Origin of the sequence: Streptomyces sp. NPDC127108, from assembly GCF_042677545.1 — a bacterium.
GTDB lineage: Bacteria > Actinomycetota > Actinomycetes > Streptomycetales > Streptomycetaceae > Streptomyces.
Genome location: NZ_JBHXTE010000006.1, coordinates 56,078 through 112,683, shown reverse-complemented (window position 1 = coordinate 112,683; position 56,606 = coordinate 56,078). Strand labels below are relative to the sequence as shown.

Sequence of the window (56,606 nt, the reverse complement as noted above, 5' to 3'; positions counted from 1 at the left end):
ACCGTCCTCGTCGGCACCCTCACGGTCGTCCCCGGCCGCGCCACGCCCCTCCAGGGCGGCGTGCACCTGGTGCTGTTCGCGGCGTACCTGGAGCTCGCGGTCAATCCGTGACGCGCGGGAGCGGACGGTGCCGGTCCCGGGGTCACCCCGTGACCGGCACCACCGCCTCCTTCCGCACGGGCCGCGTCTCCGGAAGCAGCGCGAAGCACCCGAGGCTGAGCACCGCCACGGCCGTCAGATACGCGGCCACACCCCACGGCGTGCCCTCGCCCCGCGCCGCCGCGGTCGCCACCATCGGCGTGAGCGCCCCGCCGAGGACACCGGCCAGGTTGTAGCCCACCGCCGCCCCCGTGCAGCGCACCCGCGGCTCGTACAGCTCCGGCAGATACGCGGCGACCACGGAGAACATCGTGACGAACGCGATCAGCGCCACCAGGAAGCCCAGGAACATCAGGAACGGCTCACCCGTGGCCAGCAGGGCGACCATCGGGAACATCCACAGGGCGATCCCCGCACACCCCACCAGACACATCGGCCGCCGCCCGTACCGGTCGCCCAGGAAGGCCGCCACGGGCGTCAGGGCGCCCTTGACGACGACGGCGGCCATGATGCACGCCAGCATGACGGTACGGCTCACACCGAGGCGCTCCACGCCGTACGAGAGCGACCACGTCGTCACCGCGTAGAACACCGCGTACCCGACGGCGAGGGCGCCCGCCGTGAGCAGCACGAGCCGCCAGTGCCCGCGCGCCACCTCGACGAGCGGTACGCGCGCGGGCTCGCGCACCTGGAGGAAGTCCGGGCTCTCCACGAGCGAGGCGCGCAGCGCGATCCCCACCAGCGCGAGCACCCCCGCTCCCCAGAACGGAATCCGCCACCCCCAGGAGGCGAACTGCGCCTCCGTGAGGGTCGCTGAGAGCGCCAGCGTCACGCCGTTGGCCAGCAGGAACCCGATCGCGGGCCCGACCTGCGGGAAGCTCGCCCACAGGGCGCGGCGCTCGGGTGGCGCGTGCTCGGCGGTCAGCAGCACCGCCCCGCCCCACTCCCCGCCGAGCCCCACGCCCTGCACGAAACGCAGCACGAGCAGCAGCACCGGCGCGGCCACGCCGATCGTCCCGTACGTCGGCACGCAGCCCACGGCGACGGTGGCGACGCCCGTCAGGAGCAGCGAGATCACCAGGACGGGCCGTCGGCCGCGCCGGTCACCGAGGTGCCCGAAGAGCACGGAGCCGAGCGGCCGGGCCACGAAGCCCACTCCGAATGTCGCGAACGCCGCGAGAGTTCCCGCCAGCGGGGAGAACGTCGGAAAGAACAGCGGCCCGAGGACCAGGGCCGCCGCGGTGCCGTAGATGAAGAAGTCGTAGAATTCGATGGCCGTCCCGGCGAGCGACGCGGCGGCGAGCCGGGGCAGTGAAGGGGGAGTGGGCTGGGCCGTGGGCTGGGAGCCTGACGGAGAGTCACTGTTGTGCACGGTGCGTCAACTACCCGGTGTGACAGGCGGTTACGGGGGCGCGCGGGAGTCCGAGGGCGCGCCGGAAGGCCCGGCGGCGCACCCCGCCCGTGGGCGTCGCAGTGCCCCGCTCAGTACGTGACCGTGATCCGCCGCTCGTCCCCGTCCACCCGCACCGTGCCGCCGTACGGGATCACGTACTGGGGATCCGTGTGCCCGAGGTCCACGTCGAAGACGGCCATGGTGGCGGGAGCGTACGCGGCGAGCGCTTCGAGCACGGCCTCGCGCTGCTCGCGTGCGTAACGAGCCCGCTCCTCGGGGCCCTGGGGCCGGTCGAGGCTCCAGCGCTTGGGGCGGCCCATGAGCAGCGCGGCGAAGCGCGCGAGGAGTCCGCGCTCGCCCATGGCGCGCAGGATCCGGAACACCTCGGTGGGGGAGGGGAGTTGTTCCGTCGTCTCCAGGAACAGGACGTGCCCGTCGTACGCGGCCGGGTCGGCGACCTCGCGGTCGGCCATCAGGAGCCCGGCCAGGACCTCCAGGCAGCCGCCCCAGGAACGCCCCTCCACGACCCGCTCGGCCCCCTCCGGCAGATGCCAGCTCCAGCCCTCGCCCGGCTCCGTCGGCGGCTCGGCGGCGAGGGCCGCCGGGTCGTCCCAGGGGACGTCGATGTCACGGAAGCGCTCGGCGGGACGCAGCTCGTAGCCGCCAGGGGTGAACAGGGCGGCGCGCAGCGAGTCGGCCGTCTGGGCGGCCATGGCCCCCGGCCGCCCCAGCTCGCACATCACCGACGCCCCGTGGAAGCTGACGATGCCGGTCCGCCACAGGAACGCGTGCAGGTTGGTGTTGTCGCTGAACCCGAAGAACGGCTTGGGGTGCGCCCGGATCAACTCCCGGTCCAGGAACGGCAGCACGGTGATCTGGTCGTCGCCGCCGATGCTCGCCATGACGGCCTTGATCTGCGGATCGGCGAACGCGGCGTGCAGGTCGTCGGCACGCTCCCGCGCCGAGGCGCCCATCCTGCGCGTCGTCGGATACTCCACCGGCTCCAGGAGGAAGTCCGTCCGCAGCCGCCGCAGGCCCAGCTCGTAGGGCAGCGGGAAGAGCTCCGGCAGCCCGGCGGCGGGCGACACGACGGCAATGCGGTCGCCCGGGACGGGCTTTGGCGGATAGAGCGGCGGGTGCGGGCGGCCGGGCGGTGTCATGCCCGGCAGCGTACGTCCCGACTCACCGCGTCCGCACCGTGATAAACCGGCACTGACCAGCAGTCCGACGCACGGAGGTCCCTGTGCCCCACACCCTCGCCACCGCCCCGGTCCTGATCCTGAACGGGCCCAATCTGAACCTCCTGGGCAAGCGCCAGCCGGAGATCTACGGCACCGACACGCTCGCCGACGTGGAGGCGATGTGCGCCGAGGCGGCCGCGGCGCACGGCGGGACGGTCGACCTGCGGCAGTCCAACCACGAGGGCGAGCTGGTCGACTGGATCCACGAGGCACGCGAGCACCACGCGGGCATCGTCATCAACCCCGCCGCGTACTCGCACACGTCGATCGCCATCCTGGACGCGCTCAACACGTGCGACGGCATGCCGGTGGTGGAGGTGCACATCTCCAACATCCACCAGCGGGAGTCGTTCCGGCACCACTCGTACGTCTCGCAGCGTGCCGACGGCGTCATCGCGGGCTGCGGTGTGCAGGGGTACGTGTTCGGGGTGGAGCGGGTGGCGGCGCTGCTGGGGCGGGGCTAGGCCCGCCCCAGCGGGGGTCACCAGCCGCGTGCGCGCCACTCCGCGAGATGCGGACGCTCGGCGCCCAGCGTGGTGTCCTTGCCGTGGCCCGGGTACACCCACGTCTCGTCGGGAAGCGTGCCGAAGATCTTCGTCTCGACGTCCTCGACGAGGCTCGCGAACCGCTCCGGGTCCTTCCAGGTGTTGCCGACGCCCCCGGGGAAGAGGCAGTCGCCGGTGAAGACGTGCGGGTGGCCGTGCGGGTCGTCGTAGACGAGCGCGATCGAGCCCGGGGTGTGGCCCACGAGGTGCCGGGCGGTGAGCGAGATCCGGCCGAACGTGATGGTGTCGCCGTCGTCCACGAGGACGTCGGTCGGCGTCGGGATGCCCTCGGCGTCCTCGCGGCCCGCGTACGTGCGCGCGCCCGTCGCCGCGACGACCTCCTCGAGCGCCTGCCAGTGGTCGCCGTGCTGATGGGTGGTGACGACGGCCGAGATGCCGTCGTCACCGATGAGCCGCAGCACCGTCTGCGGCTCGTTGGCCGCGTCGATCAGAAGCTGCTCGTCGGTGGCCCGGCAGCGCAGCAGATAGGCGTTGTTGTCCATCGGGCCGACCGCGACCTTCGAGATCATCAGGTCCTGCAGCTCGTGCACGTCCGCGGGCCCGCCGACCTTCACCACTCCGCTGTACGTCATGCGGCTCAGCCTATAGCGGGGGGAGGGCGGGCAGGGAGCCGCCGTCGACGGTCAGCTCGGCGGTGAGTGTGCGCTGGTCGCGGCGGCCTGCGAGCCAGCCGACCAGTGCCGGAGCCGGGCCGCTCACGGTGACCTCGGGCTTGTCCGCCGCACGGCCCGTCGACCACGCGCGCGTGCCGTCGGTGACGCTCGTCGGCGGTACCTCGGGGTTGCCGGAGAAGCGGTCGGTGAGGAAGCCGATCTCGCGCTCCAGGAAGTCGGCAGGCACGTCCTCCAGCTCGTAGCCGATCCCGAGGTCGACGTGGTGCAGCTCCAGCTCGACCCAGCGCCGGAACGGCACCCGGGACGCCGAGTCCGTGACGCCGTTGCGCATCGTGATCGTGCGCGACCAGTCGGCGGGCAGCGCGGCCTGGGCCTCCAGGCGGGCCGCGGACTCCCTCAGGTCGGCGAGCTGCACCTCCAGCGGTCGCGGAGCGTCCCGCTCGATGTCGGCGTCCCGCGCCTCCCCGCTGACGTACATGGGCCGCCCGGCCAGAACATTCACCAGAGCGTCGGCGTTCCGTGCGACGTGCGCGAGGACGTGTCCGCGCGTCCAGCCGGGAAGCCGTGACGGCTCGGCCGTCGAAACGTTGTCCAATGCGGCGGCTGCGGCGAGCAGCCGTTCGGTCGCGTCACGTACAGACGCCAGGTCGCGCACATGATCAATCATGGGCCCGACGATAGCTCCGCCACACGTTCGGGTGAAGGCGGTGGACCAGCCCCGCAAATCGAATGTCCGTGCTATAAGGTCGGTTGCGGCATCGGGCATTCTTGGTAGTCCGGGTTGCGTCGACCTCCGGGTCGCGAACCAGAGAATCCGGCCCGGCGTTGTCAGTGGGTCGCCCTAGTCTGTGAAACGACGGGGGCCCCGCCCCTGTCACTTCTCTCAAGAAAGGTGCGGACCGGCGTGGCCGACCGTCTTATCGTCCGTGGCGCGCGCGAGCACAATCTCAAGAACGTCTCGCTCGACCTCCCGCGTGACTCCCTCATCGTCTTCACCGGTCTGTCCGGGTCCGGCAAGTCCTCGCTCGCGTTCGACACGATCTTCGCCGAGGGCCAGCGGCGCTACGTCGAGTCGCTTTCGTCGTACGCCCGCCAGTTCCTCGGCCAGATGGACAAGCCGGACGTCGACTTCATCGAGGGACTGTCCCCCGCGGTCTCCATCGACCAGAAGTCGACCTCGCGCAACCCGCGCTCCACGGTCGGCACCATCACCGAGGTCTACGACTACCTGCGCCTGCTGTTCGCGCGCATCGGCAAGCCGCACTGCCCCGAGTGCCGCCGCCCGATCTCCCGCCAGTCCCCGCAGGCCATCGTCGACAAGGTCCTCGAACTGCCCGAGGGCAGCCGCTTCCAGGTCCTGTCGCCGCTGGTGCGCGAGCGCAAGGGCGAGTTCGTCGACCTCTTCGCCGACCTCCAGACCAAGGGATACAGCCGCGCCCGGGTGGACGGCGCGACCATCCAGCTCTCCGAGCCGCCCACGCTGAAGAAGCAGGAGAAGCACACCATCGAGGTGGTCGTCGACCGCCTCACCGTCAAGGACAGCGCCAAGCGCCGCCTCACGGACTCCGTGGAGACCGCGCTCGGCCTCTCCGGCGGCATGGTCGTCCTGGACTTCGTCGACCTCCCCGAGGACGACCCCGAGCGCGAGCGGATGTACTCGGAGCACCTCTACTGCCCGTACGACGACCTGTCCTTCGAGGAGCTCGAGCCCCGCTCCTTCTCCTTCAACTCGCCCTTCGGCGCCTGCCCCGACTGCACCGGCATCGGCACGCGCATGGAGGTCGACCCCGAGCTGATCGTCCCGGACGAGGACAAGTCCCTCGACGAGGGCGCCATCCACCCCTGGTCCCACGGCCACACCAAGGACTACTTCGGCCGGCTGGTCGGTGCCCTCGCCGACGCGCTCGGCTTCGCCACGGACATGCCCTGGGCGGGCCTGCCCCAGCGCGCCAAGAAGGCCCTGCTGCACGGCCACAAGACCCAGATCGAAGTGCGCTACCGCAACAGGTACGGCAGGGAGCGGGTCTACACCACCGCCTTCGAAGGCGCCGTCCCCTTCGTCAAGCGGCGGCACAGCGAGGCCGAGAGCGACGCCAGCCGCGAGCGCTTCGAGGGCTACATGCGCGAGGTGCCCTGCCCCACCTGTGAGGGCACCCGCCTCAAGCCGATCGTCCTCGCCGTCACGGTCATGGGCAGGTCCATCGCCGAGGTCTCCGCGATGTCGATCAGCGACTGCGCGGACTTCCTCGCCGAGCTGAGGCTCGACGCCCGCGACAAGAAGATCGCCGAGCGGGTCCTGAAGGAGGTCAACGAACGACTGCGCTTCCTGGTCGACGTGGGCCTGGACTACCTCTCGCTCAACCGCGCCGCGGGCACCCTCTCCGGCGGCGAGGCCCAGCGCATCCGCCTGGCCACCCAGATCGGCTCCGGCCTGGTCGGCGTGCTCTACGTCCTGGACGAGCCGTCCATCGGCCTGCACCAGCGCGACAACCACCGCCTCATCGAGACGCTCGTCCGGCTGCGCGACATGGGCAACACCCTGATCGTCGTCGAGCACGACGAGGACACCATCAAGGTCGCCGACTGGGTCGTCGACATCGGCCCCGGCGCGGGCGAGCACGGCGGCAAGGTCGTGCACAGCGGCTCCCTGAAGGAACTGCTCGGCAACGACAAGTCGGTCACCGGTCAGTACCTGTCGGGCAAGAAGGTCATCCCCGTCCCCGACGTCCGCCGCCCCGCCGACCCCACCCGCCGCCTCACGGTGCACGGCGCCCGGGAGAACAACCTCCAGGACATCGACGTCTCCTTCCCGCTGGGCGTCCTCACGGCCGTCACCGGCGTCTCCGGATCCGGCAAGTCCACGCTGGTCAACGACATCCTCTACACCCACCTGGCCCGCGAGCTGAACGGCGCCAGGTCCGTGCCCGGACGGCACACGCGCGTGGAGGGCGACGACCTCGTCGACAAGGTCGTGCACGTCGACCAGTCGCCCATCGGCCGCACCCCGCGGTCGAACCCGGCGACGTACACCGGAGTCTTCGACCACGTCCGCAAGCTCTTCGCGGAGACCACGGAGGCGAAGGTCAGGGGCTATCTCCCCGGACGCTTCTCCTTCAACGTCAAGGGCGGCCGCTGCGAGAACTGCTCCGGCGACGGCACCATCAAGATCGAGATGAACTTCCTCCCGGATGTGTACGTCCCCTGCGAGGTCTGCCACGGCGCGCGGTACAACCGCGAGACCCTGGACGTGCACTACAAGGGCAAGTCCATCGCCGAGGTCCTCGACATGCCCATCGAGGAGGCGCTCGACTTCTTCGAGGCGGTGCCCGGCATCGCCCGGCACCTGAGGACCCTCCACGACGTGGGCCTCGGCTATGTCCGCCTCGGCCAGTCCGCGCCCACGCTCTCCGGCGGCGAGGCCCAGCGCGTGAAGCTGGCCAGCGAGCTCCAGAAGCGCTCCACGGGCCGCACGGTCTACGTCCTCGACGAGCCGACCACCGGTCTGCACTTCGAAGACATCAGCAAGCTGATCACGGTCCTGTCCGGCCTGGTCGACAAGGGCAACACGGTCATCGTCATCGAGCACAACCTCGACGTGATCAAGACCGCGGACTGGGTCGTCGACATGGGCCCGGAGGGCGGCAGCGGCGGCGGCCTCGTCATCGCCGAGGGCACCCCCGAGCAGGTCGCCGGGGTCCCGGTCAGCCACACCGGCAAGTTCCTGCGCGACATCATCGCCGCCGACCGCATCAGCGACGCGGCGGTGCCCGCGGCTCGCCGGAGCACCAAGAAGACCACCGCCAAGAAGACGGTGGCCTCGAAGGCGGCCCCCACGAAGACCGCCGTCACGAAGTCGGCGGTCACCAAGTCGGAGCCCACGAAGTCGGCCGTGAAGAAGACGGCCACCAAGAAGGCGACGGCCAAGAAGGCGCCCGCGAAGAAGACGACGACGCGGACGCGCAAGGCCTGAGGCCGAGCGCCCACCCGGCCGCCGACCACGTCACGACAGCGCGCCGCCCCGCACAGGGGCGGCGCGCTGCGTCTTTCCCACCGCCCAACGCGTACACGGCTCAACTCGCGTACCGTCCGACGCACCCACCGCCCGCCGTCCACCGCCCGCCGTCCACCGAACAACGCACCACCGGTCACGCACCACCGTCCGACGCACCACAGCGACCAAGGAGGCGTACGAGATGTCAGCCGCAGCCGCCCCGTCCGTGCGGAGCGAACGGAAGGGAGCCGTCACCACCGTCGTCCTGTCGCGGCCCGAGGTGCGCAACGCCGTGGACAGGCCCACCGCGCGGGCCCTCGCCGATGCCTTTCGGGACTTCGAGGCCGACCCGGAGGCATCCGTCGCCGTGCTGTGGGGCGAAGGAGGCACCTTCTGCGCGGGCGCCGACCTGAAGGCGTTGGGAACCCCGGAAGGGAACGAGGTCGCCGAGGTCGACGGGGAGAACGACGGGCCGATGGGGCCCACACGCCTCAGCCTGTCCAAGCCCGTCGTCGCCGCGATCTCCGGGCACGCCGTCGCGGGCGGACTCGAACTCGCGCTCTGGTGCGACCTCAGGGTCGCCGAGGACGACGCCGTGCTCGGGGTGTTCTGCCGCCGCTGGGGCGTGCCGCTCATCGACGGCGGGACGGTGCGGCTGCCCCGGATCATCGGCGAGGGACGCGCCCTGGACCTCATCCTCACCGGCCGCCCCGTCGACGCGGCGGAGGCGCTGGGCATGGGCCTGGTCAACCGCGTCGTGGCGCACGGCACCGCCCGCGCGGCGGCCGAGCGACTCGCCGCCGAGATCGCCGCGTTCCCCCAGACCTGCCTGCGGCACGACCGGCTCTCCGCCCGCGAACAGCACGGCCTCCCCGAACAGCAGGCGCTCGCGGGCGAGTTGGCCCACGGTCTGCACGCCCTCGGGGAAGCGGCAGAGGGCGCCGCGCGGTTCGCCGCCGGAGCGGGACGGCACGGCGCCTTCGGGACGAGCTGAACCTCCCGGGCCCGGGGGCCCTACGCCTCGCCCTTGCCCGGCTCCAGGAACTGCATGTCCAGCTGGATCTTCACAGCCTCGCCGAGCATGCCGGGGGCGAACGTCAGGCCGTACTCGCTGCGGCGGATCTCGCCCGTCGCCTCGAAACCGGCGTGGCGGGTGTCGCCGAAATCGCCGAGACCGCCGAACTCCACGGCCAGCGTCACCGGGCGGGTGACATCGCCGATGGTCAGCTCGCCCGCCATCGTCCAGTCCTCGCCGGAACCGGAGATCCGGGCCGAGCGGAACGCCATCGTCGGGCGCTTCTCCACGTCGAGCAGGTCGGAGGCGCGGACGTGCGCGTCCCGGTCCGGGTTGCCGGTGTCGATCGACGCGAGGGCGATGGTGGCGTTCACCACCGTGTCGTCGAGGGTCTCGCCCACCACCAGCTCCGCGTCGAACTCGGTGAAACGGCCCCGCACCTTGGAGATGCCCAGGTGGCGGATGGTGAAGTTCACGGCGGAGTGCAGCGGGTCGAGCGCCCAGCGGCCCGCCGGCAGCGGCAGGGCGGTGGTGGCGGCAGCGTCAGTGGTGTTGGTCTCGGTGGTCATGCCGTCCACTCTGCGGCGGCCGCCGAACCCGAGGAAGGCCGGGCGGAGACTGGTAGTGGCAGGGCCACCATCAGGGGCGGCGGCCCCAGGAACCACCCTGGTACGTTCGAACGGTGAGCGAGAACGAGCTGGGAGCCTTCCTGCGTGCCCGCCGCGAGGCCGTCACCCCCACCGAAGTGGGCCTGCCCAGCGGCCCGCGCCGCCGCACCCCCGGACTGCGCCGCTCCGAAGTCGCCACCCTCGCCGGCATCAGCGTCGAGTACCTGACCCGCCTGGAACAGGGCCGCGACCGCAACCCGTCGCCGTCCGTGCTCGGTTCACTCGCCGACACCCTCCGGCTGACCGTGGAGGAGCGCATCCACCTGCGCCGCCTGGAGAAGGCGAGCAACGGCGCCGACAACCCCTGCTGCTCCGCGGCCCCGCCCCCGGCCCTGTCCGTGCGGCCCACCGTGCGCGCCCTGGTCGACCGCCTCGAACCCACCCCGGCCGTGCTGCTCAACCGGCTCAGCGACGTCCTCACGTACACGACGGGCTACGAACGGCTCGCCCGCCCCCTCGGCCTGCTCGACGGCGACCGGCCCAACCTGCTGCGGTTCGTCTTCACCGACGAGCGGGCCCGCACCGTCTTCCCCGAGTGGGACCGCGTCGCCGACGAGCAGATCGCGCACCTCAGGAACGAATCGCCGATGATCGACCCCCATGTGGTGCAGTTCGTCGACGAGTTGACGGTGCTCGCGGGGGCGCCGTTCGCCGATCGCATCGAGGCCGTGCCCGGCCTGCCGCGCCGCAGCGGCGTGGAGCGCCTGGCACACCCGCAGGTGGGTCCGCTGCGGCTTTCGTACGAGACGCTGGCGCTGCCCGACGTCGACGGCCAGCGCCTCCTCGTCCACCTCCCGGCCGACGACGCCACCTCGGCGGCGCTCGACCAGCTCAACGGCCGCCAGCCGGGCGGCCTGCGCGCGGTCAGCGGCTGAGGCCCTCGTCCAACTCCCGCGCGTACGGCGGCTCCGCCCCCGCCCGCGAGCAGGTGACCGCCGCCGCCCGCGCCGCGAACCGCAGCACCTCGGCCCAGGCGCCGCCGCCGAGCCCCGCCGCCGCCCGCGCGGACAGGGCGTCCCGCGCGGCCAGGGAGTGCAGCAGCGCCGCGTTCACCGTGTCGCCCGCGCCGATCGTGTCCACGACGTCGACCGCGACACCCGGCACCGAGATCTCCCCGTCGGCGCGCGTGAAGACGGACAGGCCGTCGCCGCCCCGCGTCACGACCACGGCCGCCGGGCCCGACGCCAGCCACTCCTCGGGCGTGCCGCCCAGCCAGCGGGCGTCCTCCTCGGACAGCTTCAGGAGTGCCACCGCCGGCAGCCAGCTCTTGAACCGGGCGCGGTAGGCGTCCGCGTCGGCGATGAGGCCGGGGCGGATGTTGGGGTCGAGCGCCGTGAAGACGCCGCGGGCCGCCTCGCGCCGCATCAGCTCCTCGTACGCGCTCGCGCCCGGCTCCAGGACGAGCGAGCAGGTCCCGAAGGACATCGCCCGCACGCCGTCCGGGACCCGGCGCGGCACGGCGAAGAGCCGGTCGGCGGTGCCGTCCACGTAGAAGGAGTACGCGGCCGAGCCGTCGGTGGCGATCGAGGTGAGGGCCAGGGTCGTCGGCTCGGGGCCGCGCTGGACGTAGGAGACGTCGACGTCCGCCGCCCGCAGGCGCGCGAGCAGCGCCTCGCCGAACGCGTCGAGCGAGACCCGGGAGCAGAAGGCGGTGGGGGAGCCGAGGCGGCCGAGCGCGACGGCCGTGTTGTACGGCCCGCCGCCGAGGCGCGGCGCCAGGTCGGGCAGCGCGGGGTCCCGCGCGTCCCGCGGCGCGTCCTGCGGCACGAGGTCGATGAGGGCCTCTCCTGCGACGACTATCACTGAGGGTTCCTTCCCGGCGTACGGCTCCGGCGGTCGGGCGTTCCGGCGTCCTGGAGCCCCGGCCTCCGCCTGCGGACAGGCTAAAGCCAGACCCGGCGGAAGCGACCGATGCGGGCGGCACTCGGGCACCCCGGAGCCCCACCCGGTCACACGACCCCCCACCGGTAAGGTCGATTCGTCGCCGAACCAGCCTGACCTGTGGAGACTTCATGCCCGGCACGTCCCCCGCCCGTCGCACCGTGCTGCGCGCGGCCGCCCTCGCCCCGGCCGTCGGGCTCGGGCTCACCGCCTGCTCCTCCGGTGGCAACGGCAGCCGTTCCGCGCCGACCGAGCCGGTGGACCTGGGCGCGGCCGACGAGGTGCCGGTGGGCGGATCGAAGCTCTACCAGGACGAGAACGTGGTGGTCAGCCGGATCGCCGACGACGAGTACAAGGCCTTCAGCAGCATCTGCACGCACGCGCGGTGCCCCATCGAGAAGCTTCAGGGCGCCAAGCTGACCTGCCAGTGCCACGGCAGCCAGTTCGACGCGAGGAACGGCAAGGTGCTGCGCGAGCCCGCCGTGTCGCCCCTGGAGGAGCTGCCGGTGAAGGTCGCGGGCGGCAAGATCGTGGCGGGCCCGGGGGCCTGAGGGGTCACTCCCAGTCCCAGCCGATCCCGATGATCCCGGCCCGCACCTGCGGCTCCACGAGGTGCACCGACCGATGGCTGCCGCTGAGCGTCAGCTCCCGCAGGCCGAGGCGCGGCGCGGCCGCCGACCGCTGCGTGAAGCGGTGGCAGCGTACGGGCAGGGCGTCCTCGGCGAAGCGGACCTGGAGGGCGTACTGGCCACCGGTGAAGCTGAAGCCGCGTACGTACTCGGCGCTCGTCCCGGCCGTGCCGTCCTCGAAGCCGTAACAGAACAGATGGGTCTCGCCCGCGCGCAGCCGGGCGTCGAACAGCAGCTCCGCGACCAGGACACCCGTGTCGTGGTGCCAGCGCACCCGCCCGGTGCGGCAGTTCTCCAGGGCCCGCACCTCCATCCGCTCCGGGGCGCAGCCGGGGTCCCCGTGGTGGATGGCCAGATAGCGGTCGATCCCGTCCGTGTGGGCGCGCACGACGTGCTGGGAATCGCGTCCCAGCAGTTCACGGTGTGCGCCTATGCGTATGCGCTCATGGTGTCCGACGGTGTGCAGGCCGCCGTCGAGCGGGGACTCCAGGTCCGCGAGGAGCGACTGCAGGACGTCGGAGGCCTCCACCAGGGAACGGTACGAACGGGCCGCGGGGCGCTCGGTGTTGATACGCTCCTCGGCCTGGGCGAGGAGCCGGATGAGTGATTCGTCCGGCAGCCGCAGGATCTCCTCCAGGGCGCGTACGGCCCGTAGCGACTCGGCGCGCTGGGGGCGGCGCGCGCCCTGCTGCCAGTAGCTCAGACTGGTCACGCCGACGTGGACGCCCGCGCGTGCGAGATGGTGGCGCACCCGTTGCAGGGGCAGGCGCCGGGCGGCGATGGCGGCGCGCAGGGCCACGTGGAACGGGCCGGTGCGCAGGGCGGTGGCGAGGTCTGCCGGGGTGTCGTCCGCGAGGGGCGTCGTGTGGGGCGTTGCGTGGGGGGTGACGTTCCGCACCGCAGGTCCTTTCTGTGAACGTTCACTCCGGCCGTGCGGGTATGAGCCCCGGTCGAAGCGGGTGGCCAGGTGAGCGTGCGACCGGCGTTCACAGATGTACGCCGTTGTTCACGCTTCAAACCATGCCGCATTGAAGCGTGTTGACCTGCACTGGACAACACCTGATGCTCAATCGCAGCGTCCGGACGCGCTCCTCCACATCCCACCCCCACTCCGCTCGGGAGGAACGCGATGCACCACTCCACCCGCGGGTTGAGCCGTCGCAGACGGCTGTCCGCACTGGCCGTCGCCGCGGCGGCCTTCCTTGCCGTACCGGCGGCCACCGCCGCCGCGGCACCCCACGACACGTCGTCGACCGTCGCTCCGGCCGCCTCGGGAGCGGCCGACCCGTCGGTCCTCGCCGCCAAGCGCCTGAACATCACCATGCAGGCGCAGCAGAAGACCAACTGGTGCTGGGCCGCGGCGGGCAACACCATCGCCACGTACCTCGGCAAGAACTACAGCCAGAACCAGTTCTGCAACGCCGCCTTCGGCCGCAACCAGAACACCGAGTGCCCCAACAACCAGGCCACCCTCGGCAATGTGCAGACCGGCCTCCGCTGGGCGGGCATCAACTCCGGTTCGTACGTCACCGGCTGGCTGCGCTACCCCACCGTGCAGTCGGAGATCAACGCGAACCGGCCCGTCGAGACCCGCATCCAGTGGTCCAACGGCGGCGGCCACATGCACGTCATCTACGGCTACGACACCGCCAACAGCTGGGTGTACTGGGGCGACCCATGGCCCTCCAGCGACCGCTACAACTGGGCCTCGCACGACTGGTACGTCAACAACAACACCTTCTCCTGGACCCACTCGCTGTACCGGATAGGGGCGTGAGAGCGATGACCAGTCCCCTTTCCTCCGGTCGCGCGCTGCAAGCCGTGCTCGCCGGCTCGGCCGCCGCGCTGCTCCTCGGCCTCGCGGCCCCGCACGCCACGGCCGACTCCGGTCCGGCCGCGCGGCCCGCGCCGCCAGCCCCCTCGGCGCCCTCGGACGCCGCCCGCGGCGCCGCCCACGACGCGGCCGAGGCCCCGAAGACCCTCGACACGCTCTCCCGCTTCTTCGCCCGCGAGGGAGCCGTCACGAAGGCCGCGGCCGAGCCGCGCGTGGCGGGAGACAAGGCCGTGCCCGTCTACTACTTGTCGCCCGACTTCGTCGCGGGCAAGAAGGACGCGCCTGTCGCCCGCATGGAGTTCCTGGCCAGCAAGGCGGTCTCCTCCGACGGCCAGGAGGCATCGCTCTGGTCCGTCCGGCAGGAGGGCTCCTGGAAGATCGTGAACATCGCCACCGGGGACGACGAGACGCACTACGCGCGCGTGGGTGCCGACAAGCTCCCCGGAGGCACCGTCTTCCACGAGCCGCAGATCAACGGCTGGTACGTCACCAAGGGGGCGCGCGTGCTGCCCCTCGACAAGGACGCGATACGCGCGGTCGGCGCGGAGGGGACCTCGACCGACGCCTACCGCAAGCGGGTCCAGAAGGCGTACGGGGACAAGCTGCCGGGGTCGGCGTACGCCAAGTCCGGCAAGGCGGGCGGCTACGCCGAGGAACCGGCGGCCGAGCCGGCCGAGGCGGCCCGGACCGCTGAGTCCGCCTCGTCCTCCTCGTCCTCCTCCGATGGGGCGGTGACCGTCGCCTCCACCGTGGCCGGAGCCGGGGCGCTGGTCGCGCTCGGCCTGTCCGGGGCGGCTCTCGTGCGGCGGCGCTCGCGGCGCCTCGGCTGAGGTCGTCCGGGACGTTCCCCACCCGCCCGCCCCTCACAGGGCGGGCGGGTGCACTCGCGGGCGGTCGCCCGGGACGCGCCGAGGCGGGGGAGAAGCGGACGGGCCACCGGCATCGGCACCGCCTGGTCACCGCGACTGACTGTCACTGCTCGCCAGTAGGCTGTCCGACATGGCCGACCCTTCCAGCTACCGCCCCAAGCCGGGACAGATCCCCGACTCGCCGGGGGTCTACAAATTCCGCGACGAGCACCGCCGGGTGATCTACGTCGGGAAGGCCAAGAGCCTGCGCCAGCGCCTGGCGAGCTACTTCCAGGACCTGGCGAACCTGCACCCGCGCACGGCCACGATGGTGACGACGGCGGCGTCCGTCGAGTGGACGGTCGTCGCCACGGAGACCGCGGCACTCCAGCTGGAGTACACCTGGATCAAGGAGTACGACCCGCGGTTCAACGTCAAGTACCGCGACGACAAGAGCTACCCGTACCTCGCGGTGACGATGAACGAGCAGTTCCCGCGCGTGCAGGTGATGCGCGGTCAGAAGAAGAAGGGCGTGCGCTACTTCGGTCCCTACGGCCACGCGTGGGCGATCCGCGACACCGTGGACCTGCTCCTGCGCGTGTTCCCCGTCCGCACCTGCTCCGCCGGAGTCTTCAAGAACGCCGCCCGCACCGGCCGCCCCTGCCTGCTCGGCTACATCGGCAAGTGCTCGGCGCCCTGCGTGGACCGGGTCTCCGTCGAGGAGCACCGCGAACTGGCCGAGGACTTCTGCGAGTTCATGACCGGCCGCACGGGGACGTACATCCGGCGCCTGGAGCGGCAGATGACGGACGCCGCCGAGGACATGGAGTACGAGCGCGCGGCCCGGCTGCGCGACGACATAGACGCCCTCAAGAAGGCGATGGAGAAGAGCGCCGTCGTCCTCGCCGACGCCACCGACGCCGACCTGATCGCCGTCGCCGAGGACGAGCTGGAGGCCGCCGTCCAGATCTTCCACGTGCGCGGCGGACGCGTGCGCGGCCAGCGCGGCTGGGTCACCGACAAGGTCGAGGCGGTCACCACGGCCGACCTCGTGGAACACGCGCTCCAGCAGCTCTACGGAGAGGAGACGGGCGACGCCGTCCCCAAGGAGGTGCTCGTCCCCGCCGTGCCCGACCCCGTGGAGCCGGTCCAGGAGTGGCTCACCCAGCGCCGCGGGTCGAACGTGTCGCTGCGCGTCCCGCAGCGCGGCGACAAGAGGGACCTCATGGAGACCGTCGCGCGCAACGCCCAGCAGTCCCTCGTGCTGCACAAGACCAAGCGCGCCTCCGACCTCACGACCCGCTCCCGGGCCCTGGAGGAGATCGCGGCCGCCCTGGACCTCGACAGCGCGCCCCTGCGCATCGAGTGCTACGACATCTCGCACCTCCAGGGCGACGACGTGGTCGCCTCCATGGTCGTCTTCGAGGACGGCCTCGCCCGCAAGAGCGAGTACCGCCGCTTCCAGATCAAGGGTCGTGTCGGAGACACGCAGATCTGGCACGGCGAGGGGCAGGACGACGTCCGCTCCATGCACGAAGTGCTCAGCCGGCGCTTCCGGCGCTATCTGGCCGAGAAGGAGAAGACGGGGGAGTGGTCCCCGGAGGAGGCCCAGGAGAGCCTCACCGAGGAGGACGGGCGGCCCAAGAAGTTCGCGTACCCGCCGCAGCTCGTCGTCGTCGACGGCGGTCGGCCGCAGGTCGCAGCCGCCCAGCGGGCCCTGGACGAGCTGGGCATCGACGACATCGCGGTCTGCGGCCTCGCCAAGCGCCTGGAAGAGGTCTGGGTGCCCGGCGAGGACGACCCGGTGATCCTGCCGCGCACCAGCGAGGGGCTCTATCTGCTCCAGCGGGTGCGTGACGAGGCTCACCGGTTCGCGATCAGCTACCAGCGGTCGAAGCGGACCAAGCGCTTCAAGGCGAGCCCGTTGGACGCGGTGCCCGGCCTGGGCGAGGCTCGCAAACAGACACTGATCAAGCACTTCGGTTCGGTGAAGAAACTCCGGTCCGCGACCATCGACCAGATCTGCGAGGTCCCGGGCATAGGCCGCAAGACGGCGGAGGCCGTCCTCGCGGCCTTCGCCCAGGCCGCCCCGGCGGCGCCCGCGGTGAACACCGCGACTGGAGAGATCATGGAAGAGGAGGAATCCGCGACGGCGGGTGACTCCGGCCACGGCGAGCAGCCCGCGCACGCGGGAGACTCGTCCGACGGCGGCGGGCATTCCGCACAGGCGGAAGACTCGCACGACGACGGGCCCGACACGACCGGGGGCCCGGGCGACAGCGAGGCGCCCACACGCGTGGGCGCCGCACGGACACGACGGGGGATGGAGACATGAGCGAGCACGACGAAGGCGGAGAACAAGTGAGTACGGGCACGACCATCGAACCGGGCGAAGCCGCGGAGGCGGCCATCCCCGAGCTGGTGATCATCTCCGGGATGTCCGGCGCGGGACGCTCCACGGCCGCGAAGTGCCTGGAGGACCTCGGCTGGTTCGTCGTCGACAACCTGCCGCCCGCGCTGATCCCCACCATGGTGGAGCTGGGCGCCCGCTCCCAGGGCAACGTCGCGCGCATCGCGGTCGTCGTCGACGTCCGCGGCCGCCGCTTCTTCGACAACCTGCGCCAGTCCCTCGCGGACCTGGAGTCCAAGCACGTCACCCGGCGCATCGTGTTCCTGGAGTCCTCCGACGACGCCCTGGTGCGCCGCTTCGAGTCGGTGCGCCGCCCGCACCCGCTGCAGGGCGACGGCCGCATCGTCGACGGCATCGCGGCCGAGCGCGAGCTCCTGCGCGAGCTGCGCGGCGACGCCGACCTGGTCATCGACACCTCCAGCCTGAACGTGCACGAGCTGCGCGCCAAGATGGACGCCCAGTTCGCGGGCGACGAGGAGCCCGAGCTGCGGGCCACGGTCATGTCCTTCGGGTTCAAGTACGGCCTGCCGGTCGACGCCGACCTCGTCGTCGACATGCGCTTCCTGCCCAACCCGCACTGGGTCCCCGAGCTGCGCCCGTACACCGGCCTGAACGAGGAGGTGTCGGCGTACGTCTTCAACCAGCCCGGCGCCAAGGAGTTCCTCGACCGCTACACCGAACTGCTCCAGCTGATCGCCGCGGGCTACCGCCGCGAGGGCAAGCGGTACGTGACCATCGCCGTGGGCTGTACGGGCGGCAAGCACCGCTCGGTCGCCACCTCGGAGAAGCTGGCCGCCCGCCTCACCGCCGCCGGGATCGAGACCGTCCTCGTCCACCGGGACATGGGGCGCGAATGAAGCCCAACCGCCGGGTGCTCCGCCTGAACCGCCTGGGCCGCAAGCGGGGCACCCAGCCCAAGGTCGTCGCCCTCGGCGGCGGCATGGGCCTGTCCGCGTCGCTCGCCGCGCTGCGCCGCATCACCGGCGACCTCACCGCCGTGGTGACGGTCGCCGACGACGGCGGCTCCAGCGGGCGGCTGCGCGCCGAGCTGGGCGTGCTGCCGCCCGGCGACCTGCGCAAGGCGCTCGCCGCGCTGTGCGGCGACGACGACTGGGGCCAGACCTGGTCCCGCGTCATCCAGCACCGCTTCCAGTCCCGCGGCGACCTGCACGAGCACGCGGTGGGCAATCTGCTGATCGTCGCCCTGTGGGAACAGCTCGGCGACCACGTCCAGGCCCTGGACCTGGTCGGCAGGCTGCTCGGCGCGCACGGGCGGGTGCTGCCCATGTCCGCGGTGCCGCTGGAGCTCCAGGCGCTGGTCAAGGGCCACGACCCGGACCGCCCCGACGACGTGGACACCGTCCGCGGCCAGGCCACCGTCGCGCTCACCCCGGGCGAGGTGCAGTCCGTGCACGTCGTTCCGCACGACCCGCCGGCCGTGCCGGAGGCCGTCGCCGCCGTCCTTGACGCCGACTGGGTGGTTCTCGGCCCCGGGTCCTGGTTCTCCTCGGTGATCCCGCACCTCCTGGTGCCCGAGCTGCTCGACGCGCTCACCGAGACCAAGGCCCGCCGGGTCCTGTCGCTCAACCTCGCGCCGCAACCCGGAGAAACCGAGGGGTTCTCTCCGCAGCGTCATTTGGAGGTTTTGGCCCGACACGCCCCTAAACTCGCCCTGGACGTGGTGCTGGCCGACGAGGCCGCCGTGCCCGACCGTGGATCCCTGACCGACGCCGCCAAGCGGTTCGGCGCCACGGTGGAGCTGGCGCCGGTGGCCCGCGAGGACGGCAGCCCGAAGCACGACCCGGAGCTGCTGGCCGCCGCGTACGACCGTATTTTTCGGATGCATGGAAGGATCGGCCCATGGCGATGACGGCAGCGGTGAAGGACGAGATCTCCCGGCTCCCCGTCACCCGGACCTGCTGCAGAAAAGCAGAGGTCTCGTCGATCCTGCGGTTCGCGGGCGGTCTGCACCTGGTGAGCGGCCGCATCGTGATCGAGGCGGAGCTGGACACCGCGATGGCGGCGCGCCGCCTCAAGCGGGACATCCTGGAGATCTTCGGGCACAGCTCGGAGCTGATCGTGATGGCCCCCGGCGGCCTGCGCCGCGGCTCGCGCTACGTCGTTCGGGTGGTCGCGGGCGGCGACCAGCTGGCCCGCCAGACCGGCCTGGTGGACGGCCGCGGCCGCCCCATCCGCGGCCTGCCCCCGCAGGTGGTCTCGGGGGCCACCTGCGACGCCGAGGCGGCCTGGCGCGGCGCCTTCCTCGCGCACGGCTCGCTGACCGAGCCCGGCCGCTCCTCCTCCCTGGAGGTGACCTGCCCGGGCCCGGAGGCGGCGCTCGCGCTGGTCGGCGCGGCCCGGCGGCTGCAGATCGCCGCGAAGGCCCGGGAGGTGCGCGGCGTGGACCGCGTCGTCGTCCGGGACGGGGACGCCATCGGGGCCCTGCTGACCCGGCTCGGCGCCCATGAGTCGGTGCTCGCCTGGGAGGAGCGGCGGATGCGGCGCGAGGTCCGCGCCACCGCCAACCGCCTGGCCAACTTCGACGACGCCAACCTGCGCCGCTCGGCCCGTGCCGCCGTCGCCGCGGGGGCCCGGGTGCAGCGCGCCCTGGAGATCCTCGGCGAGGAGGTGCCCGAGCACCTCGCGGCCGCGGGCCGGCTGCGCATGGAGCACAAGCAGGCCTCCCTGGAGGAGCTGGGAGCGCTCGCCGACCCGCCGCTGACCAAGGACGCCGTCGCGGGCCGCATCCGCCGCCTGCTCGCCATGGCCGACAAGCGGGCGCAGGACCTCGGCATCCCCGGCACGGAGTCCAACCTGAGCGAGGAGCTCGCCGACAACATGGTCGTCTGAGACACGGTGGCGCGAGCCGCGATCCTCTGAGACCGCCGCAGCCCCCGAAGCCGCCGGTGCCCCCATGGGCCCGGCGGCTTCTCCGTGCCCGGAGGGCCCCGTGGCCCGGCCGGGGAACCGCCCGGGAACCGCTCACCCGCCGTATTGACATGATCATGAAGCGTGACGAGCCTGGCGTTCGCGCACAAACGTGCCGGACAACTGCAAGGGGGGCTCATGAGACGAAGAGCGAGCGCGAGATCGATCCTCGCCGCGAGCGCACTGCTCGTCGGCGGACTCGCCGCCGCACCGCACGCCCAGGCGAGCGGACCGGCCAAGGCTCCGGGCGCCGACGACCCGGCGGCCGTCAAGGTCTACCAGGCCGACGTCACCAAGAAGCAGATACCGATCCTGGTCGAGGCGGGGCAGGACGCCCACGAACTCGCCGGACAGGCACCCGAGCGCGGCACCGGCCGCGTCGAGCTGTACCTGACCGAGGGCCAGGCCAAGGCGATCGAGCGCAAGGGCATCGACCTCAGCGAGCACCGGGTGTCCGCGGCGGCCGCGAAGAGGGTGAAGGCCGCGGGGGACGGCGTCTTCAGGCCGTACAGCGGAAAGGGCGGGCTCCAGGAGGAGATCGTCAAGACCGGGCAGGCCCACCCCGGCCTCACCAAGGTTGTCTCCATCGGCAAGACGGTCCAGGGCAAGGACATCCTCGCGCTCAAGCTCTCCAAGAACGCCAAGAAGTCCAAGGACGGCTCCAAGCCCGCCACGCTCTACATGTCCAACCAGCACGCGCGCGAGTGGATCACCCCCGAGATGACCCGCCGCCTGATGCACCACTACCTCGACAACTACGGCAAGGACAAGCGGATCACCAAGCTCGTGAACTCCACCGAGCTGTGGTTCGTGCTCTCCGCCAACCCGGACGGCTACGACTTCTCGCACGCCGCCGGAGGCGACCGGCAGTGGCGCAAGAACCTCCGTGACATCGACGGCGACGGAAAGATAGCCCCGGGCGACGGCGTCGACCTGAACAGAAACTTCGCCTACAAGTGGGGCTACGACAACGAGGGTTCCTCGCCCGAGGCGTCCTCGGAGACCTACCGCGGCACCGGGCCGATGTCCGAGCCCGAGACCAAGGCGATCGACAGCTTCCAGAAGCGCATCGGCTTCGCGTACGGCATCAACTACCACTCCGCCGCCGAACTGATCCTCTACGGAGTGGGCTGGCAGGTCGCCACGCCCACCCCGGACGACGTGCTCTACAAGGCGCTCGCGGGCACCCCCGAGAAGCCCGCCGTCCCCGGCTACCACCCGCAGGTGTCCTCCGAGCTGTACACCACCAACGGCGAGGCCGACGGGCACGCGGGCAACGTCAACGGCATCCCGATGTTCACGCCGGAGATGTCCACCTGCCAGACCGCGTCGAACGTGGACCCCAATGACGCCTGGCGGCCCCAGGACTGCGCGTCCATCTTCACCTTCCCCGACGACGAGAAGCTGATCCAGCAGGAGTTCGCGAAGAACGTCCCCTTCGCGCTCGCCGTCGCCGAGACCGCGCTCCACCCCGACCAGCCGGTGTCGGTCACCGGCATCGAGGCCCCCGACTTCACGCTCGACGCCTTCGGCACGTCGTACGCGCGCGGAGCGGACCAGGAAGTCGCCGTCACCGCCCGCAAGTCCGTGCGCGCCAAGGAGCTCAACTACCGGATCAACGGCGGCCGTACGCAGGACGAGAAGCTCAAGGCCTGGAAGGGCGGCGAGACCTACGGCGGCGAGGACAACCTGCACTTCGACCAGTACCGCGCCGACGTCGAGGGCGCCCGCGCGGGCGACAAGGTCGAGGTGTGGTTCAGCGGTCGCGACAAGAAGGGGAAGAAGGGCCGTACGCAGAGCGAGCACTTCACGTACACCGTCGCCGAACGCCCCAAGGCGAGCACCCTCGTGGTCGCCGAGGAAGGCGCCCCGGCCACCCAGACCCAGAAGTACGTCGACGCCTTGAAAGCCAACGGCCGCTCGGCCGCCGTGTGGGACGTCGCCAAGCAGGGCGTCCCGCACCCCCTCGGCGTCCTCTCGCACTTCTCCGCCGTCGTCCACCACACCGGCGACCCCGTGCCCGGCGCGCCCACCCAGCTCGCCCTGCGCGCCTACCTCAACGAGGGCGGCAAGCTGATCGAGTCCGGCGAGCGGACCGGCAGCGACGTCGACCTCGGCGAGGCACTCACCGACGACTTCGCGCAGTACTACCTGGGCGCCTACGAACGCCTCTCCGCGCCCGACGCCAAGAGCTTCAGCGGCGCGGGGGCGCTCGCGGGGGCGGACGGCGCGCTCGGCGCTGCCGAAGGCAACCCGCTGGACAAGGCGGGCCGCTTCACCGTCACCTCCGACACCCTGCCCGCCAAGGACTTCCCGCAGTTCAAGAGCGCGGCGGCGGGCTCCTACCCCGGTCTCAGCAACCCCTACGCGCCCTTCGCGGGCCAGGGCATGGCCTCGGCGACCCACGCCGACCGGGACTACAAGCGGCTCACCCACACCTTCGACCTGACCGGCGTCACGGCCGCCGACAAGCCGGAGCTGCGGCTCGCCCTCAACTGGAACCTGGAGCCCGGCTTCGACCACGGCCTGCTCGAGGCGCACACCACGGGTGCCGACGACTGGACCACGCTGCCCGACACCAACGGCGGCTCCTCGGCCACCGTGCCCACCCAGTGCGCGGCCGGGTTCCTCATCAACGGCCACCCCTTCCTGAAGCACTATCTGACGCAGGGCGCGACGGGCTGCACGGCGAGCGGCAGCAGCGGCTCCTGGAACAGCTTCACCGGCTCCTCCGGCGGCTGGAAGCAGGTCGCCTTCGACCTCGGCGCCTACGCGGGCAAGAAGGTGGAGGTCTCGCTCAGCGCCGTCACCGACCCCGGCAGCGGCGGCCGCGGCCTGTTCGCCGACAACGCCCAGCTCTTCGTCCGCGGGAGCGCCACCGAGACCGAGGGATTCGAGACCTCGCTCGGCTCCTGGGCCGTCGCCCCGGCCCCGCCCGGAAGCCCCAATATCACGGGCGACTGGGCGCGCACCGGCGAGCTCTACAAGTCCCACGCCGCGATCACAGCGCGTGACAGCGTGCTGCTCGGCTTCGGCCTCGAACACATGCCCTCGGCGGCCGACCGGGCCCGGCTCCTGGGCAAGGCACTGGACCACCTGCGCCGCTGACGCTGCGTAGTCAGGACCAAGGTCCCGGTGGCCCGTGCCCCTACTGGGGGGTACGGGCCACCGGGCCGCCGGGGCCCCTGTCGATGTCACCCCGGAGCCGCCGGAGAGGTAGGGTCGGAGGCGGTCGGGGACATCCCATACAACTCGCCGGCGTCTCAGACCGGCGTACCAACGAGGAGATCGGTTCGTGACGATCCGCGTAGGCATCAACGGCTTTGGCCGCATCGGGCGCAACTACTTCCGCGCGCTCCTCGAGCAGGGTGCGGACATCGAGATCGTGGCTGTCAACGACCTGGGTGACACCGCCACGACGGCTCACCTGCTCAAGTACGACACCATCCTGGGCCGCCTCAAGGCCGAGGTGTCGCACACCGAGGACACCATCACCGTCGACGGCCACACCATCAAGGTGCTGTCCGAGCGCAACCCCGCCGACATCCCGTGGGGCCAGCTGGGCGTCGACATCGTGATCGAGTCCACCGGCATCTTCACCAAGAAGGCGGACGCCGAGAAGCACATCGCCGGTGGCGCGAAGAAGGTCCTCATCTCGGCTCCGGCCAAGGACGAGGACATCACCATCGTGATGGGCGTCAACCAGGACAAGTACGACGCGGCCAACCACCACGTCATCTCCAACGCCTCCTGCACCACCAACTGTGTGGCGCCGATGGCCAAGGTTCTCGACGAGAACTTCGGCATCGTCAAGGGCCTGATGACGACGGTCCACGCGTACACCAACGACCAGCGCATCCTGGACTTCCCGCACTCGGACCTGCGCCGCGCCCGCGCCGCCGCCGAGAACATCATCCCGACCACGACCGGTGCCGCGAAGGCCACCGCCCTGGTCCTGCCGCAGCTCAAGGGCAAGCTCGACGGCATCGCCATGCGCGTGCCGGTCCCGACGGGCTCCGCCACCGACCTGGTCGTCGAGCTGCAGCGCGAGGTCACCAAGGACGAGGTCAACGCCGCGTTCAAGAAGGCCGCCGACGACGGCGACCTCAAGGGCATCCTCTACTACACCGAGGACCCGATCGTGTCGTCCGACATCGTCAGCGACCCGGCCTCCTGCACCTTCGACTCCTCCCTGACCATGGTCCAGGAGGGCAAGTCGGTGAAGATCCTCGGCTGGTACGACAACGAGTGGGGCTACTCCAACCGCCTCGTCGACCTCACGGTCTTCGTCGGCGGCCAGCTCTAAGCGGTCAACGTCTCAGAGCCAGGCATCTCGATGTGAGCACAGGGTCCGGACAGCGCAACGTGGCGCGGTTCGGACCCTGTGGTGCGTGAGCCCTCTCCAGAAGTCCCAGTCACGGAGTCCCATTACATGAAGACGATCGACGAACTTCTCGCCGACGGTGTCGCAGGCAAGCGGGTTTTCGTCCGCGCCGACCTCAACGTGCCGCTCGACGGCACGACCATCACCGACGACGGCCGCATCCGCGCGGTCCTGCCCACCGTGAAGGCGCTCGCCGACGCCGGTGCCCGCGTGGTCGTCGCCTCGCACCTGGGCCGCCCCAAGGGCGCCCCGGACCCGGCGTTCTCGCTGGCCCCTGCCGCCGCGCGGATCGGTGAACTCCTGGGCGCCGACGTCCGGTTCGCCACCGACACCGTCGGCGACTCGGCCAAGGCCACCGTCGCCGACCTCGCCGACGGCCAGGTCGCCGTCATCGAGAACCTGCGCTTCAACGCGGGCGAGACCTCCAAGGACGACGCCGAGCGCGGCGCCTTCGCCGACCAGCTCGCGGCCCTGGCCGATGTCTACGTAGGCGACGGTTTCGGCGCCGTGCACCGCAAGCACGCCTCCGTCTTCGACCTGCCGGGCAAGCTGCCGCACTACGCGGGCTACCTCATCGCCACCGAGGTCGGCGTCCTGAAGAAGCTCACCGACGACGTCAAGCGGCCCTACGCCGTCGTCCTCGGCGGCGCCAAGGTCTCCGACAAGCTCGGTGTGATCGACCACCTCCTGGAGAAGGCCGACCGCATCCTCATCGGCGGCGGCATGGCGTACACCTTCCTCAAGGCGCAGGGCCACGAGGTCGGCATCTCCCTGCTGCAGGAGGACCAGATCCCGGCGGTGCTCGGTTACCTGAAGCGCGCCGAGGAGAAGGGCGTCGAGTTCGTGCTCCCCGTCGACGTCCTGGTCTCGACGGACTTCCCGGACCTGAAGACCAAGGCTCCGGCCAACCCCACCACGGTCGCCGCGGACGCCATCCCGGCCGACCAGGAGGGGCTCGACATCGGCCCCGAGACCCGCAAGCTCTACGCCTCGAAGCTCGCCGACGCCGCCACCGTCTTCTGGAACGGCCCCATGGGCGTCTTCGAGCACCCCGACTACGCCGAGGGCACCAAGGCGGTCGCCCAGGCCCTTCTCGACTCGTCGGCCTTCACGGTCGTCGGTGGCGGCGACTCCGCCGCGGCCGTGCGCATCCTGGGCTTCGACGAGAACGCATTCGGTCACATCTCGACCGGCGGCGGCGCCTCCCTCGAATACCTCGAGGGCAAGACGCTCCCCGGTCTCGCCGCACTGGAGAACTGACACCCCTCATGACGAATCAGACCACCCGCACGCCGATCATGGCGGGCAACTGGAAGATGAACCTCAACCACCTCGAGGCCATCGCGCACACCCAGAAGCTCGCGTTCGCGCTGGCCGACAAGGACTACGAGGCCGTCGAGGTCGCCGTCCTGCCGCCCTTCACCGATCTGCGCTCCGTGCAGACGCTGGTCGACGGCGACAAGCTCAAGATCAAGTACGGCGCCCAGGACATCTCGGCGCACGACTCCGGCGCCTACACCGGCGAGATCTCGGGCCCGATGCTCGCCAAGCTGAAGTGCACGTACGTGGCCGTGGGCCACTCCGAGCGCCGTCAGTACCACAACGAGACCGACGAGCTCTGCAACGCCAAGGTCAAGGCCGCCTTCAAGCACGGCATCACGCCGATCCTGTGCATCGGCGAGGGCCTGGACATCCGCAAGGCCGGCCAGCAGGTCCAGTACACGCTGAACCAGCTCGACGGCGGCCTCAAGGACGTCCCGGCCGAGCAGGCCGAGTCCATCGTGATCGCCTACGAGCCGGTGTGGGCCATCGGCACCGGCGAGGTCGCCACCCCCGAGGACGCCCAGGAGGTCTGCGGGGCGATCCGCGGCCGCCTCGCCGAGCTGTACTCGCAGGAGCTCGCCGACAAGGTCCGCATCCAGTACGGCGGCTCCGTGAAGGCGAAGAACGTCGCCGACATCATGGCGCAGCCCGACGTCGACGGTGCCCTGGTGGGCGGCGCGGCGCTCGACGCCGACGAGTTCGTCAAGATCGTTCGCTTCGGCGACCAGTGACGAGACCAGTGAGTATGCGCTAGCGGCGATACGTCGTACCCTTGCGGGGTCCGAGGCTTGTTCTCTGAGCCATTGCGCTCACCGAAGAGCTTCGGGCCCCGTCGTCGATTCAGATCCGAGGAAGTTGGTCCAGCCGTGGTTATGGGGTTCTCGATCGCCCTGATCGTCTTCAGCCTGCTGCTGATGCTGCTGGTGCTGATGCACAAGGGCAAGGGCGGCGGCCTTTCCGACATGTTCGGTGGCGGCATGCAGTCCTCCGTCGGCGGCTCCTCGGTCGCCGAGCGCAACCTCGACCGCATCACGGTCGTGGTCGGTCTGCTGTGGTTCGCGAGCATTGTCGTGCTCGGCATCCTGATGAAGGTCAACAACTGACAGCAGATGGGTGCCGCCCGCCCTTTCGGCTGCGGTCCTGTTCGCTGTCCCGCTCATAGCCCCATGTTCAGTACGCGCCCCCGTGCGCGGCTTATCATGGGGCTTGCGTGTCGGGGTGGGGTGTAACTCCCAACACTGGACGCGCGTTGGGCCTTACGTAGACTGAGGCACCCGCAGCGGAGCCGGCAGTCGACCCCGCGGCGCAGCCGCCGTTCGACACAGGCAGCACCATCACGCAGGGAGTTACGACCGTGGCAAGTGGCAACGCGATCCGGGGAAGCCGGGTCGGGGCGGGGCCGATGGGCGAGGCCGAGCGCGGCGAGTCCGCGCCGCGGCTGCGCATCTCCTTCTGGTGCTCCAACGGGCACGAGACGCAGCCGAGCTTCGCCAGCGACGCGCAGGTCCCCGACACCTGGGACTGCCCCCGCTGCGGCTTTCCGGCGGGCCAGGACCGGGACAACCCCCCGGACCCGCCGCGTACCGAGCCGTACAAAACACACCTCGCGTACGTCCGCGAGCGGCGCAGCGACGCGGACGGCGAGGCCATCCTCGCTGAAGCGCTCGCCAAACTGCGGGGCGAGATCTAGGACTTGAGAACCGGCCGGACACCCTCGGGTGCCCGGCCGGAGCTGTCTGCCCTCCTGCGCCGAAGCCGCCGGTCGGCTTTCCGGCACGGAAGCCGCTGGTCAGCGGCGCGCCCGACCCCGATGTCAGTGGTGGCGTCTACGGTTTGGTCGTGGCTCGGTGAACCCTGGGAAACCTCGGGGGACCACCGTGCCGACGGGTGAACCACGGGGTGGGCAGGGGGAGTTGTGACGGCTGCGGTCCAAGTGGAGGGGACGGGCGAGCGAAGCGTCGCCTGGCGCGGCGGGTTCGGGCGGCTGTGGGGCGCCGCCGTGCTCTCCAGCTTCGGCGACGCGCTGCGCAAGGCCGCGCTGCCGCTGCTCGCCGCCTCCCTCACCGACGACCCGCTGCTCATCGCCTCGGTCACCGCCTGCGGCTATCTGCCCTGGCTCGCCTTCGGACTGCTCGGCGGCGCCGTCGCCGACCGCGTCGACCAGCGGCGCGCCATGTGGGCCGTGGACGTGGCCCGGGGCCTGCTCGTGGCGGCCTTCGCCTGGGCCGTCGCCGCCGGGCACGCCACGATCGGGCTGCTCGTCGCGCTGGCCCTGGTGCTCACGACCCTCCAGACACTGTTCGACAACGCCGCCACGGCCCTGCTGCCCGCCCTGGTGGACCGCTCCGCCCTGGCCAGCGCGAACGCCCGGCTCCTGACCGGCCAGCAACTCGCCGGCGGCCTCCTCGCCGCCCCCGCCGTGCCCCTGCTGCTCACCGCATCCGACTCCCTGCCGTACGCGGCCGACGCGGCCACCTACCTCCTCGCGGCGGCACTCGTGGCGTCCCTGCGGGTGCCCGCCCCCGAGCACCCGCCCAGACCCGCCGGGGCCACGCTGCGCTCCGACATCGCCGACGGGCTGCGCGCCCTGTGGCGGGACCGGGCGCTGCGCGGCCTGTGCGCGGCCACCGCGCTGTGCAACGTGGGCATGGGCGCCCTCATCGCCACCCTCGTCGTCCTCGTCACCGACTGGCTCGACGCGGGCAGCGGCGGGTACGCGGCGGCGATGACGGCGTACGCCGCCGGGAGCCTGGTCGGCGGGGTGCTCGCGGGGCGGCTCGCGCGCCGCCTCGGCCGGATCCGCAGCGTCCTCGTCGCCGGTACGGCCCAGATCGCCGCGCTCGTCGTGATGGGCACGGTGCGCAGCACGGTGGCGCTGGTCGCGGCGATGGCCCTGTTCGGCGTCATGGGCATGGTGTGGAACGTGAGCACCAGGACGCTGATGCAGGAGCGCGCGCCCGCCGAGATGCTGGGCCGGATCAGCTCCGCGTTCCGGACCCTCGCCATCGCCGGGGCACCCCTCGGGGCGCTGCTCGGCGGGGCCGCGGCGGCCCTGTGGGGCGGGAACACCCCGGCGCTGCTCGCGGCCGCCCTGTTCGTGCTCTCCGTCACCGCGCTGCTGCCCGCGCTTAAGTCGGCCGACAGCGGACAGACAACTCAAACCGCTCGCTGATCAATTAGGTTGGGAGGGCAGCGGGGCGCACGCACGGTACTCAGGTTGTACGAGAGAGAGCTGAAGTCCGAGATGAACGCAGAAGTCCGCAAGCTGAATCAGACGCCGGAGTGGACGGCGCTGGCCAAGCACAAGGAGCAGCTGGGGGAGGTGCGGCTGCGGGAGCTGTTCGACGCTGATCCGGCGCGCGGCACCGGGTACACCCTCACGGTGGGCGACCTGCACATCGACTACTCCAAGCACCTGGTGACCGACGAGACGCTGACGCTGCTGCGGGAGCTCGCGGTGGCGACGGACGTCTTCGGCCTTCGCGACGCCATGTTCCGCGGCGAGAAGATCAACACCACCGAGGACCGCGCGGTCCTCCACACCGCGCTGCGCGCCCCCGAGGGCGCCGTCGTCGAGGTCGACGGCGAGAACGTGGTGCCGGGCGTGCACACCGTGCTCGACAAGATGTCCGCGTTCGCCGACAAGGTCCGCTCCGGCGCCTGGACCGGCCACACCGGCAAGCGCATCAAGAACGTCGTCAACGTCGGCATCGGCGGCTCCGACCTCGGCCCCGCCATGGCGTACGAGGCGCTGCGGTCCTTCACCGACCGCGACCTGACCGTCCGCTTCGTGTCGAACGTGGACGGCGCCGACCTGCACGAGGCGATCCGGGACCTGGACGCCGCCGAGACGCTGTTCGTCATCGCCTCCAAGACGTTCACCACGATCGAGACGATCACGAACGCGACCTCCGCGCGGAACTGGCTGCTCACCCAGCTCCAGGCCGACGAGAGCGCCGTCGCCAAGCACTTCGTGGCGCTGTCGACGAACACCGAGAAGGTCGCCGACTTCGGCATCGACACGGCCAACATGTTCGAGTTCTGGGACTGGGTCGGCGGTCGGTACTCGTACGACTCGGCGATCGGCCTCGCCCTGATGATCGCCATCGGCCCGGACCGCTTCCGCGAGATGCTCGACGGGTTCCGGCTCGTCGACGAGCACTTCCGCACGGCGCCCGCCGAGGAGAACGCGCCGCTGCTGCTCGGCCTGCTCGGCATCTGGTACGGCAACTTCCACGACGCGCAGTCGCACGCCGTCCTGCCGTACTCGCACTACCTGTCCAAGTTCACGGCGTACCTCCAGCAGCTCGACATGGAGTCCAACGGCAAGTCCGTGGACCGCGACGGCGATCCGGTGGGCTGGCAGACCGGCCCGGTGGTGTGGGGCACGCCCGGAACGAACGGGCAGCACGCCTACTACCAGCTCATCCACCAGGGCACGAAGCTCATCCCCGCCGACTTCATCGGCTTCGCCAAGCCGGTCGAGGACCTGCGGCCCGGCCTGGTCGCCCAGCACGACCTGCTGATGGCCAACTTCTTCGCCCAGACGCAGGCGCTGGCCTTCGGCAAGACGCCCGCCGAGGTGCGCGCGGAGGGCGTGCCCGAGGAACTGGTGCCGCACAAGACGTTCCAGGGCAACCACCCGACGACGACGATCCTCGCGAGCGAGCTGACCCCGTCGGTCCTCGGCCAGCTCATCGCCCTGTACGAACACAAGGTCTTCGTGCAGGGAGCCGTCTGGAACATCGACTCCTTCGACCAGTGGGGCGTCGAACTGGGCAAGGTCCTCGCCAAGCGCGTCGAGCCCGCCCTGACGGAGGGCGCGGACGTACCGGGCCTGGACGCGTCGACGACGGCCCTGGTCGCCAAGTACCGGGAGCTGCGCGGGCGTTGATCTCATGCCAGCCCCTCCCGGCGCCGCGGCCCTGAGCTGCTGAAACCCCGAGCCCCCGGACCTCAGTGGTCCGGGGGCTCGTTTCGGGTGCACAGGCCACGCAGTGTGTCCTACGATTTAGGGCCGCTCAGTGAACCGGCGATCGGGGGATCACCGTATGAGTCAGTGGCCCGGCACGCGCGCGGACGGCCAACATGAGCGCTACCGTTCGCCGTTATGGCCCAAGAGGGCGGCCCGGCGGCTCTTCGACCCCACCTGGATCCCGGACCCGGTCGACCCGCTGGTGGAGGACCTCAAGCGCTTCCGCGTCATCGCGGGCCTGGTCGCAGCGGTCGGCGTGTACACCTTCGTGGCCCAGGACTTCGCGTTCGAGGAGGTCCTGGAGAACCTGGCCATCGCCTGTCTGGTGCTGCTGCTCGTCACTCCGCTGACCGTCGGCGCGATGCTGTTCGTCTGGCGGCGCGACGGTCCGCTGCGGGTGCTCAGGACGCAGCTGCTCGGGTCGCTCAAGCTGCTGCTCGGCTTCGTCGCGGCGGTGCTCGGCACATTGCTGCTGCTGTCCATGGGGTCGAACGCCGGTGCGCCCGTGCTGGCCATCGCGCCCGCCGTGTTCTGGATGATGGCGTTCGTCGTCCGCGCGGCCGTGCGGATCAACAGCAACTTCTTCGGCACCGCGGCCGTCCACCGCTGTCTGCCGCCGCTGCTCGCCTCCGTCACGTCCTGGCTGATGGCCCTGCCCGACCTGATCACCGGCGACCTGCACGGCCTGAGCCTCACCCTGGGCGTGCTGTTCATCCTGGGCGCACCCGTGGCGGTCACCGGCATCGCCCTCCTGGAGATGAGCCGCCTGCGCCGCTTCCACGGCATCCGGCTGCGCCGGCACCCGGCCCACACGAGCCGACTTCCCTGACACAAGGACCTCGTAACAAGGCCCTCGTACGCCGAAGGGCTCCCGCACCGACGAACGGTGCGGGAGCCCTTCATGTGCGCGCGTGCCTCAGGGCGACGCCGGGGGATACAGGTCCCGCGGCAGCTGTGAGGCCGCCGCCGCGTCCAGGAGCCACAGTGTGCGGGCGCGGCCGTACGCGCCCGCTGCCGGGGCCTGGACCTCGCCCGCTCCGGACAGGGCGATCGCCGCGGCCTTCGCCTTGTCCTCGCCCGCCGCGAGCAGCCAGACCTCGCGGGCCGAGCGGATCGCGGGGAGGGTCAGCGAGACGCGGGTGGGCGGCGGCTTGGGCGCGCCGTGCACGCCGACCACCATGCGCTCCGTCTCCCGTACCGCGGGCGACTCCGGGAAGAGCGACGCCACGTGCGTGTCCGGGCCGACGCCCAGCATCAGGACGTCGAACGTCGGGACGGGGCCGTGGTCTTCCGGGCCGGCGGCCGCCGCGAGCTCCGCCGCGTACGCCTCGGCCGCCGCGTCCGCGCCGTCCCCGTCGGCCCCCTTGGCGAACGGGCCGTCCGACGCGGGCATCGGATGCACCCGCGCCGGGTCGAGCGGCACCGAGTCGAGCAGGGCCTCGCGGGCCTGCGTGTAGTTGCGCTCGGGGTCGCCGTCCGGCAGGAACCGCTCGTCGCCCCACCACAGGTCGAGGCGCGACCAGTCCACGGCGTCGCGGGCGGGCGCCGAACTGAGCGCCGCGAGCAGGCCGTTGCCGTTGCGGCCGCCCGTGAGGACCACGGACGCGGAGCCGCGGGCCGCCTGGGCGTCGACGATCTTCGTGATCAGCCGGGCCGCGGCGGCCTGCGCCATCAGCTCCTTGTCGCGGTGCACGACGAGCTGCGGGGCCACGGTCACTTCGCGGCCGCCTTCTTGGCCGGAGCCTTCGCCGAGGCCTTCTTGGCGGCCCCGGCACCGGAACCGGCACCAGGGCCGCCCTCGGCCTTGGCCCCGTCCCCGGCCGACTCCCCGGCCGCGGCAGCAGCCGCCGCCTCGCCGAGCCGGTCCACGCCGAAGCGCAGCGCGGCCGCGTACGTGTCGTCCGGGTCCAGGCGCCGCAGCTCCTCCGCGATCAGCTCGGACGTCTCACGGCGCTTGAGCGCGACCGCGCGGTCCGGCTGGCCCTGGATGGACAGCGTGGCGAGGGAGCCGTCGGCCCGGTCGAGCACGATCGGGCCGCAGTTGGTCTCCATGCGCACGCCGGTCAGGCCGGGGCCCGGCGACACCGTGCGCTTGACCGGCACGGAGAGCCGCTCCGCCAGCCACATCGCGAGGAGTTCGACGCTCGGGTTGAACTCCTCGCCGTCCACCGCGGCGGCGGTGACCTCGCACGAGACCTGGTCCAGGGCCGCGGCCAGCATCGAGCGCCACGGCGTGATGCGGGTCCAGGACAGGTCCGTGTCGCCGGGGTGGTAGGCGTCGGCACGGGCGGTCAGCTCGTGGATCGGCTGCTCGGCGGCGTACGTGTCCGTGACGCGGCGCTGGGCGAGCGCGCCCAGGGGGTCCTTGGCCGGGTCCAGCGGCGCGTTCACCGGCCACCAGGCGACGACCGGGGCGTCGGGGAGCAGCAGCGGCAGGACCACCGACTGGGCGTGGTTCAGGACCTCGCCGTAGAGGCGCAGAATGACCGTTTCTCCGGTGCCCGCGTCCGCGCCGACCCTGACCTCGGCGTCCAGGCGCGAGGTCGTACGGTCCCGCGGCGAGCGCGAGACCCGCTTGATGACGACCAGCGTGCGCGAGGGGTGCTCGCGCGAGGCCTCGCTCGCGGCCTTCAGCGCGTCGTAGGCGTTCTCCTCGTCGGTGACGATGACGAGGGTGAGCACCATGCCGACGGCCGGGGTGCCGATCGCTCGGCGGCCCTGCACGAGCGCCTTGTTGATCTTGCTGGCCGTGGTGTCCGTCAGGTCGATCTTCATGGCCGACGCCAGCTCCGTCCGTCTTGTGCGAGCATTTCGTCCGCCTCGACCGGGCCCCAGGTACCGGCCGGGTACTGCGCGGGCTTGCCGTGCCGGTCCCAGTACTCCTCGATCGGGTCGAGGATGTTCCAGGACAGCTCGACCTCCTCCGTGCGCGGGAAGAGGTTGGCGTCGCCGAGCAGCACGTCCAGGATGAGGCGCTCGTACGCCTCGGGGCTGGACTCGGTGAAGGACTCGCCGTAGGCGAAGTCCATCGACACGTCCCGGATCTCCATGGACGTGCCCGGCACCTTCGAGCCGAAGCGGACCGTGATGCCCTCGTCCGGCTGGACGCGGATGACGATCGCGTTCTGCCCGAGCTCCTCGGTCGCCGTGTGGTCGAAGGGGGAGTGCGGCGCGCGCTGGAAGACCACCGCGATCTCCGTGACGCGGCGGCCGAGACGCTTGCCGGTGCGCAGGTAGAACGGGACGCCCGCCCAACGGCGGTTGTCCACCTGGAGCTTGACGGCGGCGTAGGTGTCGGTCTTCGACTTGGGGTCGATGCCGTCTTCCTGGAGGTAGCCGACGGCCTTCTCGCCGCCCTGCCAGCCCGCGGAGTACTGCCCGCGCACGGTGTCCTTGCCGAGGTCCTTGGGCAGCTTCACCGCGCCGAGGACCTTCGCCTTCTCCGCGACCAGGGCGTCCGCGTCGAATGAGGCGGGCTCCTCCATCGCGGTCAGCGCCATCAGCTGGAGCAGGTGGTTCTGGATGACGTCACGGGCGGCGCCGATGCCGTCGTAGTACCCGGCGCGGCCGCCGATGCCGATGTCCTCGGCCATCGTGATCTGCACGTGGTCGACGTACGACCGGTTCCAGATCGGCTCGAACATCTGGTTGGCGAAGCGCAGCGCCAGGATGTTCTGGACGGTCTCCTTGCCGAGGTAGTGGTCGATCCGGAACACCTGGTCCGGGGCGAACACCTCGTGCACGATCGCGTTCAGTTCCTTGGCGGACTTCAGGTCGTGCCCGAAGGGCTTCTCGATGACCGCGCGGCGCCAGGACCCCTCCGGGGCGTCCGCCAGCTCGTGCTTCTTGAGCTGCTGGACGACCTGCGGGAAGAACTTCGGGGGCACGGAGAGGTAGAAGGCGAAGTTGCCGCCCGTGCCCTGCTTCTTGTCCAGGTCCTCGATGGTCGCCTTGAGCTGCTCGAAGGCGTCGTCGTCGTCGAAGTTGCCCTGGACGAAGCGCATGCCCTGGATGAGCTGCTGCCAGACCTCCTCGCGGAAGGGCGTGCGCGCGTGCTGCTTGACCGCGTCGTGCACCTCCTGCGCGAAGTCCTCGTCCTGCCACTCGCGGCGGGCGAAACCGATGAGCGAGAAGCCCGGCGGCAGCAGCCCGCGGTTGGCGAGGTCGTACACGGCGGGCATCAGCTTTTTACGGGACAAATCGCCCGTGACGCCAAAAATGACCAGGCCCGACGGCCCCGCGATACGCGGGAGCCGTCGGTCCGCGGCGTCACGCAGCGGATTGCTGCTTGACAAGGTTCTTAGCCCTCCGAAGGTGCGAGGCGCTTGAGCTCCGCCTCGGTCGACTTGAGCAGGTCGTTCCAGGACGCCTCGAACTTCTCGACGCCCTCGTCCTCCAGGAGCTGGACGACCTCGTCGTAGGAGATCCCGAGCTTCTCGACGGCCTCGATCTCGGCGCGCGACTGCTCGTACGTCCCGGCGATGGTGTTGCCGGTGATCTGGCCGTGGTCGGCGGTGGCCTGGAGGGTGGCCTCCGGCATGGTGTTCACCGTGCCCGGGGCGACGAGGTCGTCGACGTACAGCGTGTCCTTGTACGCCTTGTCCTTCACGCCCGTCGACGCCCACAGCGGACGCTGCTTGTTGGCGTGCGCCTTGTCGAGCGCGACCCAGCGGTCGGACGAGAAGACCTCTTCGTACGCCTCGTACGCCAGGCGGGCGTTGGCCAGACCGGCCTTGCCGCGCGCGGACTTGGCCTCGTCGGTGCCGAGGGCGTCGATGCGCTTGTCGATCTCGGTGTCCACGCGGGACACGAAGAACGAGGCCACCGAGTGGATCTTGGCCAGGTCCAGGCCCGCGGCCTTCGCCTTCTCCAGGCCCGCGAGGTAGGCGTCCATGACCTCGCGGTAGCGCTCGAGCGAGAAGATCAGCGTGACGTTCACGCTGATGCCCTTGCCGATGACCTCGGTGATCGCGGGCAGGCCCGCCTTCGTCGCCGGGATCTTGATGAGCGTGTTCGGCCGGTCCACCAGCCACGCCAGCTGCTTGGCCTCGGCGACCGTCGCCTGCGTGTTGTGGGCGAGGCGCGGGTCGACCTCGATCGACACCCGGCCGTCCTGGCCCTCGGTCGCGTCGAACACCGGCCGCAGGATGTCGGCGGCGTCACGGACGTCCGCCGTCGTGATCATGCGGATCGCCTCTTCCACGGTGACCTTGCGGGCGGCGAGGTCGGCGAGCTGCTGCTCGTAACCGTCGCCGGACGAGATCGCCTTCTGGAAGATCGACGGGTTCGTGGTGACGCCCACGACGTGCTGCTCGTCGAGCAGTTCGGCGAGGTTGCCGGACGTGATCCGCTTGCGCGACAGGTCGTCCAGCCAGATCGCGACGCCTTCGTCGGAGAGGCGCTTGAGTGCGTCTGTCATGGAATTACATCTCCTACTTGGTCGTATATGGGCGTCAGCGCTGAGCGGCCGCGATCGATTCCCGCGCCGCGGCGGCCACGGCTTCGGCAGTGAACCCGAACTCGCGGAAGAGGACCTTGCCGTCCGCCGAAGCCCCGAAGTGCTCCAGCGAAACGATGCGTCCCGCGTCCCCGACGAACCGGTGCCAGGTCAGACCGATGCCCGCCTCGACCGCGACGCGCGCCTTGACCGACGGCGGAAGCACCGAGTCCCGGTACCCCTGGTCCTGCTCCTCGAACCACTCGACCGACGGCATCGAGACCACCCGCGTGGGCACGCCCGCGGCCTGCAGCTGCTCGCGCGCCTCGACGGCGAGGTGCACCTCGGAGCCGGTGCCGATGAGGACGACCTCGGGCTCGGCCTTCTGCCCGTCGGCGCCCTCGGCGTCGAACAGGACGTAACCGCCCTTGACCGCGCCCTCGGTGACCTCGCGGTCGTACGTCGGTACGCCCTGGCGGGTCAGCGCCAGACCGTGCGGGGCGCCCTTGCCGAACACCTTGGTGTAGCGCTTGAGGATCTCGCGCCAGGCGACGGCCGTCTCGTTCGCGTCGGCCGGACGGACGACGTTCAGACCCGGGATGGCGCGCAGCGTGGCCAGGTGCTCCACCGGCTGGTGCGTCGGGCCGTCCTCGCCGAGACCGATGGAGTCGTGCGTCCACACGTACGTCACCGGCAGGTGCATCAGCGCGGACAGACGCACGGCGTTGCGCATGTAGTCGGAGAACACCAGGAAGGTGCCGCCGAAGATGCGGGTGTTGCCGTGCAGCGCGATGCCGTTCATCTCCGCGGCCATGGAGTGCTCGCGGATGCCGAAGTGGATCGTGCGGCCGTACGGGTCCGCCTCCGGCAGCGGGTTGCCCGCCGGGAGGAACGACGACGTCTTGTCGATCGTGGTGTTGTTCGAGCCCGCGAGGTCGGCGGAGCCGCCCCACAGCTCGGGGATCACCGCGCCGAGCGCCTGCAGGACCTTGCCGGAGGCGGCACGCGTCGCGACGCCCTTGCCCGCCTCGAAGACCGGGAGCTTCTCCTCCCAGCCCGACGGCAGCTCGCCCGCGGCGATCCGGTCGAACTCCGCGGCGCGCCCGGCCTCCTTGGTGCGCCAGGCGGCGAAGCCCTTCTCCCAGGTGGCCTTGGCCTCCTGGCCGCGGTCGAGCGCCTGGCGGGTGTGCGCCAGGACCTCGTCGGGGACCTCGAAGGACTGCTCCGGGTCGAAGCCGAGGACGCGCTTGGTGGCCGCGACCTCCTCGTCGCCGAGCGCAGAGCCGTGCGCGGCCTCGGTGTTCTGCGCGTTCGGGGCCGGCCAGGCGATGATCGAGCGCATCGCGATGAACGACGGCTTGTCGGTGACCGCCTTGGCCTCCTGGATCGCCGCGTACAGCGCGGCCGGGTCCAGGTCGCCGTTCTCCTTCGGCTCCACGCGCTGCACGTGCCAGCCGTAGGCCTCGTACCGCTTCTCGGTGTCCTCGGAGATCGCGGTCTCGGTGTCGCCCTCGATCGAGATGTGGTTGTCGTCCCACAGCAGGATCAGATTGCCGAGCTTCTGGTGCCCGGCCATCGAGGACGCCTCGGCGGAGATGCCCTCCTGGAGGCAGCCGTCACCGGCGATGGCGTAGATGAAGTGGTCGAAGGGAGACTCGCCCGTCGCGGTGTCCGGGTCGAAGAGTCCACGCTCGTACCGCGCGGCCATCGCCATGCCCACGGCGTTGGCGACGCCCTGGCCGAGCGGGCCCGTCGTCGTCTCCACGCCCACCGTGTGGCCGTACTCCGGGTGGCCCGGGGTCTTCGAGCCCCAGGTGCGGAAGGCCTTCAGGTCATCGAGCTCCAGGCCGAAACCGGCCAGGTACAGCTGGATGTAGAGCGTGAGGGACGAGTGGCCCGCGGACAGCACGAAACGGTCGCGTCCGGTCCAGTCGGCGTCCGCCGGATCGTGCCGCATCACCTTCTGGAAAAGGGTGTACGCGGCGGGCGCGAGGCTCATGGCCGTACCCGGATGGCCGTTGCCGACCTTCTGTACGGAATCCATGGCCAGGACGCGGACGGTGTCGACAGCCCGCTGGTCCAGTTCGGTCCACTCGAGGTCTGTGGTGGTCGGCTTGGTGCTCACCCTGAGTCAGGGCTCCTCTCCACATGTCGAATGCCGGCGGCGTATGGATCGCACCGGCCGCTGTCGAGCCTACCGCTGCGAGAACGTGCATTTTTTCGAGTCATTCCAGACTGCCGGGACACGTCCCGATCCGCCTCCCGAAAGGGCTCCGCCGCATTCACCATGTGAATACGGCACTGCTCATCTGCTCGACTCATCCGCTTGTCGCACCGGCGTCCACACCGGGGCGAACCCGCCCACGAACTCCGCTCGTCTGGCCCCTCAACACGAACCCACCCCCGCGAAGGGCGAGGTATGGGCAACGTCTACAGTGGCGTGGTACGCGCGAGCCTTTACCGGATCTTCATGTCCGAACGTCCGACGCAGGGCTTGCTGGGAGTCTCTGTCAGGGGTGTGCGTGACGGCCGTTGAATCCCGTCCAGCGGGGGTAATCGGGACGAGCCAGAGCCCGAGCAACCGGCCGTTCGGGGCCCGAGTCAAGGCATTCGTGGCGCTGACCAAGCCGCGGATCATCGAGCTGCTGCTGATCACCACCGTTCCGGTGATGTTCCTCGCCGAGCAGGGGGTGCCCGACCTGACGCTGGTGTTCGTCACCTGCCTCGGCGGCTACCTGTCGGCGGGCGGCGCCAACGCGCTCAACATGTGGTACGACCGCGACATCGACGCCCTGATGGAGCGCACGTCGCAGCGGCCGCTCGTCACCGGCATGGTCAGCCCGCGCGAGTGCCTGGCCTTCGGCATCACGCTCGCCGTCGTCTCGACGCTGCTGTTCGGGTTCGCCGTCAACTGGCTGTCCGCCTGGCTGTCGCTCGGGGCGCTGCTCTTCTACGTGGTCGTCTACACGATGATCCTCAAGCGCCGGACCTCCCAGAACATCGTCTGGGGCGGCATCGCGGGCTGCCTGCCCGTCCTCATCGGCTGGTCGTCCGTCACCAACTCGATGTCGTGGGCGCCGATCGTCCTCTTCCTCGTCATGTTCTTCTGGACGCCGCCGCACTACTGGCCCCTGTCCATGCGGGTCAAGGAGGACTACGCGCGCGTGGGAGTCCCCATGCTCCCGGTGATCGCCTCCAACAAGGTCGTCGCGCGCCAGATCGTCGTCTACAGCTGGGTCATGGTCGCCGTGTCCCTGCTGCTCCAGCCCCTCGGCTACACCGGCTGGTTCTACACCGCGGTCGCCCTCGCCACCGGCGGCTGGTGGCTGTGGGAGGCCCACGGGCTGCAGAACCGCGCGAAGGCCGAGGCGACCGGCGGCAAGCTCAAGGAGATGCGCCTCTTCCACTGGTCCATCACCTACGTCTCTCTGCTGTTCGTGGCGGTCGCGGTGGACCCCTTCCTGCGGTAGCCCCCGGCGGTTCCCGGTACGGGGTGTGGCCCCCGTCGTCCTCAGGGCGGCGGGGGCCACACCTCTTTCAGTCCTCCCCGAGATACAGATAGCCGTCCTCGTCGAGCGCGGCCGCCCGGCCGGTGCGGAACCAGCCGTCCCGCAGCACCGCGTCCGTTGCCCTCTTGTCACCGAAGTAGCCGCCGAACAGCAGCGGCCCCCGTACGTACAGCGCGCCTCCCGCCACCCGCACCTCGCTGCCGGGAGCGGGCAGCCCGCAGCTCCCCGGCCTGTCGCGGCCGTCGGCGTGCTCCAGGACGGCGAGGTCACCCGTCTCGGCAGACCCGATGACGGCGCGGGCGCGGGCGGCAGGGGTCGCCGTACGCACGGCCTCCAGGAGGCACGGCTCCACCGTGGTCGGCCGCTCCGACTCCACGTCGGCGTACCGCAGACAGGTCAGCTGATGCGGAGCCGAGTCCAGTACGCCCTCCCACACGGAGGGCGGGCCGACCAGTCCTTCCGCGTGGTGCGCCCGGACGGCCGCGCAGATCGCCGCCGGTTCCGGGGCGCCGTCGCCCGCCGGCAGGACGACGGTGCCCCGCGCCTGCCACTGCCGCAGTGCGGCGGCCCAGGCGGGCCAGCGCTCCAGGGGGAAGCCGCACACCAGGGTGCCGCGCGGTTGCGGGCGACAGCCGGGGTGGGTGCGCAGCGCGCTCACGCGGTGGGAGAGGACGACGCCCTGGGGGTGGTCGGACCCGGGTGGCCCGGTGGACGCGGGTGCCCCGGCGGACCCGGGTGCCTCGGTGGACCCGGTGGACCCGGTGGCTCCGGTGGCTCCGGTGGCTCCGGTGGCTCCGGTGAAGAGGATCACGTGGGCGTCGGACTCCTCCGGCCCCGCTCCGAGCGGCCCATCGGCCCCGTGGCCCGGCCCCTCGTCCTCCTCCACGTCCGCGAGCACGGCATGACGTACCCCCGACCCCGCCGCCAGCCGCGCCCCCGACCCCGACCGTGCCGCGTCCGTCACGAGCAGGCGCGGCCGTGCCGCTCGCAGGACGCGCGCGACCCGCTCGGCCCAGGTGTCCCCGGCGCCCGGGGCCACCGGCACGAACACGGCTCCGGCCCGCGCGGTCCCCGCGAAGGCGGCCAGCATCTCCGGCGAGGTCCCCACCGGGCACAGCACGCGGTCGCCGCGCCGCACGCCGTGCGCGGCCAGGAACCGGGCCGCGCGGTCCGCCGCCGCGTCCAGCTCCGCGAAGGTGAGCGCGCGGTCGCCGACCAGCGCGGCCACGCGGTGCGGAACGGCGCGGGCGGCGGACCGGAAGACCTCACCGATCAGCAGTCCGGTCATGGCCCCTGGTCCTACCATGGGGCGGCACCGGGCGGAACGGGCGTGCGCGCCCCCGGCGCGTGCGTGGCCGAGACCACGCCACCCGGGCGTCGCCGAATGATCTACCCGTCGGTAGCATCCTGTGCCATGGCAGACACGGAGCAGGTGACGGAGCAGGGCACCCCGGCCGGCGGCGACGGCGGCGCGACGGCGAAGGCCGCCAAGGAGGCCGCCCGTGCCGAGCGCAGGGCCGCCAGGCTGGCCAAGGAGATCGGCGCGTTCGCGCGGGCGCACGGCGGCGCGGAGGGTCAGGTCGCGTACATCGGCGAGCGGGGCGCGCGGATCGTCCTCGTCGGCGCGGACGGTGGCTGGGGCGACCTCGTCGCGCCGAGCCACGCCATCGCGACGAGCGCCGTGGAGAAGGCCGGGATCACCGTCCACGAGGACTTCGACGGCGACTTCGCGGCCAAGGTGACGACCGGACCGTACGAGTGGAAGCGCATGGCCGGCATCCAGATCGGCAGCCCGACGGGCGGCTGACGACACGCGCGGGGCGGGCGCGGAGTGACGCGGTGAGCAACACCTGACACCGGGGTCACCCGTTAGGACCGTAGGAACACGGTCCACGTCTGGGAGCCAGGATGATCGAAACCCCGTCCCTGGTGGACCAGCACTGCCACGGCGTCCTGCGCACGGAGCTGGGCCTCGGCACCTTCGAGGCCCACCTCGGCCGGGGCGAGGGCCCGCCCGCCCCCGGCACCACCTTCTTCGACACCCAGACCGGCTTCGCCGTGCGCCGCTGGTGTCCGCCGCTGCTCGGCCTCGAGGCGCACTGCCCACCCGCCCGCTATCTCGCCCGCCGCCGTGAACTCGGCGTCCTGGAGGCCGGGCGGCGGCTGCTGCGCGGCAGCGGGATCACGACGTACCTCGTCGACACCGGCCTGCCCGGCGACCTCACCGGGCCCGGCGAACTGGCGTCGACCGGCGCCGCCCAGGCCCACGAGATCGTCCGCCTGGAGTTACTGGCCGAGCAGGTCGCCGACACCTCCGGCACCGTCGACTCCTTCCTCGCCAACCTCGCCGAGTCCGTGCACGGCGCCGCGCACGGAGCCGTCGCGTTCACCTCCGTCGCCGGGGTGCGCGCGGGCGGGGCCCTCGCCTGTGAACCGCCGGGCCCCGGCGAGGTGCGCGGCGCGGCCGGACGCTGGCTGGCCGGGCGGCAGGTGGGCGGCAGGCTCGCCGACCCGGTGCTGCTGCGCCACCTGCTGTGGATCGCGGTCGCCTCCGGCCTGCCCCTGCAACTGCACACCGGCGCCGCCGACCCGCAGTGCTCCTTCGGCGACTTCGCCCGCGCCACCGCCGGACTCGGCACCGACCTGGTGCTCCTGCACGGCTATCCGCACCACCGCGCGGCGGCCCACCTCGCGGGCGTCTTCCCGCACGTGTACGCCGACTTGGGCTCCGCGCTCGTCCGGACCGGGGCGCGTGCGGCCGCCGTCCTCGCCGAGATCCTGGAGCTCGCGCCCTTCGGCAAGCTGCTGTTCTCCAGCGGCGCGCACGGGCTGCCCGAACTGCACGTGGTGGGCGCCCAGCTGTTCCGGGAGGCGCTGGGGCGGGTGCTCGGGACGTGGGTCGCGGAGGGCGCCTGGTCCCTGACGGACGCGCAGCGGGTGGCGGGGCTGATCGCGGCGGGCAACGCGCGGCGTGTGTACGGCCTCGTGGACGACTGAGGTCAGACCGGCGAGAGCTGGGAGTCGTCCACCTGCGTCGGCACGTCCGCCTTGGGCCGCGGCCGCTCCCGCAGGGACAGCAGCACCCGCAGCGCCGCGATCCACACCAGGCACGAGCCGAGCATGTGCGCGGCCACCAGGGCCTCGGGCAGGTCGGTGAAGTACTGGACGTAGCCCACGAGCCCCTGCGCGAGCAGGATCAGGAACAGGTCGCGCGTGCGGTTCAGCGGGCCGCGCGGGGCGTCGACCGCCTTCAGGACGAACCACAGCGCGAACGTCAGCGTCACCACGATCCACGCCAGGACGGCGTGCAGCTTCGTGACGCCCTCCCAGTCCAGGCCCACGGCACCGACGTTCATGCGGGGCACGTCGCTGGAGTCGCCCGCGTGCGGACCCGCGCCGGTCACGACCGTGCCGACGGCGATGAGCAGCACGGTGACGCCGATCAGGACCCACACCAACTGCGCGACGGCCTTGCCGACGAGCGGGCGGGGCTCCGCGTCGCCTTCCCGGGTGCGCTGCCACATCATCGTGGCGACCGCGATCAGGGCGGTGGAGAGCAGGAAGTGCGCCGCGACGGTGTACGGGTTGAGGCCGACGAGCACGACGATGCCGCCGAGCACCGCGTTGCCCATGACGAGCCAGAACTGGGCCCAGCCGTAGCGGGTCAGGCTCCGGCGCCACGGCTTCTGCGAGCGCACGGTGATGATGGCCCAGCCGACGGCGGCACAGAGCACGTACGTCAGCATGCGGTTGCCGAACTCGATGACTCCGTGGAAGCCCATCTCGCTGGTCGCGGTGAGGGACTCGTCGGTGCACTTGGGCCAGGTCGGGCAGCCGAGACCGGAGCCCGTGAGGCGAACGGCGCCGCCGGTGACCACGATGACGCAGGTCATCACGAGCGAGATCAGTGCCGCCCGCTGCACGGTCCGCTGCGTCGGGGTCCAGCGCTCGGCGATGAAGGCGAGCGGATTGCGCACGAATTGAGCGGCGTCGGCTCGGGTCACGTTTGGCACGGGCCCCATCGTAGAAGGCCGCTTGTGCACGGCTTCACGAGGGGGACGTATCCGGTGCTTCTGTGACGGCGGTTACTCCTGACGAGCCGCCGCGTGGCCACTCCCGGCGCAAGACACGTGGCCACTCCCGGCGGAGGACGCGTGGCTACTCCCAGCGGAAGAACCGTGCCGCCGCGCCGAGTCCGAGCACCGACCACACCGCCAGGATCCCGAGGTCCGCCCACGGCATCGCAGCCCCGTCCTGGAGCACGTCCCGCAGCCCGTCCGAGAGCGCCGAGATCGGCAGCAGGCCGAGCGTCGACTCGACGGCGCCGGGGAACTTGTCGAGCGGCACGATGACGCCGCCGCCGACCAGGAGGAGCAGGAAGACCAGGTTGGCGGCGGCCAGCGTCGCCTCCGCCTTGAGCGTTCCGGCCATGAGCAGGCCGAGCCCGGAGAAGGCGGCCGTCCCGAGGAGCAGGAGCAGCAGCACCGCGAACGGGTTGCCGTGCGGCGACCAGCCGAGCGCGAACGCGATCGCCGTGAGCAGCGCGATCTGGAGGACCTCGGTGACGAGCACCGACAGGGTCTTGGCCGTCATCAGGCCCCGGCGCGGCAGCGGCGAGGCGGCGAGGCGCTTGAGCACGCCGTACCGCCGCTCGAAGCCCGTGGCGATGGCCTGGCCGGTGAAGGCCGTCGACATCACGGCGAGGGCGAGGACACCGGGCGCCAGGAAGTCGACCGCCTTGCCCTTGCCCGTGTCCACGATGTCGACCGCGCTGAACAGGACGAGCAGGAGCGTCGGGATGACGACGGTGAGCAGCAGCTGTTCGCCGTTGCGCAGCAGCATCTTCGTCTCGAGCGCGGCCTGCGCGGCGATCATGCGGGGGAGCGGGGCGGCGCCCGGCTTCGGCGCGTACGTACCGGGCGTGCCCGGTGCGTCGGTGGTGCTGGTCACGACCGCAACTCCTTGCCGGTGAGCTCCAAGAAGACGTCCTCGAGTGTGTGGCGTTCGACCGAGATCCGGTCCGGCATGACGCCGTGCTGGGCGCACCAGGAGGTGACGGTGGCGAGCAGCTGGGGGTCGACGGTGCCGCTGACGCGATAGGCGCCGGGGGTGAGTTCGGCGGCGGCGGAGTCCGGGGGCAGCGCCTTGAGGAGGGAGCCGACGTCGAGCCCCGGGCGGCCGGTGAAGCGCAGGGTGTTCTCGGCGCCGCCCCGGCACAGCTCGTCGGGGCTGCCCTGGGCGATGACCTTGCCCGCGTCGATGATGGCGACGTCGTCGGCGAGTTCCTCGGCCTCGTCCATGTGGTGGGTGGTGAGGATCACGGACACGCCGTCTGCGCGCAGGTCGCGCACCAGGCTCCAGGTGGCCCGGCGCGCCTGGGGGTCGAGGCCCGCGGTCGGCTCGTCGAGGAAGACGAGTTCGGGCCGTCCGACCACGGCCATGGCGAGCGCGAGGCGCTGCTGCTGGCCGCCGGAGAGGCGCCGATAGGTGGTGCGGCCGCAGGAGCCGAGGCCGAGGCGCTCGATGAGGGCGTCGACGTCGAGGGGGTGCGCGTGCAGCTTCGCGACGTGGCGCAGCATCTCGTCGGCGCGGGCGCCGGAGTAGACGCCGCCGGACTGCAGCATCACGCCGATGCGGGGCCGCAGCGCGGCGGCCTGCCGGACCGGGTCGAGGCCGAGGACGCGGACCTCGCCCGCGTCCGGCCTGCGGTAGCCCTCGCAGGTCTCGACGGTGGTGGTCTTGCCGGCGCCGTTCGGGCCGAGGACGGCGGTGACGGCGCCCGCGCGGACGTCGAGGTCGAGGCCGTCCACCGCGGTCTTCTTCCCGTACCGCTTGACCAGACCCACGGCCTGGACGACGGACTCAGTTCCCATGCCGGGAAGTCTAGAGAGCGCCGCGGCGTCCACGGTCACGGGGGCCGCGGGGGTCAGGACGGGCCGGGAGGGCCCTTCACCCTGGTCGGATCGGGCCCTGGGGCGGTCGGAAGGGGGCTTGTTTCGGTCCCGCCCGTACGCGGCCGGTGCTCCGCCAGCCACCCCTCCGCGTACGCCACCGCCTCCGCCAGCGGGAACAGCCGCGCGGTCGCCGCCCCCACCCGGCCGCGCACGACCGTCCGCTCGCGTTCGTAGGCCGCGCCGAGGTCGTCGAAGCGGTCGTCGGTGATCGAGGGCTCGCGCACCGTCAGCCAGCGGCGGCCCTCGTCCGTCATGACGGCGAAGGAGTTGTCGACGAGCGGCGCGGGCAGGCGGTACTCGGCCAGGTGGAAGGCCGTGCAGGCGTCGAAGCCCGCGCCCAGGAGCAGCACCCGCGCCCCGGCCCGCTCAAGCGCGGCCAGCGGGCTGCGCTCGCCGAGGCGGCAGTCGAGGGCGTGGCCGTCGGTCAGGGCGGCGGCGCGGGGGCCGACGGCGGCGAAGGACGTCTGCGGGTGGGCGCTGCGGACGGCGCCGGGCCAGGTGCGCACGGTCTCGGGGACGACGCCGACGCCTCGGGTGCGGGCGGTGCGCGGGTCGTAGGCGGGCATCGTGGCGCGGATGGCGTCCCACCAGGAGGCCGGGACGGGTGGGTTCTCCCACTCGGCCGGATCCGAGTTGTCGCTGGACTGCGCGGGCACCACGAGCGTCCCCTCGTCACCCAGACAGTCGAACAGTGCGAGGACGACGGCCTCGGCGCCGCCGCTGACCCAGCCGAGCGAGCTGAGCGAGGTGTGCACGAGCAGCGTCTCGCCGCGGCTCACGCCGAGCGCGCGCAGTTCGTCCGCGATCGACTCACGGGTGCACAAAGGGCCGGTGGGAGGGGGTGCGGGCATGTCAGGGAGTCTTCCCGGCGGGTCGGGAACGCGCCACCGAATTGATCGATCAGTGATCGTTTTCGCAGGTCAGCTTAGGTATGCCTAAGTGACGTAGCGCACCGAACAGTGATCCGGACGCGGGTTGTCAGGCTCTGAGGAATTACGCAACAATGGCGTTGTGAAAAACGTCGGCGAGGCTCGGGAGACCCCCACGGGGGCCCCTCAGGAAGAGCTCGCGACCGGGGAGCGGTCGACCCGCAACCGAGTCGCGCGCTCCATCCTGGACCACGGCCCGTCCACCGTGGCCGACCTCGCGGGCCGCCTCGGCCTGACCCAGGCCGCGGTCCGCCGACACCTCGACTCCCTCGTCCAGGAGAACGTGGTCGAGGGCCGCGAGAAGCGGGTCTACGGCGCCCGGACCCGAGGCCGCCCGGCCAAGGTCTTCGCCCTGACCGACTGCGGCCGCGACGCCTTCGACCAGTCCTACGACAAGCTGGCCGCCGACGCCCTGCGCTGGATCTCCGAGACGCACGGCGAGACGGCGGTCGTGGAATTCGCCCGCGCCCGCATCGCCGAGCAGGCCAAGGCCTACCGCGCGGCGATGGACGCGGCACCCCCCGAGCGCAGGACCGACGCGCTGGCGAAGGCATTGACCGCCGACGGGTACGCTGCTACGGCGCGCAGCGCGCCGGTGGGGGAGCAGCTCTGCCAGCACCACTGCCCGGTCGCCCATGTCGCCGAGCAGTATCCGCAGCTGTGCGAGGCGGAGACGGAGATCTTCTCCGCGCTGCTCGGGACCCACGTCCAGCGCCTGGCCACCATCGCCCATGGGGACGGCGTCTGCACGACGTACATCCCCAAAGCGACCCCCCAGACCACTGATAACGCATCTGCAAGCACCGCCGGGAGGAACCCCGCATGACGCTCCCCATCGAGGAGACTGCTCACCCCGAGCTCGAGGGTCTGGGCAACTACGAATACGGCTGGGCCGACTCCGACGTGGCCGGTGCCTCTGCCAAGCGGGGCATCAACGAGGACGTCGTCCGCGACATCTCCGCGAAGAAGTCCGAGCCGGAGTGGATGACCAAGCTGCGCCTGAAGGGCCTCAGGCTCTTCGACAAGAAGCCCATGCCGAACTGGGGCTCCGACCTCTCCGGCATCGACTTCGACAACATCAAGTACTTCGTGCGCTCCACGGAGAAGCAGGCGGAGTCCTGGGAGGACCTGCCCGAGGACATCAAGAACACGTACGACAAGCTCGGCATCCCCGAGGCGGAGAAGCAGCGCCTCGTCGCCGGCGTCGCCGCGCAGTACGAGTCCGAGGTCGTCTACCACCAGATCCGCGAGGACCTGGAGGAGCAGGGCGTCATCTTCCTGGACACCGACACGGCGCTGAAGGAGCACCCGGAGCTCTTCAAGGAGTACTTCGGCACGGTCATCCCCGTCGGTGACAACAAGTTCGCGTCGCTGAACACCGCCGTCTGGTCCGGCGGATCGTTCATCTACGTCCCCAAGGGCGTGCACGTCGAGATCCCGCTCCAGGCCTACTTCCGCATCAACACGGAGAACATGGGCCAGTTCGAGCGGACGCTGATCATCGTCGACGAAGACGCCTACGTGCACTACGTCGAGGGCTGCACCGCGCCGATCTACAAGTCGGACTCGCTGCACTCCGCCGTCGTGGAGATCATCGTCAAGAAGGGCGCCCGCTGCCGCTACACGACCATCCAGAACTGGTCGAACAACGTCTACAACCTGGTCACCAAGCGCGCCGTGGCGTACGAGGGCGCGACCATGGAGTGGATCGACGGCAACATCGGCTCCAAGGTGACGATGAAGTACCCCGCCGTCTACCTGATGGGTGAGCACGCCAAGGGCGAGACCCTGTCCATCGCCTTCGCGGGCGAGGGCCAGCACCAGGACGCCGGCTCCAAGATGGTCCACATGGCGCCGAACACGTCCTCCAACATCGTGTCGAAGTCCGTGGCGCGCGGCGGTGGCCGTACGTCCTACCGCGGCCTGGTCGAGATCGGCGAGGGCGCGGCCGGATCGAAGTCCAACGTGCTGTGCGACGCGCTGCTCGTGGACACCATCTCCCGCTCCGACACGTATCCGTACGTGGACGTCCGCGAGGACGACGTCTCCATGGGTCACGAGGCGACCGTCTCCAAGGTCTCCGAGGACCAGCTCTTCTACCTGATGAGCCGCGGCCTCACCGAGTTCGAGGCGATGGCGATGATCGTGCGCGGCTTCGTCGAGCCCATCGCGAAGGAACTGCCCATGGAGTACGCCCTGGAGCTCAACCGGCTGATCGAGCTGCAGATGGAAGGCGCGGTCGGTTAAGACCCGCCCTCCGAGCAGTCGCCAGATTTCTTGACGTAGTGACGTAGGAAGAGAGCAGACCGACAGCCATGGCTGAGGCTCAGAACATCCCGGTGGGGTCCACCACCGCCGGCCAGATCGCGGTGGCCGCCGAGTCGACCGTCGCCACGCGCATGAGCGCGCCCCCGTCCTTCGACGTGGCGGACTTCCCGGTCCCCCACGGCCGCGAGGAGGAGTGGCGGTTCACGCCGCTGGAGCGCCTTCGCGGGCTGCACGACGGCACCGCGGTCGCCACCGGCGACGGCGTGCGGATCGACATCGAGGCCCCCGAGGGCGTCGTCGTCGAGACCGTCGGCCGTGACGACGCGCGGCTCGGCAAGGCGGGCGTCCCCGTGGACCGCGTGGCCGCCCAGGCCTACTCCGCCTTCGAGAAGGCCGGTGTCGTCACCGTCCCCAAGGAGACGGTGCTCACCGAACCGATCCGCATCGCCGTGCACGGCGAGGGCGGCGTGGCCTTCGGACACCAGGTCATCGAGCTGGGCGCCTTCGCCGAGGCCGTCGTGGTCATCGACCACACCGGCGACGCGGTCCTCGCGGCCAACGTCGACTACGTCCTCGGCGACGGCGCCAAGCTGACCGTCGTCTCCGTCCAGGACTGGGACGACAAGGCCGTCCACGTCGGCCAGCACAACGCGCTGATCGGCCGGGACGCCACCTTCAAGTCGTTCGTGGTCACCTTCGGCGGCGACGTCGTGCGCCTGCACCCGCGCGTGACCTACGCGGGCACCGGCGGCGAGGCCGAGCTCTTCGGCCTGTACTTCACGGACGCTGGCCAGCACCAGGAGCACCGCCTCCTCGTCGACCACAACGTCCCGCACTGCAAGTCCAACGTCGTCTACAAGGGCGCGCTGCAGGGCGAGCAGGCGCACGCCGTGTGGATCGGCGACGTCCTCATCGAGGCCAAGGCCGAGGGCACGGACACCTACGAGATGAACCGCAACCTCGTCCTCACGGACGGCGCCCGCGTGGACTCCGTACCGAACCTGGAGATCGAGACCGGCGAGATCGTCGGCGCCGGTCACGCCTCCGCCACCGGCCGCTTCGACGACGAGCAGCTCTTCTACCTGATGGCCCGCGGCATCCCGGCCGACGAGGCCCGCCGTCTGGTGGTCCGCGGCTTCTTCGCCGAGCTGGTCCAGCAGATCGCCGTCGCCGACATCGAAGAGCGCCTCCTCGTGAAGATCGACGAGGAGCTGGAGGCGTCCGTCTGATGACATTCGTACGCGCCTGTGGCCTGAGCGAGCTGGAGGAGGACACCCCGAAGCGGGTGGAACTCGACGGCACGCCGGTCTCGGTCGTCCACACCGAGGGCGAGGTGTTCGCGATCCACGACATCTGCTCGCACGCGAACGTCTCCCTCTCCGAGGGCGAGGTGGAGGACTGTCAGATCGAGTGCTGGCTGCACGGCTCCGCGTTCGACCTCCGCACCGGCAAGCCGTCCGGCCTTCCCGCGACGCGCCCCGTCCCCGTATACCCCGTAAAGATCGAAGGGGACGACGTGCTCGTCTCCCTCTCCCAGGAGTCCTGAGGCACCCATGGCAACGCTTGAAATCCGCGACCTGCACGTGACCGTCGAGGTCGAGAACGGCACCAAGGAAATCCTCAAGGGTGTCGACCTGACCGTGAAGCAGGGCGAGACGCACGCCATCATGGGCCCCAACGGCTCCGGCAAGTCGACCCTCGCCTACTCCATCGCGGGCCACCCCAAGTACACGATCACGCAGGGCACCGTCACCCTCGACGGCGAGGACGTCCTCGAGATGGAGGTCGACGAGCGTGCCCGCGCGGGCATGTTCCTCGCCATGCAGTACCCGGTCGAGGTCCCCGGCGTCTCCGTCTCCAACTTCCTGCGCACGTCGGCGACGGCGATCCGCGGCGAGGCCCCCAAGCTGCGCACCTGGGTGAAGGAGGTCAAGGAGTCCATGGCCGGCCTCCAGATGGACCCGTCCTTCGCCGAGCGCAACGTCAACGAGGGCTTCTCCGGCGGTGAGAAGAAGCGCCACGAGATCCTCCAGATGGAACTCCTCAAGCCGAAGATCGCGATCCTCGACGAGACCGACTCCGGCCTGGACGTCGACGCCCTGCGCGTGGTCTCCGAGGGCGTCAACCGCGTCCGCGCCACGGGCGAGGTCGGCACCCTGCTGATCACGCACTACACGCGCATCCTGCGCTACATCAAGCCCGACTTCGTGCACGTCTTCGCCAACGGCAAGATCGCCGAGTCCGGCGGCGCCGAGCTCGCCGACAAGCTGGAGAACGAGGGCTACGAGGCTTACGTGAAGGGTGGCGCATCCGCGTGACTGTGGCCCGCCAGGGGCTCCCCGGCCTCCTCGACACCGAGGCGCTCCGCAAGGACTTCCCGATCCTGGAGCGCGCGCTCCACGACGGCAAGAAGCTCGTGTACCTGGACAACGCGGCGACCTCGCAGACGCCGCGCCAGGTCATCGATGTGCTCAGCGAGTACTACGAGCAGCACAACGCCAACGTCCACCGCGGCGTGCACGTCCTCGCCGAGGAGGCCACCGCGCTGTACGAGGGCGCCCGTGACAAGGTCGCGGAGTTCATCAACGCGCCCAGCCGCGACGAGGTGATCTTCACCAAGAACGCCTCGGAGTCGCTGAACCTCGTGGCCAACATGCTCGGCTGGGCCGACGAGCCCTACCGCGTGGACCACGAGACCGAGATCGTCATCACGGAGATGGAGCACCACTCCAACATCGTGCCGTGGCAGCTGCTCTCGCAGCGCACGGGCGCGAAGCTGAAGTGGTTCGGCCTCACCGACGACGGCCGGCTCGACCTGTCGAACATCGACGAGGTCATCACCGAGAAGACGAAGATCGTCTCCTTCGTGCTCGTGTCCAACATCCTGGGCACGGTCAACCCGGTCGAGGCGATCGTGCGCCGCGCCCAGGAGGTCGGGGCCCTGGTCCTGATCGACGCCTCCCAGGCCGCGCCGCACATGCCCCTGGACGTGCAGGCCCTGCAGGCCGACTTCGTGGCCTTCACCGGCCACAAGATGTGCGGCCCGACGGGCATCGGCGTGCTGTGGGGCCGCCAGGAGCTCCTGGAGGACCTGCCGCCGTTCCTGGGCGGCGGCGAGATGATCGAGACCGTCTCGATGCACTCGTCGACGTACGCGCCCGCGCCGCACAAGTTCGAGGCGGGCACCCCGCCGGTCGCGCAGGCCGTGGGCCTCGGCGCGGCGGTGGACTACCTCACCTCGATCGGCATGGACAAGATCGCCCAGCACGAGCACGCGATCACCGAGTACGCGGTCAAGCGGCTCCTCGAGGTCCCCGACCTCAAGATCATCGGCCCGTCCACGGCCGAGGAGCGCGGCGCCGCGATCTCCTTCACGCTCGGTGACATCCACCCGCACGACGTGGGCCAGGTCCTCGACGAGCAGGGCATCGCGGTCCGGGTCGGCCACCACTGCGCCCGCCCGGTCTGCCTGCGGTACGGAATTCCCGCGACCACGCGAGCGTCGTTCTATCTGTACTCCACTCCCGGCGAGATCGACACGCTCGTCGAGGGTCTGGAGCACGTACGGAACTTCTTCGGCTGAGGGGCCTGGGACGTGAAGCTGGATTCGATGTACCAGGACGTGATCCTGGACCACTACAAGCATCCGCACGGGCGCGGTCTGCGCCCGGGCGACGCCGAGGTGCACCACGTCAACCCGACGTGCGGCGACGAGATCACGCTGCGCGTGAAGTACGACGGCTCGCGCATCGAGGACGTCAGCTATGAGGGCCAGGGCTGCTCCATCAGCCAGGCCAGCGCGTCCGTCCTGAACGAGCTCCTTGTCGGCAAGGAACTGGCCGAGGCGCAGAAGATCCAGGGTGTGTTCCTGGAGCTGATGCAGTCCAAGGGCAAGCTGGAGCCGGACGACGCGATGGAGGAGGTCCTGGAGGACGCGGTCGCGTTCGCCGGGGTCTCGAAGTATCCCGCGCGCGTGAAGTGTGCTCTGCTGAGCTGGATGGCGTGGAAGGACGCGACCGCCCAGGCTCTGGGCGAGAGCGTGGAGAGGAAGACGGCATGAGCGAGCACGGTACGCAGGAGACGCTTTCCACGAAGCCCGCTTCGGAGGAAGAGGTCCGCGAGGCGCTGTACGACGTCGTCGACCCGGAACTGGGCATCGACGTCGTCAACCTGGGCCTGATCTACGGCGTCCACATCGACGACGCCAACATCGCCACCATCGACATGACGCTCACGTCCGCGGCCTGCCCGCTGACCGACGTCATCGAGGACCAGGCGAAGTCCGCGACGGAAGGCATCGTCAACGAACTCAGGATCAACTGGGTCTGGATGCCGCCGTGGGGTCCGGACAAGATCACGGACGATGGGCGCGAGCAGCTCCGGGCGCTGGGCTTCAACGTCTGAGTCCCGCCGCCGCACGCCCCTGAAGGGCCCGCACCGAACCGGTGCGGGCCCTTTTCCGTGCCCGTCTCCGCGTCCGTGCCCTTCTTCGCACCTGCGGGATTTTTTTATGCACGCGCATATGTACAGCCGTACCTATCGTTGTGTACGGTAGTACGCATGGGATACGGACTGCTGGCCGCGGCGATCGCGGCGGAGGTGGCCGGGACTACGGCCATGAAGTACAGCGAAGGGTTCAGCCGGCTGTGGCCGTCGCTGTTCACCGTCGCGGGATATCTGCTGGCCTTCACGCTGCTCGCGCAGACGCTGAAGACACTGTCGGTGGGGACGGCCTACGCGATCTGGGCGGGGATCGGCACCGCCGCCGTCGCCGGGATCGGGATGCTGTTCCTGGGCGAGTCGGCGAGCCTGGTCAAGATCTCGGGCATCGTGCTCGTCATCGCGGGCGTCGTCGTCCTGAACCTCGGCGGGGCCCACTGATGGGGCGGCGCTACGACCCGGAGCGGCGCCAGCGCATCATCGAGGCGGCGCTCAGGGTCGCGGGCGAGAAGGGCATCGCGGGCCTCAGTCACCGGACCGTCGCCGCCGAGGCCGATGTGCCGCTCGGGTCGACGACGTACCACTTCAAGACGCTCGACGACCTGCTCGTGGCCGCGCTGCGCCAGTCCAACGAGGGGTTCGCGCAGATGGTGCGCGACCGCGGTGGCCTGCGGGACCCGGACGCCGACGTACCCGCCGAACTGGCGGCGCTGCTCGGCGAGTGGGCCTCCGGGCGGCGCGAGGCGGTCGAGCTGGAGTACGAGCTCTATCTGTCCGCCCTGCGCCGCCCCGCGCTGCGGCCGGTGGCCGCCGAGTGGTGTGAGGGGGTCGCCGAGGTCCTGCGGGAGCGGACCGACCCCGTCACCGCGCGCGGCCTGGTCGCGGTGATGGACGGGATCTGCCTGCAGGTACTGCTCACGGGGGGCGAGTACGACGAGGCGTACACCCAGGATCTGCTCGGGCGGGTGTTCAACTCCGCTGGTTCCGCAGCGAGTTGACGGCCTCCAGGGCCGCTTCCACGCTCGCCGTCACATCCGTGACCGGGTACTGCACGTCCCGGACGACCCGGTCCGCGTCCACGACGAGCGTCAGCCGCTTGAGGCGGCTCACGCCCGCCGTGCGGAACGTCGGCAGCCGCAGCGCCGCCGTCAGGGCGAGGTCCGCGTCCGAGAGGAGCGGGAAGCGCAGGCCCTCCTTGGCGGCGAACGCCCGCTGTTCGTCTGGGCGTTGGGTGGACACGCCGCGCACGGCCGCGCCCGCCGTGGTGAAGTCGGCGAGCCGGTCGCGGTACGTGCACGACTCCAGCGTGCAGCCGCGTGCGCCGGGGATCGAGGACCAGCCGGGCGGATAGGCGTCCTTGCGGGCGTAGGCGCCGGGGAAGCAGTACAGGACCGTGTACGCCGCGTCCGTGACCGGGTCCGTCTGCTCGCCGTCGTCCGCGAGCAGACGCAGCGCGGGCACCTTCGCGCCGAGCAGCTCGTGCACGCGCCGTGCCTCCTGTGATGCCTCTGTCGGGGCTGTCGCCGTCATCTCTCCCTCTCCGAGCGCCCATGGGTCTCCCCGGTCCTGAAGGGCGATCGGGACCGGCGGCTGGACCCGCCCGCCGTGGCATGTCCTTCACGCTCTCTCGGGTTCGGCGGGACGTTGACCCGGAGTCCCGCATGCTGCCATAGTCCGTTCCCAAAAGGAACTCACTCGATGGCGGGGGCGTGACGATGAGCGGGGGAAGTCTGCGGCGCGGGCTGCGGGATGTGCCGAGGACCGTGTGGCTCCTTGCCGCGGGCCAGTTCTTCAACATGGTCGTGGCCTTCACCTTCGTGTACTTCTTCGTGTACCTGACCGACGAGCGCGGCCTGTCCGTCGCCCAGGCCGGGGTGATCAGCGGCATCGGCGGCGCGGGGACCGTGGCGGGGAACTTCACCGGCGGCTGGTTCGGCGACCGCTACGGACACCGGCGGGTGCTGCTCGTCGGCTCGCTGATCAGCGGGGTCGGCGTGCTCGCGCTGCCGCTGCTGTCCGTGCCGCTGCTGTACGTCGTGCCGGTGGTCAGCCAGTACGCGGCCGGGTGCGTGCGCGCGGCCAACGCCGCCCTCGTCGCCACCGTCGTGCCCGAGGGGGCGCGGCGGCAGGCCTTCGCCGTGATGCGGTTCGCGGCCAACGCGGGGTTCACCGTGGGGCCGCCGCTGGGGGCGCTGCTCATCGCGCAGGGCGGGTACGGGACGCTGTTCGTCGTCGACGGGATCGGGACGCTCGTCTTCGCCGCGTACGCCGCGCGGGTGCTGCCCGCACGGGGCGCGGCCCGCGCGGAGGCCCCCGCCGAGGCCTCGGACGCGCCCGGCGTCTTCGCGGCCCTGCGGCAGCGCCCCACCGTCGTGCTGCTGCTCGCCGCGATCCTCGTCACCGACCTCGTCTACCGGCAGCAGTACTCCACGCTGCCCGCCGACCTCGACCACCACGGCCTCGACACCGGCGTGTACGGCTGGCTGCTAGCCATCAACGGCGGCCTCATCCTGCTCCTGGAGCTGCCCGTCACCGTCGCCCTGCGCGGGCGGGCGCCGCTGCGGATCATCGGCGGGGGCGTGCTGCTCGTCGGGGCGGGGTACGGGGTGCTCGCCGTCGGCCCCGGCGTCGGGACCGCCGTCGCCATGATGCTGCTGCTCACCGCGGGCGAGGTGCTCTACAAGACCCCCGCCACGGCGTTCGTCGCCGACCACGCGCCCGCGCACGCGCAAGGGCGGTTCCAGAGCCTGTACTCGGGGGTGTCGGTGAGCGGCGTCGTGCTCTCGGCGCCGCTCGGCGGGGCGCTGTACACGGTGGCGCCGGGGGTGCTGTGGCCGGTGTGCGCGGTGCTGGCTGGACTGGCCGGGGTGCTGCTTCTGGGAGCGGGGCGCATGTTTCGACCAGCGGCACCCGGCACCGGGGCGCTGTGCCCACCCGTTCCGCCCTGCGGAACGCCTGCCCACAGCGTGGACGAGCATGCAGGCCCTCGAGTCCCGCCCGGCACGTGAGACAGGGACCCGTACCGGTTAGCCTCCGTCGGCCCGGCCCGGTTAGGTTTCACTCATGACCGATACGCCTTCTGTTGACACCTCCCGTACGACCGGCGCCGTCGCCGCCGGGCTCGCCACCGTCGCCGCCGACGGCACCGTCCTCGACACCTGGTTCCCCGCCCCCGAACTCGTCGCCGAGCCCGGCCCCGCGGGGACCGAGCGGCTCTCCGCCGAGCGCGCCGTGGAACTGCTCGGCGAGGGCGCCACGAAGGCGATCGGG

General features: G+C 71.1%; 53 protein-coding genes and 1 pseudogene (2 of these 54 running past the window's edge). 36 read left to right on the top strand and 18 right to left on the bottom strand.

Going from position 1 to position 56,606, the window contains the following annotated elements; genetic code table 11:
- Positions 1–111: the end of a calcium:proton antiporter gene (locus ACFVHO_RS07005; RefSeq protein WP_385711010.1), read on the top strand. The gene continues 990 nt to the left of window position 1, outside the view; 111 of the gene's 1,101 nt are visible here — the last part of the coding sequence; its start codon lies off the left edge, out of view; its stop codon occupies positions 109–111.
- 31 nt (positions 112–142) lie between these two features.
- Here the strand turns inward: ACFVHO_RS07005 and ACFVHO_RS07000 are convergent, their stop codons facing one another.
- Together ACFVHO_RS07000 and ACFVHO_RS06995 are read right to left on the bottom strand one after the other, a co-directional pair.
- A complete protein-coding gene (locus ACFVHO_RS07000; protein WP_385711207.1) occupies positions 143–1,411 on the bottom strand; it encodes an MFS transporter in 1,269 nt (422 codons plus the stop codon).
- A 170-nt stretch (positions 1,412–1,581) separates the two neighbouring features.
- Positions 1,582–2,652, bottom strand: a complete 1,071-nt coding sequence (locus tag ACFVHO_RS06995) for a S66 peptidase family protein (protein WP_385711009.1) — start codon at positions 2,650–2,652, stop codon at positions 1,582–1,584.
- An 83-nt stretch (positions 2,653–2,735) separates the two neighbouring features.
- On the opposite strand from ACFVHO_RS06995, the gene aroQ reads away from it, so the two are divergent.
- Positions 2,736–3,197, top strand: a complete 462-nt coding sequence (aroQ, locus tag ACFVHO_RS06990) for a type II 3-dehydroquinate dehydratase (protein WP_385711008.1) — start codon at positions 2,736–2,738, stop codon at positions 3,195–3,197.
- 17 nt (positions 3,198–3,214) lie between these two features.
- Here the strand turns inward: aroQ and ACFVHO_RS06985 are convergent, their stop codons facing one another.
- The gene (locus ACFVHO_RS06985) at positions 3,215–3,871 is read right to left on the bottom strand and encodes an MBL fold metallo-hydrolase (protein ID WP_385711006.1); all 657 of its coding nucleotides are present in this window, start codon (positions 3,869–3,871) and stop codon (positions 3,215–3,217) included.
- A gap of 10 nt (positions 3,872–3,881) precedes the next feature.
- Positions 3,882–4,580, bottom strand: a complete 699-nt coding sequence (locus tag ACFVHO_RS06980; RefSeq protein ID WP_385711004.1) for a maleylpyruvate isomerase family mycothiol-dependent enzyme — start codon at positions 4,578–4,580, stop codon at positions 3,882–3,884.
- A 237-nt stretch (positions 4,581–4,817) separates the two neighbouring features.
- Between ACFVHO_RS06980 and uvrA the strand changes: the two genes are divergently transcribed.
- A complete protein-coding gene (gene uvrA / locus ACFVHO_RS06975; RefSeq protein ID WP_385711002.1) occupies positions 4,818–7,883 on the top strand; it encodes an excinuclease ABC subunit UvrA in 3,066 nt (1,021 codons plus the stop codon).
- Between the two features lie 223 nt (positions 7,884–8,106).
- Entirely contained in the window at positions 8,107–8,898 is a 792-nt protein-coding gene (locus tag ACFVHO_RS06970) for a crotonase/enoyl-CoA hydratase family protein (RefSeq protein WP_385711000.1), read from the top strand.
- A gap of 20 nt (positions 8,899–8,918) precedes the next feature.
- Here the strand turns inward: ACFVHO_RS06970 and ACFVHO_RS06965 are convergent, their stop codons facing one another.
- The gene (locus ACFVHO_RS06965) at positions 8,919–9,488 is read right to left on the bottom strand and encodes a YceI family protein (protein WP_385710998.1); all 570 of its coding nucleotides are present in this window, start codon (positions 9,486–9,488) and stop codon (positions 8,919–8,921) included.
- Positions 9,489–9,601: 113 nt separating this feature from the next.
- Between ACFVHO_RS06965 and ACFVHO_RS06960 the strand changes: the two genes are divergently transcribed.
- Entirely contained in the window at positions 9,602–10,462 is an 861-nt protein-coding gene (locus tag ACFVHO_RS06960; protein ID WP_385710996.1) for a helix-turn-helix transcriptional regulator, read from the top strand.
- Here the strand turns inward: ACFVHO_RS06960 and ACFVHO_RS06955 are convergent.
- Positions 10,452–11,390: a carbohydrate kinase gene (locus ACFVHO_RS06955; protein WP_385710994.1), complete on the bottom strand. Its 939-nt coding sequence runs from the start codon at positions 11,388–11,390 to the stop codon at positions 10,452–10,454. The genes ACFVHO_RS06960 and ACFVHO_RS06955 overlap by 11 nt on opposite strands.
- A gap of 209 nt (positions 11,391–11,599) precedes the next feature.
- Between ACFVHO_RS06955 and ACFVHO_RS06950 the strand changes: the two genes are divergently transcribed.
- Positions 11,600–12,019 (top strand): Rieske (2Fe-2S) protein, encoded by a 420-nt coding sequence (locus ACFVHO_RS06950; RefSeq protein ID WP_385710993.1) that lies wholly within the window; start codon positions 11,600–11,602, stop codon positions 12,017–12,019.
- Positions 12,020–12,023: 4 nt separating this feature from the next.
- On the opposite strand, the gene ACFVHO_RS06945 is transcribed toward ACFVHO_RS06950, so the two are convergent.
- Complete coding sequence (locus ACFVHO_RS06945; RefSeq protein WP_385710991.1) at positions 12,024–12,995, bottom strand: hypothetical protein; 972 nt, start codon at positions 12,993–12,995, stop codon at positions 12,024–12,026.
- A 231-nt stretch (positions 12,996–13,226) separates the two neighbouring features.
- Here ACFVHO_RS06945 and ACFVHO_RS06940 point away from each other — a divergent pair, with 231 nt between their 5' ends.
- The 15 genes from ACFVHO_RS06940 (at position 13,227) to ACFVHO_RS06870 (ending at position 31,628) form a co-directional block, all read left to right on the top strand.
- Complete coding sequence (locus ACFVHO_RS06940) at positions 13,227–13,874, top strand: papain-like cysteine protease family protein (RefSeq protein ID WP_385710989.1); 648 nt, start codon at positions 13,227–13,229, stop codon at positions 13,872–13,874.
- 5 nt (positions 13,875–13,879) lie between these two features.
- Positions 13,880–14,761, top strand: a complete 882-nt coding sequence (locus tag ACFVHO_RS06935; RefSeq protein WP_385710987.1) for a hypothetical protein — start codon at positions 13,880–13,882, stop codon at positions 14,759–14,761.
- Between the two features lie 169 nt (positions 14,762–14,930).
- Positions 14,931–17,114, top strand: a complete 2,184-nt coding sequence (gene uvrC, locus ACFVHO_RS06930) for an excinuclease ABC subunit UvrC (protein WP_385710985.1) — start codon at positions 14,931–14,933, stop codon at positions 17,112–17,114.
- On the top strand, positions 17,111–18,046 hold the full coding sequence (gene rapZ / locus ACFVHO_RS06925) for an RNase adapter RapZ (RefSeq protein ID WP_190116670.1): 936 nt from the start codon (positions 17,111–17,113) through the stop codon (positions 18,044–18,046). Before uvrC ends, rapZ begins: the two co-directional genes overlap by 4 nt.
- Positions 18,043–19,059 carry a uridine diphosphate-N-acetylglucosamine-binding protein YvcK gene (gene yvcK / locus ACFVHO_RS06920; RefSeq protein WP_385710983.1) on the top strand — a complete coding sequence of 339 codons (1,017 nt, stop codon included), beginning with the start codon at positions 18,043–18,045 and terminating at the stop codon, positions 19,057–19,059. The genes rapZ and yvcK overlap by 4 nt, the downstream gene beginning before the upstream one ends.
- The gene (gene whiA / locus ACFVHO_RS06915; protein WP_030358801.1) at positions 19,050–20,039 is read left to right on the top strand and encodes a DNA-binding protein WhiA; all 990 of its coding nucleotides are present in this window, start codon (positions 19,050–19,052) and stop codon (positions 20,037–20,039) included. Before yvcK ends, whiA begins: the two co-directional genes overlap by 10 nt.
- A gap of 216 nt (positions 20,040–20,255) precedes the next feature.
- Positions 20,256–23,225, top strand: coding sequence for a M14 family zinc carboxypeptidase (locus ACFVHO_RS06910; protein WP_385710981.1), 2,970 nt, complete (start codon positions 20,256–20,258; stop codon positions 23,223–23,225).
- A gap of 187 nt (positions 23,226–23,412) precedes the next feature.
- Complete coding sequence (gap, locus tag ACFVHO_RS06905) at positions 23,413–24,423, top strand: type I glyceraldehyde-3-phosphate dehydrogenase (RefSeq protein WP_030358803.1); 1,011 nt, start codon at positions 23,413–23,415, stop codon at positions 24,421–24,423.
- 126 nt (positions 24,424–24,549) lie between these two features.
- Entirely contained in the window at positions 24,550–25,761 is a 1,212-nt protein-coding gene (locus ACFVHO_RS06900; RefSeq protein WP_385710978.1) for a phosphoglycerate kinase, read from the top strand.
- Positions 25,762–25,769: 8 nt separating this feature from the next.
- Positions 25,770–26,555: a triose-phosphate isomerase gene (tpiA, locus tag ACFVHO_RS06895; RefSeq protein WP_380851374.1), complete on the top strand. Its 786-nt coding sequence runs from the start codon at positions 25,770–25,772 to the stop codon at positions 26,553–26,555.
- A 141-nt stretch (positions 26,556–26,696) separates the two neighbouring features.
- A complete protein-coding gene (gene secG, locus ACFVHO_RS06890; RefSeq protein ID WP_030358806.1) occupies positions 26,697–26,927 on the top strand; it encodes a preprotein translocase subunit SecG in 231 nt (76 codons plus the stop codon).
- A 251-nt stretch (positions 26,928–27,178) separates the two neighbouring features.
- Positions 27,179–27,514, top strand: a complete 336-nt coding sequence (locus ACFVHO_RS06885; RefSeq protein ID WP_003957010.1) for an RNA polymerase-binding protein RbpA — start codon at positions 27,179–27,181, stop codon at positions 27,512–27,514.
- A gap of 225 nt (positions 27,515–27,739) precedes the next feature.
- Positions 27,740–28,996, top strand: coding sequence for an MFS transporter (locus ACFVHO_RS06880; RefSeq protein WP_385710976.1), 1,257 nt, complete (start codon positions 27,740–27,742; stop codon positions 28,994–28,996).
- A 72-nt stretch (positions 28,997–29,068) separates the two neighbouring features.
- Positions 29,069–30,718: a glucose-6-phosphate isomerase gene (pgi, locus tag ACFVHO_RS06875; RefSeq protein ID WP_385710974.1), complete on the top strand. Its 1,650-nt coding sequence runs from the start codon at positions 29,069–29,071 to the stop codon at positions 30,716–30,718.
- A 157-nt stretch (positions 30,719–30,875) separates the two neighbouring features.
- Positions 30,876–31,628, top strand: a complete 753-nt coding sequence (locus ACFVHO_RS06870; protein WP_385710972.1) for a hypothetical protein — start codon at positions 30,876–30,878, stop codon at positions 31,626–31,628.
- A gap of 87 nt (positions 31,629–31,715) precedes the next feature.
- On the opposite strand, the gene pgl is transcribed toward ACFVHO_RS06870, so the two are convergent.
- From pgl to tkt, 5 genes are read right to left on the bottom strand one after another with little or no spacing between them, the layout of a single operon-like run.
- Positions 31,716–32,471, bottom strand: a complete 756-nt coding sequence (gene pgl, locus ACFVHO_RS06865; protein WP_385711206.1) for a 6-phosphogluconolactonase — start codon at positions 32,469–32,471, stop codon at positions 31,716–31,718.
- A 41-nt stretch (positions 32,472–32,512) separates the two neighbouring features.
- Positions 32,513–33,574 carry a glucose-6-phosphate dehydrogenase assembly protein OpcA gene (opcA, locus tag ACFVHO_RS06860; RefSeq protein ID WP_385710971.1) on the bottom strand — a complete coding sequence of 354 codons (1,062 nt, stop codon included), beginning with the start codon at positions 33,572–33,574 and terminating at the stop codon, positions 32,513–32,515.
- Complete coding sequence (gene zwf / locus ACFVHO_RS06855) at positions 33,571–35,094, bottom strand: glucose-6-phosphate dehydrogenase (protein ID WP_385710970.1); 1,524 nt, start codon at positions 35,092–35,094, stop codon at positions 33,571–33,573. The genes opcA and zwf overlap by 4 nt, the downstream gene beginning before the upstream one ends.
- Before the next feature lie 5 nt (positions 35,095–35,099).
- Entirely contained in the window at positions 35,100–36,218 is a 1,119-nt protein-coding gene (tal, locus tag ACFVHO_RS06850; RefSeq protein WP_385710969.1) for a transaldolase, read from the bottom strand.
- Between the two features lie 34 nt (positions 36,219–36,252).
- Positions 36,253–38,361, bottom strand: a complete 2,109-nt coding sequence (tkt, locus tag ACFVHO_RS06845; protein WP_385710967.1) for a transketolase — start codon at positions 38,359–38,361, stop codon at positions 36,253–36,255.
- Positions 38,362–38,752: 391 nt separating this feature from the next.
- On the opposite strand from tkt, the gene ACFVHO_RS06840 reads away from it, so the two are divergent.
- A complete protein-coding gene (locus ACFVHO_RS06840; RefSeq protein ID WP_385710966.1) occupies positions 38,753–39,706 on the top strand; it encodes a heme o synthase in 954 nt (317 codons plus the stop codon).
- A 67-nt stretch (positions 39,707–39,773) separates the two neighbouring features.
- On the opposite strand, the gene ACFVHO_RS06835 is transcribed toward ACFVHO_RS06840, so the two are convergent.
- Positions 39,774–41,033, bottom strand: a complete 1,260-nt coding sequence (locus tag ACFVHO_RS06835; protein WP_385710965.1) for an AMP-binding protein — start codon at positions 41,031–41,033, stop codon at positions 39,774–39,776.
- Between the two features lie 126 nt (positions 41,034–41,159).
- Here ACFVHO_RS06835 and ACFVHO_RS06830 point away from each other — a divergent pair, with 126 nt between their 5' ends.
- Positions 41,160–41,552 carry a hypothetical protein gene (locus tag ACFVHO_RS06830; RefSeq protein WP_385710963.1) on the top strand — a complete coding sequence of 131 codons (393 nt, stop codon included), beginning with the start codon at positions 41,160–41,162 and terminating at the stop codon, positions 41,550–41,552.
- Between the two features lie 101 nt (positions 41,553–41,653).
- Complete coding sequence (locus tag ACFVHO_RS06825) at positions 41,654–42,742, top strand: amidohydrolase family protein (protein WP_385710962.1); 1,089 nt, start codon at positions 41,654–41,656, stop codon at positions 42,740–42,742.
- Between the two features lie 2 nt (positions 42,743–42,744).
- Here the strand turns inward: ACFVHO_RS06825 and ACFVHO_RS06820 are convergent, their stop codons facing one another.
- The 4 genes from ACFVHO_RS06820 to ACFVHO_RS06805 all read right to left on the bottom strand — a co-directional run bounded on the left by ACFVHO_RS06820 (position 42,745) and on the right by ACFVHO_RS06805 (position 46,550).
- Positions 42,745–43,767 carry a heme A synthase gene (locus ACFVHO_RS06820; protein ID WP_385710960.1) on the bottom strand — a complete coding sequence of 341 codons (1,023 nt, stop codon included), beginning with the start codon at positions 43,765–43,767 and terminating at the stop codon, positions 42,745–42,747.
- 136 nt (positions 43,768–43,903) lie between these two features.
- Complete coding sequence (locus ACFVHO_RS06815; protein ID WP_385711204.1) at positions 43,904–44,620, bottom strand: ABC transporter permease; 717 nt, start codon at positions 44,618–44,620, stop codon at positions 43,904–43,906.
- 71 nt (positions 44,621–44,691) lie between these two features.
- Entirely contained in the window at positions 44,692–45,618 is a 927-nt protein-coding gene (locus ACFVHO_RS06810; RefSeq protein ID WP_385710958.1) for an ABC transporter ATP-binding protein, read from the bottom strand.
- A 53-nt stretch (positions 45,619–45,671) separates the two neighbouring features.
- The gene (locus tag ACFVHO_RS06805; RefSeq protein WP_385710957.1) at positions 45,672–46,550 is read right to left on the bottom strand and encodes an aminoglycoside N(3)-acetyltransferase; all 879 of its coding nucleotides are present in this window, start codon (positions 46,548–46,550) and stop codon (positions 45,672–45,674) included.
- A gap of 160 nt (positions 46,551–46,710) precedes the next feature.
- Between ACFVHO_RS06805 and ACFVHO_RS06800 the strand changes: the two genes are divergently transcribed.
- The 10 genes from ACFVHO_RS06800 (at position 46,711) to ACFVHO_RS06755 (ending at position 54,334) form a co-directional block, all read left to right on the top strand.
- Entirely contained in the window at positions 46,711–47,454 is a 744-nt protein-coding gene (locus tag ACFVHO_RS06800; protein WP_030358823.1) for a metalloregulator ArsR/SmtB family transcription factor, read from the top strand.
- Positions 47,451–48,875, top strand: a complete 1,425-nt coding sequence (gene sufB / locus ACFVHO_RS06795) for a Fe-S cluster assembly protein SufB (RefSeq protein WP_385710955.1) — start codon at positions 47,451–47,453, stop codon at positions 48,873–48,875. The genes ACFVHO_RS06800 and sufB overlap by 4 nt, the downstream gene beginning before the upstream one ends.
- A gap of 68 nt (positions 48,876–48,943) precedes the next feature.
- The gene (gene sufD / locus ACFVHO_RS06790) at positions 48,944–50,125 is read left to right on the top strand and encodes a Fe-S cluster assembly protein SufD (protein ID WP_385710953.1); all 1,182 of its coding nucleotides are present in this window, start codon (positions 48,944–48,946) and stop codon (positions 50,123–50,125) included.
- Positions 50,125–50,442 (top strand): bifunctional 3-phenylpropionate/cinnamic acid dioxygenase ferredoxin subunit, encoded by a 318-nt coding sequence (locus ACFVHO_RS06785; RefSeq protein WP_030687200.1) that lies wholly within the window; start codon positions 50,125–50,127, stop codon positions 50,440–50,442. The genes sufD and ACFVHO_RS06785 overlap by 1 nt, the downstream gene beginning before the upstream one ends.
- Positions 50,443–50,449: 7 nt before the next feature.
- Positions 50,450–51,214, top strand: a complete 765-nt coding sequence (gene sufC, locus ACFVHO_RS06780; protein WP_385710952.1) for a Fe-S cluster assembly ATPase SufC — start codon at positions 50,450–50,452, stop codon at positions 51,212–51,214.
- 2 nt (positions 51,215–51,216) lie between these two features.
- Positions 51,217–52,479: a cysteine desulfurase gene (locus ACFVHO_RS06775; RefSeq protein ID WP_385711202.1), complete on the top strand. Its 1,263-nt coding sequence runs from the start codon at positions 51,217–51,219 to the stop codon at positions 52,477–52,479.
- Positions 52,480–52,491: 12 nt separating this feature from the next.
- Complete coding sequence (sufU, locus tag ACFVHO_RS06770; protein ID WP_385710950.1) at positions 52,492–52,956, top strand: Fe-S cluster assembly sulfur transfer protein SufU; 465 nt, start codon at positions 52,492–52,494, stop codon at positions 52,954–52,956.
- Entirely contained in the window at positions 52,953–53,300 is a 348-nt protein-coding gene (locus tag ACFVHO_RS06765; protein ID WP_087883607.1) for a metal-sulfur cluster assembly factor, read from the top strand. Before sufU ends, ACFVHO_RS06765 begins: the two co-directional genes overlap by 4 nt.
- A 156-nt stretch (positions 53,301–53,456) precedes the next feature.
- Positions 53,457–53,777, top strand: a complete 321-nt coding sequence (locus ACFVHO_RS06760; protein ID WP_385710948.1) for a DMT family transporter — start codon at positions 53,457–53,459, stop codon at positions 53,775–53,777.
- Positions 53,777–54,334, top strand: a complete 558-nt coding sequence (locus tag ACFVHO_RS06755) for a TetR/AcrR family transcriptional regulator (protein ID WP_385710946.1) — start codon at positions 53,777–53,779, stop codon at positions 54,332–54,334. The genes ACFVHO_RS06760 and ACFVHO_RS06755 overlap by 1 nt, the downstream gene beginning before the upstream one ends.
- Here the strand turns inward: ACFVHO_RS06755 and ACFVHO_RS06750 are convergent.
- A pseudogene (locus ACFVHO_RS06750) lies at positions 54,306–54,938 on the bottom strand (peroxiredoxin); the annotation flags it as partial. The gene ACFVHO_RS06755 and the pseudogene ACFVHO_RS06750 sit on opposite strands and share 29 nt — an antisense overlap.
- 113 nt (positions 54,939–55,051) lie before the next feature.
- On the opposite strand from ACFVHO_RS06750, the gene ACFVHO_RS06745 reads away from it, so the two are divergent.
- Positions 55,052–56,344: an MFS transporter gene (locus tag ACFVHO_RS06745; protein WP_385710945.1), complete on the top strand. Its 1,293-nt coding sequence runs from the start codon at positions 55,052–55,054 to the stop codon at positions 56,342–56,344.
- A 55-nt stretch (positions 56,345–56,399) separates the two neighbouring features.
- Positions 56,400–56,606 carry the 5' portion of a 2,3,4,5-tetrahydropyridine-2,6-dicarboxylate N-succinyltransferase gene (gene dapD, locus ACFVHO_RS06740; RefSeq protein WP_385710943.1) on the top strand. The gene runs 792 nt beyond the window's last position, so the window shows 207 of its 999 coding nt (coding positions 1–207); the start codon lies at positions 56,400–56,402; its stop codon lies beyond the right edge, outside the window.

Bases quoted from the DNA above. Each gene is read 5' to 3' on its own strand.
- ACFVHO_RS06995 (WP_385711009.1), bottom strand. From the start codon at position 2,652: ATGACACCGCCCGGCCGCCCGCACCCGCCGCTCTATCCGCCAAAGCCC.
- ACFVHO_RS06985 (WP_385711006.1), bottom strand. From the start codon at position 3,871: ATGACGTACAGCGGAGTGGTGAAGGTCGGCGGGCCCGCGGACGTGCAC.
- ACFVHO_RS06980 (WP_385711004.1), bottom strand. From the start codon at position 4,580: ATGATTGATCATGTGCGCGACCTGGCGTCTGTACGTGACGCGACCGAA.
- ACFVHO_RS06970 (WP_385711000.1), top strand. From the start codon at position 8,107: ATGTCAGCCGCAGCCGCCCCGTCCGTGCGGAGCGAACGGAAGGGAGCC.
- ACFVHO_RS06965 (WP_385710998.1), bottom strand. From the start codon at position 9,488: ATGACCACCGAGACCAACACCACTGACGCTGCCGCCACCACCGCCCTG.
- ACFVHO_RS06950 (WP_385710993.1), top strand. From the start codon at position 11,600: ATGCCCGGCACGTCCCCCGCCCGTCGCACCGTGCTGCGCGCGGCCGCC.
- ACFVHO_RS06940 (WP_385710989.1), top strand. From the start codon at position 13,227: ATGCACCACTCCACCCGCGGGTTGAGCCGTCGCAGACGGCTGTCCGCA.
- ACFVHO_RS06935 (WP_385710987.1), top strand. From the start codon at position 13,880: ATGACCAGTCCCCTTTCCTCCGGTCGCGCGCTGCAAGCCGTGCTCGCC.
- uvrC (WP_385710985.1), top strand. From the start codon at position 14,931: ATGGCCGACCCTTCCAGCTACCGCCCCAAGCCGGGACAGATCCCCGAC.
- rapZ (WP_190116670.1), top strand. From the start codon at position 17,111: ATGAGCGAGCACGACGAAGGCGGAGAACAAGTGAGTACGGGCACGACC.
- yvcK (WP_385710983.1), top strand. From the start codon at position 18,043: ATGAAGCCCAACCGCCGGGTGCTCCGCCTGAACCGCCTGGGCCGCAAG.
- whiA (WP_030358801.1), top strand. From the start codon at position 19,050: ATGGCGATGACGGCAGCGGTGAAGGACGAGATCTCCCGGCTCCCCGTC.
- ACFVHO_RS06910 (WP_385710981.1), top strand. From the start codon at position 20,256: ATGAGACGAAGAGCGAGCGCGAGATCGATCCTCGCCGCGAGCGCACTG.
- ACFVHO_RS06900 (WP_385710978.1), top strand. From the start codon at position 24,550: ATGAAGACGATCGACGAACTTCTCGCCGACGGTGTCGCAGGCAAGCGG.
- tpiA (WP_380851374.1), top strand. From the start codon at position 25,770: ATGACGAATCAGACCACCCGCACGCCGATCATGGCGGGCAACTGGAAG.
- secG (WP_030358806.1), top strand. From the start codon at position 26,697: ATGGGGTTCTCGATCGCCCTGATCGTCTTCAGCCTGCTGCTGATGCTG.
- pgi (WP_385710974.1), top strand. From the start codon at position 29,069: ATGAACGCAGAAGTCCGCAAGCTGAATCAGACGCCGGAGTGGACGGCG.
- ACFVHO_RS06870 (WP_385710972.1), top strand. From the start codon at position 30,876: ATGAGTCAGTGGCCCGGCACGCGCGCGGACGGCCAACATGAGCGCTAC.
- pgl (WP_385711206.1), bottom strand. From the start codon at position 32,471: ATGGCGCAGGCCGCCGCGGCCCGGCTGATCACGAAGATCGTCGACGCC.
- opcA (WP_385710971.1), bottom strand. From the start codon at position 33,574: ATGAAGATCGACCTGACGGACACCACGGCCAGCAAGATCAACAAGGCG.
- tal (WP_385710969.1), bottom strand. From the start codon at position 36,218: ATGACAGACGCACTCAAGCGCCTCTCCGACGAAGGCGTCGCGATCTGG.
- ACFVHO_RS06835 (WP_385710965.1), bottom strand. From the start codon at position 41,033: ATGACCGGACTGCTGATCGGTGAGGTCTTCCGGTCCGCCGCCCGCGCC.
- ACFVHO_RS06830 (WP_385710963.1), top strand. From the start codon at position 41,160: ATGGCAGACACGGAGCAGGTGACGGAGCAGGGCACCCCGGCCGGCGGC.
- ACFVHO_RS06825 (WP_385710962.1), top strand. From the start codon at position 41,654: ATGATCGAAACCCCGTCCCTGGTGGACCAGCACTGCCACGGCGTCCTG.
- ACFVHO_RS06820 (WP_385710960.1), bottom strand. From the start codon at position 43,767: ATGGGGCCCGTGCCAAACGTGACCCGAGCCGACGCCGCTCAATTCGTG.
- ACFVHO_RS06815 (WP_385711204.1), bottom strand. From the start codon at position 44,620: ATGATCGCCGCGCAGGCCGCGCTCGAGACGAAGATGCTGCTGCGCAAC.
- ACFVHO_RS06810 (WP_385710958.1), bottom strand. From the start codon at position 45,618: ATGGGAACTGAGTCCGTCGTCCAGGCCGTGGGTCTGGTCAAGCGGTAC.
- ACFVHO_RS06805 (WP_385710957.1), bottom strand. From the start codon at position 46,550: ATGCCCGCACCCCCTCCCACCGGCCCTTTGTGCACCCGTGAGTCGATC.
- sufB (WP_385710955.1), top strand. From the start codon at position 47,451: ATGACGCTCCCCATCGAGGAGACTGCTCACCCCGAGCTCGAGGGTCTG.
- sufD (WP_385710953.1), top strand. From the start codon at position 48,944: ATGGCTGAGGCTCAGAACATCCCGGTGGGGTCCACCACCGCCGGCCAG.
- ACFVHO_RS06785 (WP_030687200.1), top strand. From the start codon at position 50,125: ATGACATTCGTACGCGCCTGTGGCCTGAGCGAGCTGGAGGAGGACACC.
- sufC (WP_385710952.1), top strand. From the start codon at position 50,450: ATGGCAACGCTTGAAATCCGCGACCTGCACGTGACCGTCGAGGTCGAG.
- ACFVHO_RS06765 (WP_087883607.1), top strand. From the start codon at position 52,953: ATGAGCGAGCACGGTACGCAGGAGACGCTTTCCACGAAGCCCGCTTCG.
- ACFVHO_RS06760 (WP_385710948.1), top strand. From the start codon at position 53,457: ATGGGATACGGACTGCTGGCCGCGGCGATCGCGGCGGAGGTGGCCGGG.
- ACFVHO_RS06755 (WP_385710946.1), top strand. From the start codon at position 53,777: ATGGGGCGGCGCTACGACCCGGAGCGGCGCCAGCGCATCATCGAGGCG.
- ACFVHO_RS06745 (WP_385710945.1), top strand. From the start codon at position 55,052: ATGAGCGGGGGAAGTCTGCGGCGCGGGCTGCGGGATGTGCCGAGGACC.